Origin of the sequence: Pseudomonas sp. CHM02 (assembly GCF_000612585.1) — a bacterium.
GTDB lineage: Bacteria > Pseudomonadota > Gammaproteobacteria > Pseudomonadales > Pseudomonadaceae > Aquipseudomonas.
Window position 1 is genome coordinate 1 of record NZ_JFCA01000050.1, and the last position, 48,667, is coordinate 48,667.

At 61.1% G+C, this 48,667-nt stretch carries 39 protein-coding genes and 1 pseudogene; 19 read left to right on the forward strand and 21 right to left on the reverse strand.

Going from position 1 to position 48,667, the window contains the following annotated elements; genetic code table 11:
* Nucleotides 1–230: 230 nt before the first annotated feature.
* From pelG to BM70_RS0125065, 9 genes are all read right to left on the reverse strand, one after another.
* The gene (gene pelG / locus BM70_RS0125025; RefSeq protein WP_025858568.1) at nucleotides 231–1,601 is read right to left on the reverse strand and encodes an exopolysaccharide Pel transporter PelG; all 1,371 of its coding nucleotides are present in this window, start codon (nucleotides 1,599–1,601) and stop codon (nucleotides 231–233) included.
* Entirely contained in the window at nucleotides 1,602–3,116 is a 1,515-nt protein-coding gene (gene pelF, locus BM70_RS0125030) for a GT4 family glycosyltransferase PelF (protein ID WP_025858569.1), read from the reverse strand.
* Nucleotides 3,106–4,101: a HEAT repeat domain-containing protein gene (locus BM70_RS0125035; RefSeq protein ID WP_025858570.1), complete on the reverse strand. Its 996-nt coding sequence runs from the start codon at nucleotides 4,099–4,101 to the stop codon at nucleotides 3,106–3,108. Before BM70_RS0125035 ends, pelF begins: the two co-directional genes overlap by 11 nt.
* The gene (locus BM70_RS0125040) at nucleotides 4,079–5,446 is read right to left on the reverse strand and encodes a PelD GGDEF domain-containing protein (protein WP_025858571.1); all 1,368 of its coding nucleotides are present in this window, start codon (nucleotides 5,444–5,446) and stop codon (nucleotides 4,079–4,081) included. The genes BM70_RS0125035 and BM70_RS0125040 overlap by 23 nt, the downstream gene beginning before the upstream one ends.
* Nucleotides 5,447–5,451: 5 nt before the next feature.
* Nucleotides 5,452–5,970, reverse strand: coding sequence for a hypothetical protein (locus BM70_RS0125045; protein WP_025858572.1), 519 nt, complete (start codon nucleotides 5,968–5,970; stop codon nucleotides 5,452–5,454).
* Between the two features lie 26 nt (nucleotides 5,971–5,996).
* Entirely contained in the window at nucleotides 5,997–9,581 is a 3,585-nt protein-coding gene (locus BM70_RS0125050) for a tetratricopeptide repeat protein (protein ID WP_025858573.1), read from the reverse strand.
* Nucleotides 9,559–12,372: a bifunctional glycoside hydrolase 114/ polysaccharide deacetylase family protein gene (locus BM70_RS0125055; protein WP_025858574.1), complete on the reverse strand. Its 2,814-nt coding sequence runs from the start codon at nucleotides 12,370–12,372 to the stop codon at nucleotides 9,559–9,561. The genes BM70_RS0125050 and BM70_RS0125055 overlap by 23 nt, the downstream gene beginning before the upstream one ends.
* Before the next feature lie 62 nt (nucleotides 12,373–12,434).
* On the reverse strand, nucleotides 12,435–13,367 hold the full coding sequence (locus BM70_RS0125060) for an NAD-dependent epimerase/dehydratase family protein (RefSeq protein WP_025858575.1): 933 nt from the start codon (nucleotides 13,365–13,367) through the stop codon (nucleotides 12,435–12,437).
* Nucleotides 13,368–13,934: 567 nt separating this feature from the next.
* Entirely contained in the window at nucleotides 13,935–14,459 is a 525-nt protein-coding gene (locus tag BM70_RS0125065; protein ID WP_256220943.1) for a hypothetical protein, read from the reverse strand.
* A gap of 89 nt (nucleotides 14,460–14,548) precedes the next feature.
* Here BM70_RS0125065 and BM70_RS0125070 point away from each other — a divergent pair, with 89 nt between their 5' ends.
* The 4 genes from BM70_RS0125070 to BM70_RS0125085 all read left to right on the forward strand — a co-directional run bounded on the left by BM70_RS0125070 (nucleotide 14,549) and on the right by BM70_RS0125085 (nucleotide 19,465).
* Nucleotides 14,549–15,433: an AraC family transcriptional regulator gene (locus BM70_RS0125070; protein ID WP_025858577.1), complete on the forward strand. Its 885-nt coding sequence runs from the start codon at nucleotides 14,549–14,551 to the stop codon at nucleotides 15,431–15,433.
* Nucleotides 15,434–15,516: 83 nt separating this feature from the next.
* Entirely contained in the window at nucleotides 15,517–16,017 is a 501-nt protein-coding gene (locus BM70_RS0125075; RefSeq protein ID WP_025858578.1) for a sigma-70 family RNA polymerase sigma factor, read from the forward strand.
* Complete coding sequence (locus tag BM70_RS0125080) at nucleotides 16,017–16,964, forward strand: FecR domain-containing protein (RefSeq protein ID WP_043274366.1); 948 nt, start codon at nucleotides 16,017–16,019, stop codon at nucleotides 16,962–16,964. The genes BM70_RS0125075 and BM70_RS0125080 overlap by 1 nt, the downstream gene beginning before the upstream one ends.
* A gap of 101 nt (nucleotides 16,965–17,065) precedes the next feature.
* Nucleotides 17,066–19,465: a TonB-dependent siderophore receptor gene (locus BM70_RS0125085; protein WP_025858580.1), complete on the forward strand. Its 2,400-nt coding sequence runs from the start codon at nucleotides 17,066–17,068 to the stop codon at nucleotides 19,463–19,465.
* A 12-nt stretch (nucleotides 19,466–19,477) separates the two neighbouring features.
* Here the strand turns inward: BM70_RS0125085 and BM70_RS32670 are convergent.
* Both BM70_RS32670 and BM70_RS0125090 read right to left on the reverse strand, forming a co-directional pair.
* Nucleotides 19,478–19,615: pseudogene (locus BM70_RS32670) on the reverse strand (SDR family oxidoreductase); the annotation flags it as partial.
* Nucleotides 19,616–19,679: 64 nt separating this feature from the next.
* Nucleotides 19,680–20,981: an OprD family porin gene (locus BM70_RS0125090; RefSeq protein ID WP_025858581.1), complete on the reverse strand. Its 1,302-nt coding sequence runs from the start codon at nucleotides 20,979–20,981 to the stop codon at nucleotides 19,680–19,682.
* 411 nt (nucleotides 20,982–21,392) lie between these two features.
* Between BM70_RS0125090 and BM70_RS0125095 the strand changes: the two genes are divergently transcribed.
* Entirely contained in the window at nucleotides 21,393–23,459 is a 2,067-nt protein-coding gene (locus BM70_RS0125095; RefSeq protein ID WP_025858582.1) for a TonB-dependent siderophore receptor, read from the forward strand.
* 156 nt (nucleotides 23,460–23,615) lie between these two features.
* On the opposite strand, the gene BM70_RS0125100 is transcribed toward BM70_RS0125095, so the two are convergent.
* From BM70_RS0125100 to BM70_RS0125110, 3 genes are all read right to left on the reverse strand, one after another.
* Nucleotides 23,616–23,834, reverse strand: a complete 219-nt coding sequence (locus BM70_RS0125100; protein ID WP_025858583.1) for a hypothetical protein — start codon at nucleotides 23,832–23,834, stop codon at nucleotides 23,616–23,618.
* Nucleotides 23,835–24,068: 234 nt separating this feature from the next.
* Nucleotides 24,069–25,175 carry an agmatine deiminase gene (gene aguA / locus BM70_RS0125105; RefSeq protein WP_025858584.1) on the reverse strand — a complete coding sequence of 369 codons (1,107 nt, stop codon included), beginning with the start codon at nucleotides 25,173–25,175 and terminating at the stop codon, nucleotides 24,069–24,071.
* A gap of 121 nt (nucleotides 25,176–25,296) precedes the next feature.
* Nucleotides 25,297–28,206, reverse strand: coding sequence for an aminotransferase (locus BM70_RS0125110; RefSeq protein ID WP_025858585.1), 2,910 nt, complete (start codon nucleotides 28,204–28,206; stop codon nucleotides 25,297–25,299).
* Nucleotides 28,207–28,357: 151 nt separating this feature from the next.
* On the opposite strand from BM70_RS0125110, the gene rfbB reads away from it, so the two are divergent.
* Genes rfbB through BM70_RS0125145 form a run of 7 tightly spaced genes read left to right on the forward strand, consistent with a single transcriptional unit; the run spans nucleotide 28,358 to nucleotide 35,429 of the window.
* Nucleotides 28,358–29,440, forward strand: a complete 1,083-nt coding sequence (gene rfbB, locus BM70_RS0125115; RefSeq protein ID WP_025858586.1) for a dTDP-glucose 4,6-dehydratase — start codon at nucleotides 28,358–28,360, stop codon at nucleotides 29,438–29,440.
* On the forward strand, nucleotides 29,437–30,312 hold the full coding sequence (rfbA, locus tag BM70_RS0125120) for a glucose-1-phosphate thymidylyltransferase RfbA (protein ID WP_025858587.1): 876 nt from the start codon (nucleotides 29,437–29,439) through the stop codon (nucleotides 30,310–30,312). Before rfbB ends, rfbA begins: the two co-directional genes overlap by 4 nt.
* Nucleotides 30,309–30,854 carry a dTDP-4-dehydrorhamnose 3,5-epimerase gene (gene rfbC / locus BM70_RS0125125; protein WP_025858588.1) on the forward strand — a complete coding sequence of 182 codons (546 nt, stop codon included), beginning with the start codon at nucleotides 30,309–30,311 and terminating at the stop codon, nucleotides 30,852–30,854. The genes rfbA and rfbC overlap by 4 nt, the downstream gene beginning before the upstream one ends.
* Nucleotides 30,851–31,720, forward strand: a complete 870-nt coding sequence (gene rfbD / locus BM70_RS0125130; RefSeq protein WP_025858589.1) for a dTDP-4-dehydrorhamnose reductase — start codon at nucleotides 30,851–30,853, stop codon at nucleotides 31,718–31,720. The genes rfbC and rfbD overlap by 4 nt, the downstream gene beginning before the upstream one ends.
* 36 nt (nucleotides 31,721–31,756) lie before the next feature.
* The gene (locus BM70_RS0125135; protein ID WP_025858590.1) at nucleotides 31,757–33,565 is read left to right on the forward strand and encodes an ATP-binding protein; all 1,809 of its coding nucleotides are present in this window, start codon (nucleotides 31,757–31,759) and stop codon (nucleotides 33,563–33,565) included.
* On the forward strand, nucleotides 33,562–34,947 hold the full coding sequence (locus BM70_RS0125140; protein WP_025858591.1) for a sigma-54 dependent transcriptional regulator: 1,386 nt from the start codon (nucleotides 33,562–33,564) through the stop codon (nucleotides 34,945–34,947). Before BM70_RS0125135 ends, BM70_RS0125140 begins: the two co-directional genes overlap by 4 nt.
* A 26-nt stretch (nucleotides 34,948–34,973) precedes the next feature.
* Nucleotides 34,974–35,429 (forward strand): YiiD C-terminal domain-containing protein, encoded by a 456-nt coding sequence (locus BM70_RS0125145; protein WP_025858592.1) that lies wholly within the window; start codon nucleotides 34,974–34,976, stop codon nucleotides 35,427–35,429.
* A 124-nt stretch (nucleotides 35,430–35,553) separates the two neighbouring features.
* On the opposite strand, the gene cysQ is transcribed toward BM70_RS0125145, so the two are convergent.
* A complete protein-coding gene (gene cysQ, locus BM70_RS0125150; protein ID WP_025858593.1) occupies nucleotides 35,554–36,390 on the reverse strand; it encodes a 3'(2'),5'-bisphosphate nucleotidase CysQ in 837 nt (278 codons plus the stop codon).
* Nucleotides 36,387–36,953, reverse strand: a complete 567-nt coding sequence (nudE, locus tag BM70_RS0125155; RefSeq protein ID WP_025858594.1) for an ADP compounds hydrolase NudE — start codon at nucleotides 36,951–36,953, stop codon at nucleotides 36,387–36,389. The genes cysQ and nudE overlap by 4 nt, the downstream gene beginning before the upstream one ends.
* 87 nt (nucleotides 36,954–37,040) lie before the next feature.
* Here nudE and yrfG point away from each other — a divergent pair, with 87 nt between their 5' ends.
* Nucleotides 37,041–37,703 carry a GMP/IMP nucleotidase gene (gene yrfG / locus BM70_RS0125160; protein WP_025858595.1) on the forward strand — a complete coding sequence of 221 codons (663 nt, stop codon included), beginning with the start codon at nucleotides 37,041–37,043 and terminating at the stop codon, nucleotides 37,701–37,703.
* A 133-nt stretch (nucleotides 37,704–37,836) separates the two neighbouring features.
* Here the strand turns inward: yrfG and lysM are convergent, their stop codons facing one another.
* The gene (gene lysM / locus BM70_RS0125165; protein ID WP_025858596.1) at nucleotides 37,837–38,280 is read right to left on the reverse strand and encodes a peptidoglycan-binding protein LysM; all 444 of its coding nucleotides are present in this window, start codon (nucleotides 38,278–38,280) and stop codon (nucleotides 37,837–37,839) included.
* Between the two features lie 130 nt (nucleotides 38,281–38,410).
* Between lysM and BM70_RS0125170 the strand changes: the two genes are divergently transcribed.
* The 4 genes from BM70_RS0125170 (at nucleotide 38,411) to BM70_RS0125185 (ending at nucleotide 43,443) form a co-directional block, all read left to right on the forward strand.
* Nucleotides 38,411–39,298 (forward strand): LysR family transcriptional regulator, encoded by an 888-nt coding sequence (locus tag BM70_RS0125170; protein WP_025858597.1) that lies wholly within the window; start codon nucleotides 38,411–38,413, stop codon nucleotides 39,296–39,298.
* Between the two features lie 97 nt (nucleotides 39,299–39,395).
* Entirely contained in the window at nucleotides 39,396–40,235 is an 840-nt protein-coding gene (gene fdhD / locus BM70_RS0125175) for a formate dehydrogenase accessory sulfurtransferase FdhD (protein ID WP_025858598.1), read from the forward strand.
* Nucleotides 40,232–42,580: an FdhF/YdeP family oxidoreductase gene (locus BM70_RS0125180; protein ID WP_025858599.1), complete on the forward strand. Its 2,349-nt coding sequence runs from the start codon at nucleotides 40,232–40,234 to the stop codon at nucleotides 42,578–42,580. The genes fdhD and BM70_RS0125180 overlap by 4 nt, the downstream gene beginning before the upstream one ends.
* Before the next feature lie 383 nt (nucleotides 42,581–42,963).
* On the forward strand, nucleotides 42,964–43,443 hold the full coding sequence (locus BM70_RS0125185) for a glycine zipper domain-containing protein (RefSeq protein ID WP_025858600.1): 480 nt from the start codon (nucleotides 42,964–42,966) through the stop codon (nucleotides 43,441–43,443).
* Nucleotides 43,444–43,530: 87 nt separating this feature from the next.
* Here the strand turns inward: BM70_RS0125185 and BM70_RS0125190 are convergent, their stop codons facing one another.
* The 3 genes from BM70_RS0125190 to BM70_RS0125200 all read right to left on the reverse strand — a co-directional run bounded on the left by BM70_RS0125190 (nucleotide 43,531) and on the right by BM70_RS0125200 (nucleotide 47,336).
* On the reverse strand, nucleotides 43,531–43,962 hold the full coding sequence (locus BM70_RS0125190) for a thioesterase family protein (RefSeq protein ID WP_025858601.1): 432 nt from the start codon (nucleotides 43,960–43,962) through the stop codon (nucleotides 43,531–43,533).
* Between the two features lie 22 nt (nucleotides 43,963–43,984).
* Nucleotides 43,985–45,922 carry an ATP-dependent DNA helicase RecQ gene (locus tag BM70_RS0125195; protein WP_025858602.1) on the reverse strand — a complete coding sequence of 646 codons (1,938 nt, stop codon included), beginning with the start codon at nucleotides 45,920–45,922 and terminating at the stop codon, nucleotides 43,985–43,987.
* Between the two features lie 238 nt (nucleotides 45,923–46,160).
* A complete protein-coding gene (locus tag BM70_RS0125200; RefSeq protein WP_025858603.1) occupies nucleotides 46,161–47,336 on the reverse strand; it encodes a tetratricopeptide repeat protein in 1,176 nt (391 codons plus the stop codon).
* Nucleotides 47,337–47,511: 175 nt separating this feature from the next.
* Between BM70_RS0125200 and BM70_RS32675 the strand changes: the two genes are divergently transcribed.
* Nucleotides 47,512–47,682, forward strand: a complete 171-nt coding sequence (locus BM70_RS32675; protein ID WP_003236014.1) for a YhfG family protein — start codon at nucleotides 47,512–47,514, stop codon at nucleotides 47,680–47,682.
* Complete coding sequence (locus BM70_RS0125210) at nucleotides 47,682–48,281, forward strand: putative adenosine monophosphate-protein transferase Fic (protein WP_025858604.1); 600 nt, start codon at nucleotides 47,682–47,684, stop codon at nucleotides 48,279–48,281. The genes BM70_RS32675 and BM70_RS0125210 overlap by 1 nt, the downstream gene beginning before the upstream one ends.
* 52 nt (nucleotides 48,282–48,333) lie before the next feature.
* Here BM70_RS0125210 and BM70_RS33190 read toward each other — a convergent pair whose 3' ends face one another.
* On the reverse strand, nucleotides 48,334–48,504 hold the full coding sequence (locus BM70_RS33190) for a hypothetical protein (RefSeq protein ID WP_155952194.1): 171 nt from the start codon (nucleotides 48,502–48,504) through the stop codon (nucleotides 48,334–48,336).
* Nucleotides 48,505–48,667 lie beyond the last annotated feature (163 nt).

Sequence of the window (48,667 nt, forward strand, 5' to 3'; positions counted from 1 at the left end):
CATACCTTGCTGGAGATGAGCAAGGCGGTGATTGATGACGTGGTGAAGGTGTTGGAGTCACCCGGCAATAGCGCGCAGTAGACCTCACTGAAAAGGCCTGTCCTCGCCATAGTGCAGTTCAACTTGTGGCGAGGTTTGTTATCGCTCCCTATAAAGCCCCATCCGGCCCCCAACAAAAAAGGCACTTGCCGCGAACGCCAAGTGCCTTTTTCACCCCACCTGAAACCCAATCACCGCGCCAACATAAACGTCTCATACTCCAAATCTTCCAGCGCCGACGACAAGCGCGCCAGCCCCAGCAATACGCACACCAGCAACGACAGCGTAAACCCGTACCCAAAGAAGCTTGGCCCCAGGTGCATGCTGAGCAGTGTCAGGCCGGCGTTGAGTACGGCGAACAGCACGCACAGTTCCAGGACTACGCGGCGTTTGTCGAGGTAGAAGAACACGTTGAGCAGCGCCATGAACACGACCTGGATGCTGACGCCGATCAGGTCGATGTAGAACAGCGGCAGGTAGTAGCTGGAGATGCCGATCCACTCCAGCAGGCGCGGTGCAAAGAGGAACAGCAGCACCACTGTGAGGCCCTGGACTTTGCAGATTTCCAGCAGGCCTTGGCGAATGGACAGGGTCATTTCGGTTTTCAGCGAGCCGATGTGCTGCAAGGTTTCGCCGTCGCGGATGGCGCGGAACAAGCGGTCGTACCACTCGGCAAAATCGGTCTCGATGCGCACTAGGAATACGGCCATGCCAGGGATGATCGCCAGGTAGGCGATAAAGATGGGCATGTCGTACAGGATCGATGCTCGCAGCGGGCCGATCACGGCGTTGGAGGTGCCTGGGTTGAACCAGAACAGGATCTTGTCGACCCAGATGCCGAAGTTGTAGAAGAACCCGGTGACCAGCAGGCTGAGGAAGACGTTGCGACGATTGAGGAAGTCGAAGGCAATCATCTTCTCGGCGCGGTACTCGCGCAGGATGTCGTACAGGTACAGGAACAGCAGGCTGCCGTGTCCGATCAACAAGGCCAGCAACAGGCCGGGCATCTTCAGGAAGCTCAGCAGGTAGGCGCTCGCGACCATCAGCGAGTAGCCCACCACCATCACCAGCAGGATGCGGTTATATTTCTTCATCCCCGAGAGGAAGATGATCACCAGCCACAGGTTGCACAGCACCACGAAGTTCGAGAGTACCAGCACGCGGTAGATCAGCGGTTGGTCGAACAGCAGCGCCAGCACGATGACGCCCAGCACGCCCGCCCCCACAGTCACCATCAACAGGATGCCCAGCAGGTTGGGCAGAATCTGTTCGTAGTTGTGCTCGAACAACTGGTCGGACACAAAGCGGGTGAAGAACAGCTGCAGGCCGCCCGTCAGGATCAACGAGCTGGCCATCAGGTACGTCACCGTGACCAGGAATTGCCCCACCAGCGAGTTAGGCAGCAACAGGCCGAGGCTGATGATCCCCACCAGCATCACGCTGATGATCGACAGCACCCAGGGGCCGGAGCTGATCAACCCGGCGTACACATAGGCGTGCAGGGTGGCAGTGTATGAGTCGCGCGAGAGGATCTTGCGCAGTTCGAAGCCAATACCGGCCATTTAACTGTTCTCCATGGCTGCCTGGTACAGGTCGCGGTAGCGCTGCAGCATCAAGGCTTCGGTGTAGTAACGGTTGACCCGCAGCAAGCCGCTGGCTTGTGCGGCCTTCCAGCGCTCGGGGCTGCGCAGCAGCTCGAGGATGGCGGCGGAGGTGGCCTGTGGGTCGGCGATCGCCACCACCTTGCCAGCGTGGCCAAGGTCACGGTCTTCGGCGCTGCCGCCTTCGATCAATTCGCGGCACGAGCCGACGTCGCTGCTGATCACTGGCGTGCCGGCGGCCCAGGCTTCGAGGATCACCAAGGGTTGTGCCTCGCTGATCGACGTCAGCACCATCAGGCCAAGCTTGGGCAGAATGTCCTGGATGCGCTGGAAGCCGAGGAAGTGCACTTTGCCCTCAAGCCCCAGGCTCGCCATCAAGCTGCGGCACTCGCTGACGTATTCCGGGTCTTCCTCTTCCGGGCCGACAATCCAGCCTTCGGCGTTCGGCATGGCGCTGATCACGCCACGCATGGCACGCAGAAAGGTTTTCACGTCTTTGATCGGCACCACGCGCCCGATCAACCCCACCACGGGGGCAATGCCCGGCTCGCGGGTTTCCATGGCGCTGGCCCACTGCGACAGGTCGATGCCATTGGCGATCAGTTGCGTGCGACGCGGGTCGGCACCGTCCTTGATCTGGCGCTGACGGTTGCCGTCATACAAGGCAATGATGTTGTCAGCACTGTTGTAGGCCAACTGGCCGATCCGCTCGAAGTAGCGCACCCACAGGGTACGGATATAGCCCGAACCACCGTCGAGGCTGCGGTTGAGCGCCTGCCCGGAGCTTTCGGCGATCCACGTGGCCTGGGCCAGATCGATCTTGCGTTCCTTGGTGTAGATGCCGTGCTCACTCAACAGGTAAGTGCACTTCCAGCGGTGCTTGAGGATGCAGCCCAGCAGTCCGGCGTAACCGGTGGAAATCGAGTGCAGCACCCGCGCCGGCGGCATCTTGCGCGAGGCTTCAGCGAGCATCAGCAGCGGTGACTGCAACGAACGCAGGGTCCAGAAATAGTTGACGAACGACGGGTCGGCGCAATGCTGGCGATAACCTTCGCTGAGGGTCTCCCAGCTGGCGCGGCTGCGCAGTACGTCATCGAGGGTCATGTGCCCGTCGGCGATGCAACTGAGCAAGCGCTCGCCCAGCTCGCGTTCCGGCTGGTCCGGGTGGTGCAGAAAGCGGTACAGGTCGGCGAGTTGCTGCGGGTCGGCTTCGCGCGGTGTACCCCGGGTGTTGGTGGGGTGCGTCGCATCTTCGAGGAACACCTCTTCGATGTGCACCACGTTGGCCGGTATCTCATAGCGGCGCGAGGCGTAGGCCGAACGCTGGCCGCCAATGAACATCACCGAGAACGTCAGTTCCGGCAGGCCCAGGATCATCTGATGAATCCAGCTCGATACGCCGCCACGCACGTATGGCCAGGTCCCTTCCAGCAACAGGCAGATATCGGCAGTCGGTGGCGTTTGCTTATGATTCATTCCAGCTCCTCACCAGCTCAGCGAAAGGTGGCCGCTGGCGGGTTTCTTCGGGAAGGCTGGCGAGCAACCCGGGGATTTCATGATAGCGACCGGCCTCAAACGCCAGTTCAGCATGGAACGGCAGCAACTGAGCCGCGCCCAGGCCGTTCTTCTCGGCCTCATGCAACAGCGCTTCGGCGCGTTCGTTCTCGCCGCGCTCCAAGGCAATACGGCCGGCCAGCAGCAACAGTTCGCCACCCTCGCCCGCCGCCAGGCCCTGCTCGGCGTGCTCGCTGGCCTGGCTGAGTACGTGTTCGAGTACGCTGCCCTGGGCCAGGCCGAGGTAGGCCAGTTCCCAGTACCAGCGCGCCAACATGCCATGTACCGGCCCAGCGGTGCGCGGGCTGACGCCGGCCAACTGCTCAAGGGCCATCTGGATGTGCAGGTTGATGTCGCTTTCTTGCTTGTCGAGCATCGAATACGCCAGCAGGCGCACGTCATCGCTGGGGTCGCCCAAGGCTAACTTGAGGATGGGCACGGCGTCCTTGCCGGGCATGCGGCGGGTCGCCAGCAAGGCGGCGAGACGCTGGTCCGGGTCGGGCGCGTGGCGCAGTACATCTTGCAAACCGCCGTCCGCAAAAATCGGCGAACGCGTCTGGGCTTGCGCACGAAATGGCAAGCCCGGGATACCCACGGATTGCCAGGCCTGACGATCACGTTTGCGCGGCAGATAAAGCGCAGGAAAGATCGAGGCGACCACACCCAACGCGCCGATGACCGGCACGAAGAACGCCAGGCTGAAAATAAACAGCGGGCTCCAAGGCAGGGGGGCACGATAGCGCGCCGGCAGTAACAGCCATACGGCGCCGCACAGCATCAGGCAGGCAAGGGCATGGCTGAAGATGAACACCAGCAGTTGATGCAACACCGGCGCATCCAGCCACAAACTGCCCCAACTGCCCGCCTCTAACAACAAGGCCCCGCTAAACAGCCACTTGCTGATCATTCAGGCCACACTCGTTGTAGAGGAAGTTACGCAGCCCGTTGCGGTCACAGCCAGGCTCCAGGTTGAAAGGCATGACCCGCACACCCAAGCTGTCCAAGTCGGTATCGATACCAAAGTGCTCGTGCAACAGCATGCCAATCCGCGCCAGGTAGCCTTCGGTACCTTCCGGGCTTGTCAGCGGCAAGAGCACCAGCAGCAGACGATGTTCGCGGTTGTTGCGCACCGCCAGGTGCAGGTCCAGGCCACGTTGGCTGCGCTCCATCAGACGCGACAGTTCCTCGTTGGCACGCGTCATCTCGAACGCGAACAGACCGGCCGGCAAGGTGTGCTGCTCGGCATCCACCAGCGAACGCTTGAGCTGCAGGGTGAACTGCTGGGAATCGGCGTCGGGCAATTGCAGTACGTGCGGGTCACGGCGCAACAGGTCGGCGATGTGGCCAGCCAGCAGCGACAAGAGGCTCAGCGTACGATCCTGGAACGCGAAGAACGGCATCTGCCGAACCGCCAGGATCGCCAGCAACCGACCTTCGGCGTCGATCAACGGGATGCACGCCTGCAGCGATGAGAACTGCGCGGAGTTACCCGAGTCGATCAGTTCCTGACGCACGCTGACCAGTTCACCGCGCTCCAGGCACAGCTTGATCAAACCGTCGTCGGTGCCCAGGGGGCCCATCACGCCGATCATCGCCAGGGCCTGCGGCAATACGTTTTTCTCGGTGTCGTCGACGCGGTACAGCCCCGCCACGCGCAATGCACCGTACTGTCCCAGCATCGCCACAATCGGCTCTGCCAGTTCGCTCAATGCATCGCCTTCAACCGGCATGCCGCGCAGTTTCTCGCGCAGCCCCAGCAGCGAACTGCGCAGGCTCTGGTCACTGCCGGCCACGCGTTGCTCGAGCAGGTCGTGGGAAACCCGCAGGATCTGGTGGGCACGGGTAAATTCGTCGAGACGGTACTGACGGTATTCGTTGGCCATCTGCAGACGCTCCAGGCGGCGCACCCACAGATCGCGCACCTCACCCACCAGCATCCCGCAGACCAACACACCGACGATGAACGACGGCTCAAGCTGGGTATAACCTTCATGACCGCTGTAGCGCAGCGCAAACAGCGCCGCTACCAGCAGCCCGGCGCTGAACAGGCCGCGCACAAAACCGTAACGCACACCCAACAGCAGCGGCGCCAGAATCGGCCAGGGGAAACCACCGTGCATCTGCAACGGGTCTTCGGGAGTCAGCCAGAAGCCAAGGCCAATCGCCAAGCCCGTCACCAGCAGTGTTTCCAGCCAAGACACCGGCCCGCTGGCGCGAGGCGCCAGGCTGTAATCCATGTGTGGAGAATTCATTGCGTTCACTCGAACCGAAGGGCGCCAACAAGTTTGTCGATTACCGTCTGAGCATTGCCCGCCAGGCTTTCACGGGACCAGCCGGCGCGTGCGCCACTTTTGCTCCAGAGCACACGACCGCTGCTGGCTTCCAGAACGCGCAGGCTGATGCCGACCGCCGGCTCGCCGTCCAGGCCGTTCTTGTACTGCCACTCTTCCACGCTGCCGGCCACGACGTAATCGAGCTTTTGCTCACGCGCCCATTCCAGGGCACCGGTCAGGCGCTCGTTGTCATCCATCAGCGCCTGTTCGCCCTGGGTGCTGGTGGGGTAAACCCGCGGTTGCAGGCCGTGACTGCTGAGTACGCTGAGCAGGATCTGCTCGCTGCGCTCACCGGCCTGCGGGGTCTGGGAGTAGTTGATCATCGGCACGATGCCCCACTGCGCGTTGCGCGGCAGGTTCGGGCTGTTTTCACTGGTGAAGCTGGAGCAGCCGGCGACGAACAGTACTGTCAGGGCCAGGCTCAGGTTACGAATTGCTTGCATAGGTTTTTCTCCCGTAGATTCTGTAATCAGCGCCCGAAACGCACGCCGTAGCTCATGCCCAGTGTGCCGCCGGACTTGCCATCCCCGCCTTGTGGCGCAGATTGGTAGCCGAAGGTGAGGGCCAGTTCGTCGTCACCCAGGACTTCGAAGCCGACGCCGGTGTTGATGCCGTAATTGAAGGTTTGATCGGTCCACTGCCAACCCGCCGTCATGTCCACCAACCAGGTGTATTGCGGCTTGCTGCGCACCAGCGCGCCCGGTATGCCGCGGCGCCAGGAACTGCCGACGTAGAGTTGGCCGTAGCGGCTTTGCAGCAGGTCACTGGCAGGGACCGATTCCGGGTCATCCGGATCGCTGACCACACGAATTGGCCCTTTGGGGTCAATGGCATCCGACAGGTAATCCAGGTTGCGATCCTTCACGTTGTTCTTCTGGTAATCCACACCGCTGCGCACCGTCCAGTTAGGTCCGGCGAATTCCAGCGTGTGATTAAGCTCCAGCTTCACTGCATGGCCGGTGCCCAACGAGTCGCCAGCGCGGGTCGAGAACGACCGCTGCGCCACTTCCCAGCTCAACTGATCCCGTGCGGTCAGGCCGTGACGGCCGCCGACCCAGGCGCGGTCTTGTTGCCCGAAAGCGCGCATCAGGCCGCTGTCGTCGCTCTTGCGATGCCAGTCCAGGCCGGTCTCGAGTTGATGGCTGGAACCCAGCTGCCACATGCGCGACAGGCCCAGGCCGTTGCGATCGTCGTCCTGGCGCTGGCTGGTATCGGCGAACAGCTTCCAGCTGCCGTTTTCCACCGAACGGATCAGGGTCAGGGCCGCGTTGCTCTCTTCGCCGATTCGCGAGGAGATCACATCGTCGCCCTTGTATTTGCCATGTTCCATCTCGACGTCGGCGTACCATTTGTCACCCAGGTTATGGGCGATTTCCAGGCGTGGAGCGTCAAACGAAAGGCCACCGAAGTCCTGCTTCTGGTAGGACAGCAGGGCGCCTTGCGGGGTGGATTCGTGGATCTCTACCGCCTGGCGACGCAGTTGTTCATTCACCGAGTCTGGCTGGTCATCGCCCAATGCGGAGAGGCTGGTTTCCAGGGCTTCATTGTTACGGTTCAGACGACTGAGGGCCTGGGCACGCTGCGCCGGGTTCAGGTCGCTGCTGGCCAACAGGGTTTCGACCTGGGCTTTGTTGCGGCTGCGCAAGGCCTCCTGGATTTGCTCATAGCGGTCGACCTTGAGACCTTGGGTGCGCGCCCAGGCCAGCCAATCGTCTTTCTGCGCTTGCTGATTGGTCGCATCCAGACGGGCCAGCAGACGTTCGAACCACAGCTGCTTCATCGACGGCGAACCGTCCTTCCACTTCAGCAGTTCCTGCTGTGCCTTGCGTGGCGAGTAGCTGCTGGACATCAAGCGCAGCCAGATCGCGTAGCGCTGGGACGACGGTTGCAGGTTGTCGGCCTCGGGGCTGCGCAGTAGTTTCAAGCGCAGACGCTGGGCGGCATCCTGGTAGCCAGAAGTTTCAAGTGCGTCGGCATACGCCGCCTGCACCAGCCAGTCGTTCGGGGAAAGCTTGAGGTACAGGCGATACCAGGCCAACGCCTCGGCATCGCGACCCAGCAGTTGGCTGGCACTGGCGAACGGCAACCACAGCAGGCGGTCTTCGCGCGCATAGGCACGCCACTTGGTCAGCAGTGGCTTGAGTTTGGCCGTGTCCGCCTGGTCGACGTAGAGCCAGGTCAGGCGTTCGCGGAACAGGTTGTCATTGGGATAGCGCGACAGGCCCAGCAGGTACAAACGCTCGGCTTCGGCGCTATCACCCTGCTCGATCGCCAGCGCGCCACGCACCGCCAGAACCTGGGCTTGCTCGTAGGCATCCGGATACTTCTTGGCGTCTTCCAGCAACGCGACAACCTGGTCCCACTCCTCCAGCTCCTGAGCCAGTTGCAGCGCCTCGACCAGTCGCTGCGGGTCTTGGGCGCGATGCCAACTGGCAACCATCAACGCCAGGGCGCGCTGTGGGTCGCGGGTGCGGTACAACGTGATCAACTGGCTCTCGTCACCACTGACCAGCTTGCCATTGATCGACAGCAGTTTTTCCAGTGAGACGCGCAGGTCTTCGTCGCGCTCCAAGTCCCAGGCCAGGGCGGCACGGGTGCGCCAATACTCCGGGTCATCGATGGACGTGTCAGCGGACTTCACCACTTCCCATGCAGCTTGTTCATTGAACAGCTTCATTTCAGTGCTGGCCCAATCAACCAATTCGGCCGTGGTCAGCTTGTAGCGTTTTGCATAGCCCTTGTAGAGCGTGCCCTTGGCCGCGAACTGCCCGGTGTTTTCCAGGTTTTGCAGCAGGCGTGTCCAGGCCAGGCGATGCGACGGGTATTTGCGCAGGTAGGTGCGCAACCAGGCCTCGGCTTCGGCGGGTGTACCGCGAGACTCGTGACCATAGATCAGCGCGTCCAACTCGGTATCCGTCAGCGCACGTTGCTGCATGATCTCGGCGAGCAACGGGATAGAACGGTCAAAGTCGAACTGCTGGCTCGCGAGGCGCCAAGCGTGCTCGCGGACTTGCGCGTCTTCCTTGAGCTTGAGCACGCGGATCCAGTAACCCAGCGCCGCTTCATTGTCGCCGCGCCATTCACCGAGCTTGGCCATCTGTTCGAGCAACTCGATATCATCCGGATAGTCGACCGTCAGTTGCTGACCGGTGTCCCACGCGCCCGCCAGGTCGTTGATGGCCAAGCGAACATGGAACTGCTTCAACGGGATACTCGGGTTATCAGGCTCCAAGGTATGCCACTGCTCAAGCACACGTTGTGCGAGCTCGAACTGCTTGGTCGCCACCGCGACATCGACGCCCTGCTTCAGCCACGCCACATCGGTCTGCGGGTTCGTGAGCGTCGGCAACTGGTCGGCAAGCACCTGTGCGGCCTGCTCGTCACGACCGGCCGAGAGCAAACTGTTGAACGCCAGTTGCGCATACTCACGCTGCTCGCCAGGTTGCTGGGCGTCGCGCTTGAGTTGCAAATAGATCGCCGCCGCACGGGCCGGCTGTTCACCCGCCAGGTACCACTGCGCGGCCGATTTGAGGGCTTCGTTCTTTTGCGCCGGATCACGCCCGGCGATCTCTTCGAACACACTCGCGGCAAATGCCGGGGCCTGCAATGTCAACGCCAGCTTCGCCAGGTTCTGCAGCTGCGCCACCGGCAATTTACGGTGATCGAAACTTTCCAGGCGCTCGACCAACGCCTGCTGCGCGATCAGATCATTACCGCTGGCGGCGACCAGCGCATCCAGCTCCAGCCGGTAGTAGGCCTGGGTTTCCAGTTGCGGCTTGGGCCAGGCTTCAATGTGCTCGCGCGCCTTGGCGTAGTCACCGAGGCGAATCAGCAGGTCGACCAACTGCAAGCGCAGGCGGTCGTCGTCCGGGTGCGCGGTCAGCAACAGCTCGGCATAGTTGGCCGACACCGCATCGGGTTCACGCCCATCGGGCTGGAACACCGATTCACGCTGAAAAGTCGCCCACAGCAGACCGCCTACGGCAACCGCGACCACCGCCAGCGCCCAGGGATTGAGCAGACGGCTGTTCTTAGTTGCAGAGGAGCTGACCATTACTCACCTGCTTCATAGGTAATTGAAAAGTCCAAAGGCCAGCCGAAGCCTTGCCCGCGAATCGCTGCCCATCCACTTCCACGCGACAGGCCGTGGCCGAGCGTACGGAGAAGGACAGGTCAAACTGACCGGCGAAAGAAAAACTCACACGCCGATCATCCAGGTAGCGCCAATCCAGCAACGGCAGGTTGGCGTCCTCCAGGGCGGGCCTGGGGTCTCTGTCCGCGCGCAGAACAAGCAATGCCTTGTCGCTGCTCAGTGCCACGTAGCGCCCTTGCGGCAAGTCGCGCACGCCGGCAATGCCTTGTGATTGCAGCAAGTCCGGCCAGCCCATTTGCGCATCGAGCCGCACGGTACGCAGTGCATCCATGCCACGGATCTGCCAGGCGCCGTCGGCGGTACGCGCTAGGCTCGACTGGTACAGGCCGTGCAGACGGTCAACGTAGTCACTCATCCACAACGACATCGGCTGTTGCTCGCGCATGTAGCCGTAGATCTCGTGCATGGCCTTGATCGAGGCCTGCTTGGTGCTGGAGTAGAAGTGGTAGTAGAGGTGCAGGCCACGCAAACGGCGCGGGCTGTCGGTCAACTCAAAGGTCTCGACCAACTCGCGAAAGCCGTAATACGGGCCTTTCCACAGGTTGGTGTAGAGGTTTTCGTTGATGATGGGTGCGTAGTACTGCAACCCGCCCGGGGTCGGGCGCAGCAAAGGGTTCAAGCCCGTCAGCGACGGGTTGGCCTTGGTCATAATGGTTTCGGCGCCATTGACGTTCTTCAGGCCGGCGTCATAGGCCAACTTGATGGTGTCGGACGATGGCAGCGCGTCGCCTGGCCAGAACACCATCTTCACCGGCTTCTGCGGGGTGGTCAGGTTCTGGTTGATGTAGTCGCGCGAGCCAAAGATCTCGCGACGAAAATCGATTTTGTCGTAGCCGGCGATTTTCATGTTCAAGCCGTATTCCGGGTTGAAGTTCTCGCGCTTTTTGGCTTTGTCAGGCTGCATGAAAAAGGGGTGGCTGTAGGTGTGCGTGGCCACTTCGACTTTAGGGTTGGCGAAGATTTCTCGGGCAATCGGCTCAAGCTCACGCGCCAGGAACGGGAATGCACCACGCGGCGAGATCTCGCCTTCGATGATCGACACCGAGGTCAGGAACGGGTTGGGCTTGATGTAGTCGTCCAGGGTGTGGCGACCGGCGTACGGAGTACCGCGCACTTCGGCGCGGGAGGGGAAACCGTCACCGTCGATATGCACGGTCGCGATGCGCCGGCCGTTTTCGGTGGTGGTGTCTGGGCGCGGCTGTGCCGGCAGCCTCAGGCTGGCCTGTAGAAACGCGAAAGGATCGAGAATCCAGCGGCTGCGCTCGTTGTTGATTTCCAGCAGGTAAGGCGCCAGCGCAAGGCCGCCCCATTTGCCCACCACCACTGGGTTGAACACGGCGCCGCCGGCACCGCTCAACGACAATGCCGGTGTCGGGCCGTTGGGCAGGACCGACACCGAAGCCAGGTCACGGGAACGAGGCACCACTGGCGCTTCGAATGCCCCCAGCAAAGCCTTGTCCTGGTGAGTGATGGTCAACACTTGGGTCGCAGGCGGCACATCACGCTTGAGGCCCAGGCGCTTGAGCAGCAGTTTGTCTTCAACCGGCAGGCCGCTGAAAAACACCACCGGCACCTGTTCGTCCAGGCGTGCATTGAGAAAGCGATTGAACGCCGCTACGTCCTGGGGCGGGCCGCTGGTCATCCAGGTCACAACACCCGCGTACAAGCCACTGAAGCCGTAGAGCGGCAGGTCACTGTTGGCCGGCAGATAATCGACACGGTAGCCGAGGTATTCCAACAACCCGCCGAGGTTGCTATGGCCAGCGGAATCTTCCAGCGCGCCTTCGCGTGGGTCGAAGATCATCACGATGCGGCGCGGCTGGACTTCGATACTGCTGATGCCCAGGGTATTGAGGTCAGGCGTGCTGATGTACGGGATAAAACCTTCGTCGCGCAGACGCTTGGCGAGCGTGCGCGCTTCATCGCGACGCTCAGGTGGCAAGTAGTCAATCGCCACCAGCGGGACGCCCTTGGCACGCAGCGGTTGCAGATGCGTTTCAAGCCACTGGCGGTCGGACTCCGAGACCGGGCGATAACGCTTGGCAGAGGCATCCCAACCGGCATGGATCGATTCGACAGCCACTGCGGCGGCGACGCCATCCAGCTCCGGCAACACTTCGAAACCGCGGTTGAAAAACAGCTTCAGCGTGGGCTGACGCTTGTGCAACTCACGCAGCAGGCTGGCCAGGCCCACGCGCTGAGCTTCGCGCTGGTCTTGCGGCACCAGTTGGAAACTGTCGAGCGTGTCGAGAAACAGACCCGCATAGCCTTGCGCGGCCAAGGCCTTGGCGCGACCGAACAAATGCTCACGCCAGGCCGTCGAAGTGAGGTCCATGACCTGACTGTTCCAGGCGTCGTTACGCACAGGGGAGACCGCCTTGCTCAACCCCGCTTTCTCGACTTCGGCCTTGTTGCCATCGAACTCACCGATGGACAGGTACGCAAACGGCTGGCTGCCCAGCGCCCGCAAGGTTTTCACATCGCCCGGCGTCATGTGGCCCGGCTCGACCACGGCCCAGTCGAACTGCGCCAGTTCCGGCAGCGGTGGTTGCTCGGCGTACCAGAAGGCCACGCTGGCCGGCTGAGATACAGCAGCAGCGTGCACGGCCGGCCCACCGACGAACAAGGCAAGAGCAGCCAACAGCCGCTCAGCGATCGCGCGGACACGCGTCCTGCGGAAAACGATTTCCATAATTCACTCTAGAAGATGACTGAGCCAATACTGCGTTAACGCCGGGCGAATTGACCGGCGAACTACAAACTGCGCAAAAGCTGCGCCAGTCCCTGGCCGATCGAGGTCGGTTCCGGGAGTGCAAAGCGCTCCAGCAGACGGGTGTTATTGGCGCGCGAATGGCGGATGTCGCCTTGGCGTGGCGCCTGGTACGTCACCGCCAACGGAGCACCGGTGGCATTGCCCAGTTCAGCGATCAGGTCGTTGAGGCTGGTCGAACGGCCAAGCCCGACGTTGATTGCTTCAGGCGCCGGCTCGCGGGTCTCGACTGCCTGCACAAGGATGCTCACCAGGTCCTGCACATAGACGAAGTCGCGCGTTTGCTCGCCATCGCCAAATACGGTGATGGGCTTACGCGCCAGTGCGCGTTCGGTGAAGATGCTGATCACACCGGAGTACGGCGAAGAAGGGTCCTGGCGAGGGCCGAAGATATTGAAGAAGCGGAATATCACCGGTTCCAGGCCATGCTCGCGACGGTAGAAGTCCAGGTAGTACTCACTGGCCAATTTGTCGCTGGCATAAGGTGTCAGTGGAGACTTGGGCGTGTCTTCCACGATGGCAGTGCCTTCACCGTTGTTGCCATAAGTCGCCGCGCTGGACGCAAATACCACGCGCGTCACGCCGGCCTTCAGCATGCTTTGGCACACATTGAGTGTGCCGACGAAATTGGCCTGGTGCGTGGCGACAGGATCATCAACCGAAGCCTGCACCGAAGCCACCGCAGCCAGATGCACGACGGCGCTGCAATCAGCCATGGCCAGTTCCACGACGGCGCTGTCCGCGACATCTCCGACCAGTAGTTCCAGATCAGGATTCCCGACCGGCAGATTCGCTGTTTTGCCAGTCGACAAGTCATCCAGCACGCGAATCTTGTAGCCTTTACCCAGCAGAGCATCTACCAGATGCGACCCAATAAAACCTGCACCACCAGTAACCAGAATTCGCCCTACAGCCATGAAGTTCACTTCCTTAAGAATCGTGTGCAGGCACGCAAAAGCGAGCCTGCCAGTACGGTGACAGTATTTAAGGGCTACCCTGGCCAACGTCGCTTGGCCGTCCGAGTCGAAGCCGCCACATCCCTATGTGTTGAAGAACCACAGCGCGGGACGAATGTGCGTCGCCGATATCATTTTAATGGCTTAGAGCCATCAAAACGTCGCGAATAATGTTGGATCCCAAGTGAACTGTCAACGTATTGTCTTTTTTGCCGCCGGACGGCAATTTCGGCTTAAAAATGTCATTTAATTGACGACGATAATAGGACGGAAAAATGATTGATCGGCTCCAATGACGCGGGCTGGGCGGACGTCAGGGCAGGCGCTGCGCCGTGCGTGGGCGGCCCTGATGGTCATCATGGGATATGGCCGGCGCCGGGAAGTCGAGGGAAGACAGGGATGGGATAGCGCAGGCTGGCTGGGAGTGCTTGCCCGGTTTTCGGCAGTAGCCGGTTACCGGGCGAAGGGGGGTGAATTAGCCAGGGCGGCTTCGTTTACGAAAGCATCCAGAAAGTGCGTCCGCCTGGATCAGTGGGCAGTGCTGAGACGCGCTTTTCTGCGCAGGTGGACCATTTGCGCGGTCAGGCCAATGACGAGTGCCAAAGCAATGCTCGCCTGCGCACCGATCAGCACCGGTGACTGCAGGTCAGTGACGAAGGGGTGGCCATCCGGCACGCGTCGCAACGTCTCGGAAACCGTCGGCACCATCAGAAAGAAAGCGGTCAGGCTCAGGAACACCGTTTCCAGGTACACCCGCGCCCTTCCCAGCCAGACCACGTGCCCTACGCCATAACCGGCCGCGAGCAATGCAATCGTGATGACACCAATGATGTTGCTGACGGGTTGCTTTGCGACCAGGAACACGGTGAGGCCACCGATCAACATCGACACGAGATAGAACAACCCCGGCACCGAGCGGGGAACGATGCGTCCATGACGAATGAACATGTAGGCGGCCAGTGGAATGGCCGGCAGGCTGCCGAGGGTGTGTATCCAGCCTAGGGCGGAGATTCCGAACATTTCAGTGTTCCCATGTAGTTGGATGATGTGCATAGGCGGTCACCGCTGGAAAGGCGCTTCCCGATGGCGGCGGTACGCTATGATTTCGAGGGTCAGCTTAGTGAAGACGTGGTCGAACCGACATGATGAATCCCCTGGAAAACTTGATCATTCATCCGGAAATGCAGCTTGAAGGGTTTGCCAGGGGCGATCTGCTGTCCCAGGTCCTGGCGCAGATCCGTCTGACAGGAGATCGCGTGTATGCCTGTGCGCTGGCGGATGCGCAGTGCCTCGTGCTGGATGAAAAAAGCGCGCACATTTGCGTGCTTCAGCAAGGCCGGCTGCATCTGGAAATGGCCGATCAACCGCCGCTGACACTCGACCAGGGCGATGTAATCCTGCTGCCCCACGACCCCACCGGCATTACGATGACGGCGGTCAATGGGCCCGCCAGCGTGGTCATCTGCCGGTTCTGGTTCGATGCGAGCAGCTTCCAGGCGATGTTGTTTGCGCTGCCGCGGCTGATCCATATTCAGCACGCCGAGGCTGCTGCCTGGGCGGAGGGCATCCTGCATTTCATGTTGCTCGAAGCCCATGACACGCAGCCGGGCGGGGCGCTGATGATTTCGCGCCTGATCGATCTTGTGGTGATTCGTGTCCTGCGCACCTGGGTGCATCAGGGCGTCGCTTCCGGGTGGCTGGGTGGGTTGTCGGACGCGCGTATCGCCCGTGCACTGAAAGCCATTCACGAAACGCCTGGCAAGCAGTGGCGCATTGATGCGCTGGCAGAGATTGCGGGCATGTCGCGGTCGAATTTCTGCGAACGCTTCACCTCCCTGATAGGACGCTCACCGTTACGCTATCAGAACGAGTGGCGGCTGACCCTGGCGAAAACCATGCTGTCCAAACAGGACGGTCGCATCGGCGAGATCGGCTTCGCGATTGGCTACGAGTCCGAAGCGGCTTTCAGCCGGGCTTACAAAGCCTTTTTCGGTCGGTCGCCACGGGAGGACAACACCCGCCCCTGAGAACCGCCCAAAAGCCACTTGCCTAAAAAACGTGCCATCACAATAATGAGAGCAATTACCATTTACGACTCGGTGGCACGCTCATGTCGACCCTCGATCCTTCAACCCTTCATCAGCTGTACAGCGATCACAACAGTTGGCTGAAGGGTTGGCTGCGCGTGCGCTTGGGCAATGCGGCGGATGCGTCCGACTTGGCGCAGGACACGTTCCTGCGGGTGATGACGGCCCGGCAAAGCGCCCCCATTCGCGAGCCGCGCGGTTATCTGAGTGCGATTGCGCGTTCGTTGTTGATTGATAAATCCCGCCGCCGAACGATTGAGCAGGCCTATCTGCAGGCGCTGGCGTTGCGACCGGAACCGGTGGAAGTTTCGCCGGAAGTGCGCCTGTCGATCATCGAGATGCTGGTCGCGGTGGATACCCTGCTGGATGAGCTGGGCACGCGGACGCGGGAGATTTTCCTGGCGGTGCAGCTGGAAGGCCTGAGTTATGTCGCGGCGGGCGAGCGCTTTGGCGTGTCGGTGACCACGGTTAAGAACCATCTGATTCGCGCCATGACCCAATGCCTGTTACTGGTCGAGCCCTGATGGCCACGCCTCTGGACCTCAAGACACTCGAGGCCGCCGCGACCTGGTACGTGCAACTCAATGACGGCATGCCCGACGAGGCGCGCACCCAGGCCTGGCAAATCTGGTTGCAGGCCAGCCCGCAGCATGGGGCGGCATGGGCGCGGGTTGAAGCGTTGCAACAACAGTGGGCTAAGGTGCCTCAACAGGCCGCACTCTCAGGTTTGAGCGCGGCGCAGAAACAACGTCGCGAAGTGCTGAAAATCCTCGGCATGCTGGTGGCGGTGGGTGGTTGTTCGTGGCTGGCAGTGGAGCAGGTGCCCTATCGTTCCATGTTGGCTCAACAACGCACGAGCATTCGCGAACGGCGCTCGCTGCGCCTGGACGATGGCACCCAGTTGGAGATGAATGCCGACACGGCGCTGGATATTCACTTCGACGCCAACCAGCGGCTGATCCGACTGTACAAGGGCGAAATCCTGGTGCAGACCGCCAAGGATCCGGCCTTGCGGCCCTTCAGTGTCAACACCGGCGACGGCAGCGTAAAAGCGCTGGGCACGCAGTTCAGCGTGCGCCAGATGGACGACCGTACCCAGGTCGGCGTGCTGGAGGCTGCCGTTGAAATCCGCCCGCGCCAGCAACCGGAGCAGGTACTGCGCTTGGACGCTGGCCACCAGGTCACGTTCGACAGCCATGCCATCCAGCGCCCCCACGCGCTGCCTTCGGGTTCCATCGCCTGGGTGCGCGGCATGTTGAGCGTGGACGACTGGCGCCTGGGCGATTTCATCGCGGCGTTGAGCCGCTATCGCCCTGGGGTTCTGCGCTGTGCCACGGCAGTGCAAGACTTGAGCATTTCAGGCGCCTTCCGTATCGACGACACGGACACGGTGCTGGAAAACCTGAGCAAATCCCTGCCGGTGAAGGTGCGCTACCTGACCCGTTACTGGGTCAGCATCGAGCCTGTCTGAAAATTGTTTGGGGGCTGCCTTGCTGATTTTGATTCTCATCCGTCAATGACACAAACCGCTATTGCAGCGACTTTCTGCCAGACCAACGGAAGGATCACCGAATGTCCCCGCTTCCCCGCTTTGCCAAGACGCGCGCCGTGCGCCTGGCCATCTTTGGTTTGACCCTCACCGGTTTGCCCGGTTTAGCGCTGCTGCCTGCAACCGCCCAGGCACAGAGCCAGGCCGCGTACGAGATCGCACCCGGCCCGCTGGGCAATGCGCTGACCCAGTTTGGCGTGCAGGCGGGGGTGACGATTTCATTCGACACCGAGCAAGCACGACACCTCAGCAGCGCGGGGCTCAAAGGTTCGTACACCGTGGAGGACGGCCTGGCGCGCTTGCTGGCCAACAGTGGTTTGAGGGCTGAGCGCCAAGGCAATGGGGGGTACGTGCTGGTCCCCGTATCACGAGGAACAGCGGTCGTATTGGGTGCTACCAACATTTCGGGGCAAATCCTGGGCGAAACCACCGAGGGGACGGGTTCTTACACAACCGGGTCCATGAGCACAGGCACAAAGCTGCCCACCTCGATGCGCGAAACGCCGCAGTCAGTCACCGTGGTTACCCGTCAACGCATGGATGACCAGAACATGCAGTCCCTGGAGGACATTTCCACCTACACCCCGGGCCTGAGCCTACGTAAAACCGGCGGCGAACGCCCACAGTTCTACTCCCGCGGGACTGCCATCAACAATATCTTGATCGATGGCCTGCCCATTGCCTATGACACCGATACGCTCGGCACCTCGACCCTGGCCATGTTTGATCGGGTTGAGGTCGTGCGGGGTGCGTCGGGCTTGATGGTCGGTGCCGGCAACCCCTCCGGTACGCTCAACCTGATCCGTAAGCGCCCGACAGTGGAGCCACAAGTGTCAGTCACGGTGGGTGCCGGCTCGTGGAACAACTACCGCACTGAAATCGATGCCAGCAGTGCGCTCAACGCCAGCGGTTCCATTCGCGGCAGAGCGGTTGCTTCATTCACTGATAAAGATAGCTTCACCGACAGCTACAGCAGCAAACGCCAACTGCTCTATGGCATCAGCGAGTTTGACTTGAGTGAAGCGACTACATTGACCCTCGGTGCCTACTACAACCGGGAAGACAACCCCGGCGCCGACTGGTCTGGCATACCGACCCGCGCCGATGGCAGTTTCCTGCCCATTTCCCGCTCAACCCGCATGAGCCCGAAATGGACCTACTGGAACAAGAAAAACCAGAGCGTATTCGCCGAGATCGAGCATCGCTTCGACAATGACTGGAAGCTGCGCCTCAACACCACTTGGCTCAGGGGCGACATGGATATGCTCGGCACCAGTTTCTATCGACTCGACGCTAACGCCGATCAGTTGAACCTGAACGTCGGCCGCTACACCTATGAACATACGCAAAAAAGCGTGGACGGGTATGTGTCCGGGCCCTTCACGCTATTCGGCGCCACCCATGAACTGGTGTTGGGTGCCAGTTATCGCACTGACAAAACCGACGACGGCCCCGGCGGTGGTTTCCTCAACGATCCGTTGATCGTGCTTGACCCGGCCAACTTCAACTACCACGGCATCGGCAAACCGGCCATCGATTACAACTGGTCGCGTACGGGCAAGGTCGATCAAACGAGCACCTATGCCACTGTGCGTTTCAACCTGCGTGACGACCTGAAGTTGATCCTGGGCTCGCGACTGGACTGGTATGAATATGAACAAAGCACCGTATCGGGCCCGTATCAGTTCGGCGCCGAATACAAGGCCACACGTGAATACACGCCCTACGCCGGTCTGATTTACGACCTCAACGACACCTACTCGGTCTACGCCAGTTGGACACGGATCTTCCAACCCCAGGAAAACCGCAACTTCTCCGGCAGCCTGTTGGCACCGGTGACGGGTACCAACTATGAAGCCGGGGTCAAGGCCGAATACTTCGGCGGCGCGTTGAATGCCAGCCTGGCCTACTTCCAGCTGAATCAGGAAAACCTCGCCTCGCCATTGGCTGCCTGCGCGCCAGGCGTGAATTCCTGCTACGAGGCTTCGGGTGAAGTGCAAACCAAGGGCGTCGACCTGGAGCTGCAAGGCATGCTTGCCCAGGGTTGGCAGGCGTCGGTCGGTTATACCTATGCGGGTGCCAAGAACGTCAAGGAGGGCAGCGGCCGCTTCGACAGTGATACGCCCTATAACCTGTTCAAGGCGTCCACCACCTATCGCCTGCGAGGCGACCTGGAAAAGTGGACGGTCGGGGGATCGTTCCGAACCCAAGGATCGGCCTATACCTCCTTTGGAGTTGCGCAGGGCGGCTACAGTATTTTCGACTTGATGACGGGCTATGACGTCAGCAAAAACCTGAAGGTGCAGGGCAACCTCAATAACGTATTCGACAAGCTTTACTACCAGAGCATCAGCAACCCTGCCGGTGCCAACATCTTTGGTGATCCACGTAATGTTGCGGTGACCCTGCGGTGGAGCCTGTAGACCGGCACGCTCGACACGCCCGCCGGGGTGAAATTGCCCCCGCGCCCCATGGGTTTCCTCGCCATGCATCGGGGTCTTGATGATCCCGGGGCTCACCGCATTCACCCGAAGCCCGCGCTTGGCGTATTCAATCGCCAACGACCTGCGGGCATAAAAAAACCCCGAACCAGTCGGGGTTTTTATCACCTGAAAATCAGGTGCGACGCCGGATCAATTAGAAAACGTTGATCGGGTAGTCGGCGAACAGACGGATTTCGTTACCGCCTACGTTGTACTGGTCAGCGTTGTTGGAAACGCGCAGCCACGAGGCACGGGCACGCAGGGCCAGGTCTTTGGCCGGGCCGCTCTGGACCACGTACTTGAACTGGTTCCAGATTTCACGCTCGGTGCCATCGCCGCGGTTGGTACCGTCGTCGATGTTGGTGCCGCGCACATAGGCAACGTTGTAGGTCAGGCCCGGTACGCCGAAGGTGGCGAAATCGATGCCGTAGCCCACTTGCCACGAACGCTCGTCCTTACCGTTGAAGTCAGACCAGTAGGAGTTGGCCAGCAGGATGGTGTTACCGCCGTCGCCGATGCCGCCAGCGTTGCGGTAGCCGCCATACAGGTAGCCGGTGTCACCGGTGCTGCGCTGGTGAGCGACGGTGAAGCTGTGCGGGCCAACGGCCCACGTGGCGCCCAGGCTCCAGATCTTGTTGTCGCGAGCGTCTTCGTTGCCTTGGTTTTCCAGGGCGAAGCTCTTGTCCAGCTTGGTTTTGTAGCCGTTGAAGTCAAAAGTCAGCGACTGCTTCTCTGGCAGGGCCAGCACGTAGTTGACGTTGACGTATTGCTTCTTCAGCACGTCCTGCATATCGGAGGCGTACAAGGCAGCCGACAGGCTTTCGGTGAATTTGTAGCTACCACCGATGTAGTCGATGCTTTTCAGGCGACCGCTGTCGGTGCCTTCCATGCTCTTGCGCGCTTCTTTGGTGAAGTGACCCGCATCCAGTTGCAGACCGGCGATCTCTTTGGAAACGATCGACGTACCGGTGTAGGTTTCCGACAACAGACGGGAGTTGTCGTACTGCAGCACAGGCACGGCCGGGAACTGATCACCGTACTTGAGCACGGTGTTGGAAACGCGGAACTTCACGGCAGCGCCGCCCTTGGCCAGGTCGTGTGGTGCCGAGCCAGGGTTGTTGGCAGTGCCATTACCCGGTTTGAAGAAGTCGATACCGCCCGCGCCAGCGCGACCTTTACCACCGTCCAGACGGATAGCGTATTGGCCGATCACGTCCACACCCACACCGACGGTGCCTTGGGTGAAGCCGGACTCGAGCTTGCCGATGAAGCCTTGGCCCCATTCGGCTTTGTCTTGCTTGCCGTTTTTGTAGTCACGGCTGATGTACGCGTTACGTGCGGCGATGTTCAGGTGGCTGTCTTCGATAAAACCCTTGGACTGGTCCTGGTCGTTTGCCATTGCTGTCGATGCGCTCAAAATCCCCAGAGCGATCAGACTCATCCGTTGCTTCAACATTTTCTTGTATTCCTTATATCTGGTTGAGTACGCGCTGTGACACCAGGCTCCGTGTCGCTTTTCTGGTGTCGACTGATTCCGGAAAAAAGAAGGCCCGCGGACGACTTAACAGGCCGCGGGCCTTTTTTATTGGATGAGTCATGGCGGTTAGCCACAGGCGTTGGGCGCAATCCTAGTCGCGCCCGGAACTATGTGTCAATTTCGCGAATCGTCTGTATTTAGGCGAAATAATTCTAAGCAGCGGCCTACAGCCGTTCTGAAAGCGACAAAAAACCGCCTCTGGAACGCAAGAAAACACATCTAGTAACACATTTCAAAGCCGATACGTTTGGGAACCTATAACGCGCGCAAATGCAAAGCATTACCATTAACGCGCAGTTTTCCTCCCTAACAATTCGGATACATTCCTCCATGCCTGCCCCTCGCCTTACGCCCATCACCCTTGGGCTTTCCGTTCTGCTGTCTGCCGGTTTTGCCTGTGCGGCCACGACCTTGCCAGAAACCTCGATCAGCGCCGAAGCTGACGAGGACGATCCTCGCGTCAAGGAAACCAGCACCGCTACCCGCACCGCCACACCCGTGCGTTATGTGCCCCAGGCCATCGACTCAGTGAAGACTGAAAGCCTGCGCGCCTACGGCACCAATGACCTGGGCCAGGCGTTGAGCGGCATTCCCAACGTGAGCAGCGGTGCCGATACGCGCTTCGACAGCTTGCGCATCCGTGGCTTCGACGCGAGCAACGACTTCTATCTCGATGGCATCCGCGACGACAGCCAATACGTTCGCGACCTGCACAACATCGAGCGCATCGAAGTGCTCAAGGGACCGGCAGCAGTACTCTACGGGCGAGGCGGTCAGGGAGGGATCGTCAACCGCGTGAGCAAACTGCCTACAGCCGGTCACAAGTCGAGTATCGAGGCCCAGGGCGGCAGCAACGACCTGCGCAGTCTGTATGCCGACCTCAGCACCGACCCCACCGATAACATCAGCCTGCGCTTGAACATGGGCAACCAGGACAACAACAGCTTCCGCGATGGCGTCAGTGGCAATCGCCAACTGTTCGCACCGTCCGTGAGCTGGCAACTCACGCCGGACCTGAATTGGCTGGTGCAATACGAGTACAGCCGCTACAACCGCACGCCGGACCGTGGCATCCCCGGCGTCAACGGCCGGCCTGCTGATGTGAGCCGCAGCACCACCTACGGCGACAGCCGCGATTACATCGACGACAAAACCCAGTCGCTGCGCTCCAAGCTGGCCTATGAACTCAACGATAACTGGCAACTGCGCCAGACCCTCGGTGTGTTCAAGCTCGACAGCGATTTCGACAACACCTACCTCACCGGCTACACCCCGGCGACCAATAGCGTCACGCGCCAGCGCTGGCAGCAGGACCTGACCACCCTCAACATCTTCAATAACGTCGAGCTCGAAGGTGGCTTCAGCACCTTCGGCCTGGAACACCGCCTGCTCACCGGCGTGGAGCTGGGAAGCCAGCGTCGCGATCCGAAGCTGTATACCGCCACTGGCGTCCCGCCCCTGGACCTCAACCGACCCAATCGCAACCTCAGCCACACCGGGCGGATGAATGTGTCGAGCAACAACCACACCGAAGTCGACAGCCGCGCCGTTTATGTGCAGGACCAACTGCGCCTGAATGACCAGTGGCAAGTGCTCGCCGGCCTGCGTTACGACCGCTTCGAAGTCGACACCAAGAACAAGCTGCTCAACACCCGGCAGGACGTCAAAAGCCACAGCACCAGCCCACGCTTTGGCCTGGTCTGGACGCCGCTGGAGCATCACTCGTTCTATGCCTCGTGGAGCAAGACGTTCTCCCCGGCAGGCGGTGGCCTGATCGGCATCACGCCAAACGCCGCCGGTGGCGTCAACGACCTGAGCCCCGAGCTGACCAAGCAGAAGGAAATCGGGGTCAAGAGCGACTGGCTCGACGACCGTCTGAGCACCACCTTGGCGGTATACGAACTGGAACTCTACAACCGCCGCACCAGCGACCCGCTGGATCGCACGATCACGCTGCTCAGCGGCCTGCAACGTTCGCGCGGCGTGGAGCTGACCGCCACCGGCAAGATCGTCGGCAACTGGTACGTGCGGGGTGGGGTCGGCCTGCAGGATGCCACGGTCGAGAAGGACAACAACGGCTTTGAAGGCAAGCGTGTCAGCGATGTGGCCAAGCGCAATGCCAGCCTGTTCATTACCTGGAAACCGGAGATGGGCTGGTACGCGGAAACCGGGCTGACGCTGGTCGGCGACCGTTATGCCGACAGCCTCAACACCGTTGTGCTGCCGGGTTATGGCCGTTGGGATGCGTTGGCCGGGTTCCGCCAGAAGGAATGGGATGTCAGGGCGGCGTTGAACAACATCGCTGACAAAAACTACTACGCGTCGGCGACCAGCGTGGCGCAGATTCAGCCAGGGGAACCGCGCAGCGTGATAGTGACAGGAACCTACAGCTTTTAAAGCCCAACACTATCTGAACAGGGACGATGGCTGTTGTGGTGAGGGGGCTTGTCCCCCGCCGGTCTCACCGCCGATCCACATGGGGCTGCTCCGCAGCCCAGCGCGGGTGCAAGCCCGCTCACCACAACGGCCAGCATCCGCATTTGACGGGAGGGCTCACTGGCTTTTCAGCAGGTCGCATAGCGCGTGCACTTCATCCTCGCTGAACAAGCCCGCCGGGTAGCGTTCACTCATCACGCTGCGCAAGTCGGGCTGTCGCCTGATCCTTCGCGAGCCGTTTTCCTTCAACCAGAGCGCCAGTGCAGGGATCGCGTCGCCGCTGACCCGCAAGGGGTGGGTCGCACGCGTGTACATCAGGTTGATATTGGCATTCATTTCAGCGCTCTCTCCTACTGCATGAGCGGCTAACTTACTCAAGGTTTATGACAGAACTGCGCAGTCTTCACCCTGAACCACTGTGACCACACCGATACAAGAGCTATGCCAATGTCTCGTGTTTATAGGTATTCGGACACAAAAAAGCCCGCGACCTTGCTAGGACGCGGGCTTGCTATGGGCGCTGAAACTGGGTAGCTACCGGCTATCGCCAGGACGCTGTTACAACCGCACTCAATTTTTGTGCGGGGCAGGCTGCTGTTGGGTCAGGCAATGAATATTGCCACCGCCCAGTAACAGTTCGCGGCCCGGCACCATCACCACTTCGTGCTGCGGGAACAGGTCCTGCAGGATCGCCTTGGCCTGGCTGTCCAGCGGGTCATCGAAGCTCGGCGCGATGATGCCGCCGTTGACGATCAGGAAGTTGACGTAGGAACCCGCCAACCGCACGGTCGGATTGCGTTCCTGGGTGCCGTCAACCGGATCCACACCGGCACACTCTTCCTCAGTGGCATACAGCGGGCCGGGGATCGGCATTTTATGCACTGTGAACGAGCGACCCTGGGCGTCGGTGCTGCTTTGCAGTACGTCCATGGCGGCGTGGCAGCGCGCATAGTTCGGGTCTTGCGGGTCATCGGTCCAGGCCAGCAACACTTCGCCAGGGCGCACGTAGCAGCAGAAGTTATCCACATGGCCGTCGGTTTCATCATTGAACAGGCCGTCCGGCAACCAGATGATCGTGTCCACCGCCAGGTTGGCGCTCAGCACCGCTTCAATTTCGGCACGGCCCAGGTGCGGGTTGCGATTGCGGTTGAGCAGGCATTCTTCGGTAGTGATCAGGGTGCCTTCGCCGTCGACGTGGATCGATCCGCCTTCCAGCACAAAGCCTTCGGTGCGATAGCGCGGGGCACGTTCGATTTCAAGGATCTTGCCGCCCACCTGCGAATCGCGGTTCCACGGCGAATACAGGCCGCCATCAAAACCACCCCAGGCGTTGAAGTCCCAGTTCACGCCACGCACTTCGCCGCTGTTGTTGATCACGAAGGTAGGACCGGTGTCACGCACCCAGGCGTCATCACTGGACATCTCGACCAGCCGGATATTCGGCACATCCAGGCGCGCGCGGGCGTTTTCGTACTGGCCGGCGGAAACCGCAACGGTGACCGGCTCAAAACGCGCAATGGCCTTGGCCACCGCTACGTGAGCAGCCTGCGCCGGCTTGCCGCCCAGGCGCCAGTTGTCCGGACGCTCAGGCCAGATCATCCAGGTCTGGGTCTGTGGTGCCCATTCGGCGGGCATGTGGAAACCATCGGCGCGAGGGGTGCTGTGCAGGGTGGTCATGGCGATCAGGACTCCGAATGGGGTAAAGGCCGACTTTATAACGGATAAAAATCGGCTTTAAAAGCGACACAAGATCATAGTCGATAAATATGACAGTATTTGACCGATAACAATCGACTAATTACAACTGCTCATCCAGCACCTTCGACAGCATGTCGACGAAGAAATCCACACTGCGTCGGGACGTGACCATCGGCGGCTTGATCTTGAGGATGTTCAAGTAATCACCGGTGGGCTGCATGAAAATCCCCAATTCACGCAGCCGATCACACAGCAAGGTGGTTTCTTCAGTGGCGGGCTCGAGGGTTTGCCGGTCGCGCACCAACTCCAGGCCAAGGTAAAAACCGGAACCGTGAACAGCGCCCACCAGCGGATGACGATCGATCAGTTCTTCCAGGCGCGCCTTGAAATGCCCGCCGACCACTTGGGCGTTTTCCCACAGTTTTTCTTCTTCCATCACATCCAGCACGGCCATGCCGATGCGGCAACTCACCGGGCTGCCTCCCGACGACGAGAAGAAATACCCTTCGGCTTCCAGTGCTTCAGCGATTTCACGCCGGGTGATCACCGCGCCGAGGGGCTGGCCGTTGCCCATGCCCTTGGCCATGGTGATGATATCCGGCACCACGCCCTGCTCCTCGAAGCCCCAGAAGAAATGCCCCATGCGGCCATACCCCACCTGCACCTCATCGGCGATGCACACGCCACCCTGGGCGCGGACAAGCGCATACACCTGCTGCAAATAGCCCGGAGGCAACGAAATACCGCCGGCATTGCCGTATACCGGCTCGCAGATGAAACCCGCCAGCTGGCGTTTGCTCGCGGCAATTTTCGCCAGGTTATGTTCCACGCTTCGTACGTAATCGGGCGCACTGTCTTGCCCGCGGAACTCGCCGCGATAGGTATTGGGCGCGGTCACCGGATGCACCCAATCCGGTCGGCTGCTCAAGGCCTGGGGGTTGTCGGCAATCGACGTGGACACCGCATCCGCCGCCACCGACCAGCCGTGGTACGCCTCCAGCACGCTGAGCATGTCGCGCCCGCCGCTGTAGGCCCAGGCCAGGCGGATCGCCAGGTCATTGGCCTCGGTGCCGCTGTTGACCAAAAACACCCGGTCCATGCCTTCCGGCGCCAGCGCCAGCAAGCGTTCGGAAAACTCGGCAATCGCCGCGTAGTGGAACCGCGAGTTGGTATTGAGCAGTGACCATTGCCGCGCCGCCACCGCCGCCATGCGCGGGTGACCGTGGCCCAGCACGGCCACGTTGTTGAGCATGTCCAGGTAGGAACGGCCCTGCATATCGATCAGGTGATTGCGCCAGCCGCGCTCGATACGCGGCGGGTCGACGTAATAGTGCTTTTGCGAGCGGGCGAAACTGGCGTCGCGGCGAGCCAGCAGGGCCTGAGGGTCCAGCTCGGGTTCGGCATCACAGGCCAGCCCCAGCAGCGCCGCCGGTGATGGGCACAGCACCTGCCATGCCTGCGCCCGGGACGGTGTGCAGAATAGCGGCGCCAGCAGATCAGTGCGGCAGAGCTGCACCGTCAGCGGGCTTTGGACCTCCCCGATCACCTGCCCCTTGAGCACTGCGGCGCCCGGTTGCAACAGTGCCCTTACGCCCCATAGGCGAAGGGTTGCCTCGCTACTGTGCACCTGAAGTTCGGCGTTGGCGCCCAAGCGGACGATGCCCGCGAACGGTGCTTCAACGGAGGTGCCCAGCGGCACATGCAGCTCGACGTGCAGCGCGAAGGTTTCTGGCTCGGTGACGCTGTCAGGCCGGGTATGCGACAGATGGTATTGCCCATAGCGGCTCGCCGCCAGGCCATGCACGGCGGCCGCATCCTGCAGCAAACGCTGGTCGATGCCGGGTTGTTCCCAGTTACCGGCCTCGAAATGCGGGCTGAGTACACCCAGGTCGATCAGCGCGAACTCGCGCCCGACCAGCCCCGGCAACAACGGCGCAAAGCCTTGCCCGGCGATCGCTGCCGGTGCCTGCCCTACGCTGCTGAGAATCGCCGCCTCCATCAGCTCGAACGGCACTGAGGTCGCCACATGGAATATTTCCCACTCATGCTCGGCGTTTTTCAACAGGTAGCTGTTATCCGGGTCCAGGCGCTGCTGCTGCTCGCTGCTCAACACCAGCACCGCCGCACGGGCGACGATCAGCGGCCACAGCGCCCGCAATTCTTCGTGCTGCAACGGTGTCACCGCGTGACAGGCCTGGATCGCGGGCAAGATGGCAAAAGGGTCGCCTTCGGCATGATGCAGGAGCGCGGCGCAGGTGACCGACAGGTCGGCAATGCGCCAGGTGTGCACCAGGTCGCCGAAGTCGATCACCCCTTGGACCTGCCAATGCCGCTGCGCATCGCGCTGCCAGACTACGTTGTCGTCAGTGATGTCCATGTGCACCGCTTGCCACGGCAGGCGATCGGCCAGTGTGCGAAGGCGCGTAGATACCTGCTCGGCGACTTGTTCCAGTGCATCGCGGTGAGGCAGGTTGTCCAGCGTTGCCAACAGATGGCTGATCAATGCCTGGGCATGGCGCGGGTCCCACTGCAAGGTACGGTCCAGGCCCGGGTGCTGGAAATCGGCCAGCGCCAGGTTCATTCGTCCGCACAGTTCACCAAAGCCTGCAATCACGTCACGGCCCAGATGGGGCAGATGGGTCAGCGGCTGCCCTTCGATGTAACTCAGCAGGCGCAGGTGCAAGGCCTGGCCATCCACGGCAACGGTGAGCAATTCTTCACCGGTGAGCGCCTGGATGACGTTGGGCACCTGCACCTGCGCATCGGCCTTCAGGCGGTTGAGCGCCGCGTGCTGTGCCTGCAGCTCAGCCGCAGCGTAGTCTCCCCGGCAGATCTTCAGAACAAAGCGGCCACGGTCGCTGTCGATCCTGTAGTTGAGGTCTTGCTGGCTGCCCAGCGACTGCAAGGTGCCGCTGAGGCCGTAATGCTGCTCGAGCAATTGTGCAGCCTGATCGGGGCCCACTTGCGGGCAAGGCAGGCTGGCGCGATGGATCAACGTGGCAAGCAACATTGTGACGACCTCTGTTTTTTCAGGCGTCTATATCGCCACCGTTGAGGGGCGTAAGGCAACCCCCAATGCACACCGAGCTTGCGCAGCCCTGCGTCACAACTCAAGCTATGCTTCATTCGCTTAATGTCCGTCTAAGGAAAAGGCCCCCGACATGCGCATTCTCATCACCGGCGGCGCTGGTTTTATCGGCTCTGCCCTGATCCGCCACTTGATTGAAAACACCGAGCACGAAGTGCTCAACCTGGACAAACTCACTTACGCCGGCAACCTGGAATCGCTGACCAGCATCGCGTCCAACAGCCGCTATGAGTTCGTCCAGGCCGATATCGTCGACCAGGCCACCGTCAGCGCCGTGCTGGCGCGCTTCGAGCCCCAGGCGATCATGCACCTGGCAGCCGAGTCCCATGTCGACCGTTCCATCGACGGCCCGTCGGACTTTATCCAGACCAACATCGTCGGCACCTACAGCCTGCTGGAAGCCGCCCGCGCCTATTGGCAAAATCTCGATGAACCGGCCAAGCGTGCGTTCCGCTTCCATCACATCTCCACTGACGAGGTGTACGGCGACCTGCACGGTGTGGACGACCTGTTTACCGAAACCACCCCCTACGCGCCCAGTTCACCGTATTCGGCCAGCAAGGCGGCCTCCGACCACCTGGTCCGCGCCTGGCAGCGCACCTACGGCTTGCCGGTGCTGCTGACCAACTGCTCGAACAACTACGGGCCGTTCCACTTCCCCGAGAAGCTGATCCCGCTGGTGATCCTCAACGCCCTCGCGGGCAAGCCGCTGCCGGTCTACGGTGATGGTCTGCAGGTGCGCGACTGGCTGTTCGTCGAAGATCACGCCCGGGCATTGCTCAAAGTGGTCACCGAAGGCGTGGTCGGCGAGACCTACAACATCGGCGGGCACAACGAGCAGAAGAATATCGACGTGGTGCGTGGCATCTGCGCCCTGCTCGAAGAACTGGCGCCACAGCGCCCGGCCGGAGTCGAGCAGTTCACCGACCTGATCACCTTCGTCAAGGATCGCCCGGGCCACGACCAGCGCTATGCGATCGATGCCAGCAAGATCGAACGCAAACTGGGCTGGACGCCGGAAGAAACCTTTGAAACCGGGCTGCGCAAGACCGTGCAGTGGTACCTGGATAACCTCGAGTGGTGCCGCAGGGTCCAGGACGGCAGTTATCAGGGTGAACGTTTGGGCAACACCGACTTTAAGGATCTGATTGCATGATGAAGGGAATCGTATTGGCCGGCGGCTCCGGCACGCGTTTGCACCCCATTACCCTGGGCGTGTCCAAGCAACTGCTGCCGGTGTATGACAAGCCGATGATCTACTACCCGATCTCGGTGCTGATGCTGGCGGGAATCAAGGACATCCTGGTGATTTCCACCCCCGTGGACTTGCCGCAGTATCGCAACCTGCTGGGCGATGGCAGCCAGTTTGGCGTGCGTTTCAGCTATGCCGAACAGCCGTCGCCCGATGGTCTGGCCCAGGCGTTCCTGATTGGTGAGGAATTTATCGGCGAAGACCCGGTGTGCCTGATCCTGGGCGACAACATCTTCCACGGCCAGCACTTCGGCGATCAATTGCGCACCGCAGCCGAGCGCGCGTCCGGGGCCACGGTATTTGGCTACTGGGTTAAAGACCCGGAGCGTTTCGGCGTGATCGACTTCGACAAAGAGGGCCGTGCCCTGTCCATCGAAGAAAAACCGTCCAAGCCCAAGTCGCCCTACGCGGTCACCGGCCTGTACTTCTACGACAACGACGTGATCAAGATCGCCAAGGCGGTCAAGCCTTCGCCTCGCGGCGAACTGGAGATCACCGACGTCAACAATGCCTACCTCAAGCGTGGCGACCTGCATGTTGAACGCTTCGGCCGCGGCTTTGCCTGGCTCGACACGGGTACTCACGACAGCTTGCTCGAGGCATCGACCTATGTGCAGACCATCGAACACCGCCAGGGCCTGAAAGTGGCGTGCCTGGAAGAAATTGCCTATGAAAATGGCTGGATTGACCGCGACTACCTGCTCGAGCGTGCCAAATACTTTGGCAAGACCGGTTATGGCCAATATCTGTTCACTCTCGCAGGGGAAACTCCATGAATGTGACCGCCACTGAGCTGCCCGGTGTATTGATCATCGAGCCGAAGGTTTTTGGCGATGAACGCGGTTTTTTTTACGAGAGCTACAACGCTCGGGATTTTGCGCAAGCCACCGGGCTGCAAGAGCATTTTGTTCAAGACAACCACTCGCGTTCGCAAAAGGGCGTGTTACGCGGTTTGCACTACCAGATCGAACACGCCCAGGGAAAACTGGTGCGGGTGACGGCGGGTGAAGTGTTGGACGTAGCGGTGGACATTCGTCGTAGCTCACCTCATTTTGGCAAATGGGCCAGCGTGCGGTTGTCTGCTGAAAATAGCCGGCAGCTGTGGATTCCGCCGGGGTTTGCCCATGGCTTTGTGGTGCTCAGTGACTATGCTGAGTTCCTGTACAAGACCACCGATTACTACACGCCCTCTGCTGAGCGCTGCATTCGCTGGAACGATGCTGAACTCAATATCGATTGGCAGTTTTCCGGTACTCCGACTCTGTCCACCAAGGATCAGAACGGCAAAAGCCTGAAAGACGCAGACCTTTTCCCATGAAGGTCTTGATCACCGGCCAACACGGCCAAGTCTCCCGCGAGCTGCACCTTCAGCTCCAAGGCCTGGGCGAGCTCATCGTCCTGGGTCGCGACCAACTCGACCTGGCCAACGCTGACCAGATCCGCCAGCAAATCCGGGCCCAGCGTCCCGACTTGATCATCAACGCCGCAGCCCATACTGCTGTCGATCAAGCCGAGAGCGAGCCGGACGTGGCGTTTGCGATCAATGCCATTGCTCCCGGCGTTCTCGCCGAGGAAGCCAAGGCCCTGAGCATCCCGCTGATCCACTACTCAACCGACTACGTGTTCGACGGCAGCAAACCGGCGCCCTATACCGAAGCCGACACACCGAACCCGCTGGGTGTCTACGGCCAGAGCAAGCTGGCAGGCGAGCAGGCGATTGCGGCCGTGGGCGGCGAATACCTGATCCTGCGTACCAGTTGGGTCTACTCCAGCCACGGCAAGAACTTCCTGCTGACCATGCAACGCCTGCTGCAGGAAAAGCCGCAGATGCGCATCGTCGCTGACCAGATCGGCGCGCCGACCTGGGCTGGCAGCATCGCCCGCAGCACACGCGCGTTGATTGAACGCTGGCAAGCGGGCGAACCGGGGGAATGGGGTGTCTATCACCTGACTGCCCGAGGCGAAACCTCCTGGTTCGGTTTTGCCGAGGCCATCGGCGAACATCTGCGCAAGCAGGGCAAAGCCTGCGCGGAACTGGAGCCGATCCCTTCCAGCGCCTATCCGACGCCCGCCAAGCGCCCCTTGAACTCGCGCCTCGATTGCACTCGCCTGCAGCAGCAATGGCACGTCAGCCAGCCACAATGGCGAGACGCATTGCGCGAGTGTCTTGCACAGCTGCACTAGGCATAATGCGCCTGTACCCACAGGCGCACGACTCCCATGACTCCACCTCTCCCGCGAAGACCCCGCTGGCGCAGCCTCGCCTTGTTGGCGTTGTGCCTGGCACCGCTGCTGTGGCCGCTGGAGCACTTGGCCGAGCGCTATTACCGCAGTGAGCTGGCCGGCCAGAACCGCCAGACCCTCGACCTGTACGTGGCCAACCTGCTGGGCACCCTGCACCGCTACGAAGTGCTGCCACAGATCCTTGGCGACCTGCCAGCCCTGCGCACCGCGCTGGACGCGCCTCACGTCAGCACCAACCTGGTCAACGCCAACCTGCTGCTCAAGGACGTCGCCGCCCAGGCCGGGGTGGAAGTGATGTACCTGATGGACACCACCGGCAAGACCCTCGCCGCGTCAAACTGGGATAAACAAGACAGCTTTGTCGGGCGCAATTTCTCGTTTCGGCCTTATTTCAGCGAAGCCATGGCCGGGCGCCTGGGGCGGTTTTTCGGCCTGGGCACCACTTCGGCCAAGCGCGGTTACTTCTTTGCCGCCGCCGTGCGCGATGGCGATACGATCATCGGCGTGCTGGTGGTCAAGGTTGACCTGGACCACACCGAAAGCTTGTGGGGCAACACGCCGGAACAACTGCTGGTGACCGACCACAACGGCGTGGTGATCCTCACATCGCGCCCGCAATGGCGATTCCGTGCGACCCGGCCGCTGACCGCCGAAGAACGCCAGGCCATCATCGCCATCCAGCCCTACCCGACCCGTGACCCGCAGCCGCTGAGCCTGAGCAGCACCGCCTGGCTGCGCCAATCCACGGCCATCGCCGAGACCGGCTGGAACGTGGAAATCCTTGCGCCGCGCTCGCTGATCAACCGTCCGGTGCGCACGGTGGTTGCCGTGGGCGGCGCGACGCTGCTGGTGTTGATGCTGCTGCTGGGCCTGATGATGCAACGTCGCCGCCATTACCTGGAGCGCATTGCCTTTGAAGCCAAGGCACGTCGCGAACTGGAAGCCCGCGTGGTCGAGCGGACCAGTGACCTTGAAGGCCTCAACCGTCGCCTGAAACAGGAAGTGCTGGAGCGCGAACACGCCCAGCAGGAGTTGGTGCGGGCCCAGGATGATCTGGTGCAAGCAGGCAAACTGTCGGCGCTGGGCACCATGTCGGCGAGTATCAGCCATGAACTCAACCAGCCCCTGGCGGCCATTCGCAGTTACGCGGAAAACGCCGAGATCCTGCTCGACCATGAGCGCACCACTGACGCACGGGGCAATCTCAAGCTGATCAGCGAACTGACCGGACGCATGGCCTCGATCATTGCTCACCTGCGCGCCTTTGCCCGCCGCGACCGCCACGCGCCCGAAAGCGTGGCCCTGCAGCCGGCGCTCGACGATGCGCTGGCGTTGCTGGCCAAGCGCAGGCGGTCGATGGAAGTAGAGCTGATCCGCGATTTGCCCGAGGCCACCTTGTGGGTACAGGCCGGCGAGACCCGCCTGCGCCAGGTACTGGGCAACCTGCTGGCCAACGCCCTCGACGCCCTCACCGAAAAAGGCCCACCGCGCAAACTGTGGCTGAGTGCCGAAACCACCGAGCAGGGCGTCAACCTGTACATTCGCGACAACGGTCCGGGCTTTTGCATGGAAGCCCTGGGCCGCGCCAGCGAGCCGTTCTACACCACCAAAACCCGCACCCAGGGCCTGGGCTTGGGCCTGGCGATCTGTGACACCCTGATGCGTGCCTTTGGCGGCGAACTGCTGTTTGCCAACCACAAGGAAGGCGGCGCGCTGTTAACCTTGAAATTGCGTGCCGGCTTGCCGGGCGTCAGTCTGCAACCGTCCGAGGACCGCAGTGTATGAGTATCGATAACCCGATTCAGGTGGTGTTGATCGACGACGATCCACATCTGCGTCAGGCCCTGTGCCAGACCCTGGACCTGGCCGGGCTGAAAGTCCTGACCCTGGGCGAAGCCACCGGCCTTACCGCGCGCCTGTCGCGGGATTGGCCAGGGGTGGTGGTCAGCGATATCCGCATGCCTGGCATGGACGGCCTGGAGCTGCTGGCCGAACTGCACGGCCAGGACCCGGAGCTGCCGGTGCTGCTGATCACCGGCCACGGCGACGTGCCGCTGGCGGTGCAGGCCATGCGCGCCGGCGCCTATGACTTCCTGGAAAAACCATTCGCCAGCGACGCCCTGCTCGACAGCGTGCGCCGCGCCTTGGCCCTGCGCCGCCTGGTGCTGGACAACCGCAGCCTGCGCCTGGCCCTCAGCGACCGCCAGCAATTGAGCACACGCCTGGTGGGGCATTCTCCGCAAATGCTGCGCCTGCGCGAACAGATCGGCGCCCTGGCCGCGACCAAGGCCGATGTGCTGATCCTCGGCGAAACCGGCGCCGGCAAGGAAGTGGTCGCCCGTGCACTGCATGATCTGTCCAGCCGTCGTAGCGGGCCGTTTGTGGCAATCAACGCCGGGGCGCTGGCCGAGTCCGTGGTCGAAAGCGAGCTGTTCGGCCATGAGCCGGGCGCCTTCACCGGTGCGCAGAAACGCCGTATCGGCAAGTTCGAATTCGCCAACGGCGGCACTTTGTTTCTCGATGAAATCGAAAGCATGAGCCTGGATGTGCAGGTCAAACTCTTGCGCCTGTTGCAGGAGCGTGTGGTGGAACGCCTGGGCGGCAATCAGCTGATCCCGCTGGACATCCGCATCATCGCCGCCACCAAGGAAGACCTGCGCCAGTCCGCCGACCAGGGCCGCTTCCGTGCCGACCTGTATTACCGCCTCAACGTCGCGCCGCTGCGCATTCCACCACTGCGCGAGCGCGGCGAAGACGCGTTGATGCTGTTCCAGCACTTCGCCGACGAAGCCAGCAGCCGCCATGGCCTCCCGCTGCACGAGCTGCAACCGGGCCAGCGCGCACTGCTGTTGCGCCACAGTTGGCCGGGCAATGTGCGTGAGTTGCAGAACGCCGCAGAACGCTTCGCCCTGGGCCTGGAACTGGCGCTGGACAGTTCGCCGGACAACCCGTCGGCCGGCGTCCTGACCTCCACAACCGGCGGCCTGAGCGAGCAAGTCGAGCAGTTCGAAAAAAGCCTGATCGCTGCTGAACTGACCCGCCCCCACAGCTCCATGCGCAGCCTCGCCGAAGCCTTGGGCGTACCGCGCAAGACGTTGCACGACAAACTGCGCAAGCACGGCCTGAATTTCGCCGACAGCGCCAGCCACAGCACTGACGACGAATGACCCTCACCACTCGCCAAGAGGCCCCCATGAGCCGCGACAGCCGTTACCTGGAATCCATCCTTCACCACGACATCCCCCTCACTCGGGAGATGGGCCTCAAGGTGCTCGACTGGCAACACGGCCAATTGCAGTTGCACCTGCCCTTGCAAGCCAACATCAACCACAAGAGCACCATGTTCGGCGGCAGCCTGTATTGCGGCGCAGTACTGGCGGGTTGGGGCTGGTTGCACTTGCAGTTGCGCGAAGAAGGCATCGAAGACGGGCATATCGTGATTCAGGAAGGGCAAATCAGTTATCCGCTGCCGGTCAAGCGCGATGCAACGGTGGTGTGCCAGTCGCCGGAGGAAAAGGTGTGGAAGCGGTTTGTGGCGACCTACAAGCGCTATGGCCGCGCGCGATTGACGCTGGAGACGTGGGTTGTGAATGAGGGCAGCGAGGAGCATGCGGTCAACTTCACCGGCCAATACGTCCTGCACCGTTAGAAGCCACAACACAAAACCACTGTGGGAGCGGGCTTGCTCGCGAATGCGCAGGGTCAGTCGATACTTTCATCAGCTGACAGACTGCATTCGCGAGCAAGCCCCACACATTTGATCTGGTGTGACCTTAAGATCTCGCCAGGTTTAGCAGGCGCTCACGCCAAACCGCCTTGGCTGGCAACGCCAGGAAGAACGGGTTCAACAACGATGCCCGCGCCGGATAGCTGAACGGCGCGCCACTCAGCTCCAGCACTTCGCCGCCCGCGCCCTCGAGCACACCTTGGGCGGCCGCAGTGTCCCACTGTGAAGTCGGCGCCAGGCGCGGGTAGCAATCCGCACTGCCCTCGGCCAACAGGCAGAACTTCAATGAGCTGCCGATATTCGCCAGCTTCAACGCGCCCAGGCCTTCGCTCAGTCCGTCCAGAAGACGTTCCTGCTCCGGGCTGGTATGCCGACGACTGGCCACCACGGTAAACGACTCGCCCGCGGCGGGCGCCTCGCGTACTTGAATCTGCTTGGGTGCTTCATTCACATCCGAGCGCCAGGCGCCCAGGCCCGCGCCGCCAAAGTAGCAACGGCCACTGGTGGGCATCGACACCACGCCGAACACCACGCGCCCCTGTTCGATCAACGCGATGTTCACGGTGAATTCTTCGCTGCCGGAGATAAATTCCTTGGTGCCGTCCAGCGGGTCCACCAACCACCAGCGCTGCCAGCCGGCGCGCACGCTCTGGTCGATGTCGGCGTCCTCCTCGGACAACACCGGAATGCTCGGGTCCAGCGCGGTCAGGCCCGCCAGGATCAGGTGGTGAGCAGCCAGGTCCGCTGCCGTCACGGGCGAATCGTCGGCCTTGGAAGTCACAGCCACGTCAGCGCGCCAGTACGGCAATATCACTTCACCGGCCTGGCGTGCCAGCTCGATCACAGGGGCAATAAACGGGTGGCCTAAAAACAGTTCGCTCATGCGATAAACGCTCCACGCTGGGTCAACAGGTCTCGTACCAGGTACAGCGCGGCCAGGGCGCGGCCTTCGCTGAATTGCTCGTTTTGCGCGAGCAACGACAGCTCACGCAGGTTTACCCGGTCCACACGCATCGGCTCAGGTTCGTCGCCTTCCAGGCGCTCTTCATAAAGATCGGTGGCCAGTACCACCTGGATTTTCTGGCTCATGTAGCCAGGCGACAGCGACAGTTCGGTGAGGTGTTCCAACTGACGAGCGCCATAGCCGGCCTCTTCCTTGAGTTCGCGGTTTGCCGCCGCCAGCACGTCTTCGCCGGGTTCGATCAACCCCTTGGGCAACGACAACTCATATTCATCGGTACCACCGCAGTACTCTTCCACCAGCAACGCATGGTCCGCATCGATCATTGCCACGATCATCACCGCGCCATAGCCGGCACCGCGGCCCACCAGGCGCTCGTAGGTCCGTTCAACGCCATTGGAAAAGCGCAATTGCACTTCCTCCACGCGGAACAAACGGCTACTGGCGACTATTTCGCGGGCGAGGACGGTGGGTTTCTGGCGCATAAGCGGCTCCTTGGCGTGATCGGGTTACTATACCGTGGCTTTTCCGATTGTCTGTGTCGGATATCTTTACTTACATGAGAACGCCCCATGCCCTCTCTGCCCTGGCACGCCATCGACACTGTCCTGCTGGACATGGACGGCACCCTGCTCGACCTGCATTTCGACAACCACTTCTGGATGGAGCACCTGCCCCAGCGTTACGCCGAACTGCACGGGGTGAGCCGCGCCATGGCCGAGATGGAACTGCAGCCGCTGTTCGAGCGTAACGCCGGACAGTTGCAATGGTATTGCCTGGACTTCTGGAGCACGGAGCTGAAAATCCCGGTGCGCGAACTCAAGCAGGAAACCGCCCACCTGATCGCGCTGCGCCCGGACGCGGACACCTTCCTGGCGGCGATCAAACAGGCCGGCAAGCGCGTGATCCTGATCACCAACGCTCATCGTGACTCGCTCTCGTTGAAGCTGGAACGCATTGAACTGGCGCCGTATTTCGAACGATTGATCAGTTCCCACGATTACGGCTTCGCCAAGGAAAACCCACAGTTCTGGGACGCCCTGCAAGCCGACATTCAATTCGATCCCGTCCGCAGTCTGTTTATCGACGACACATTGCCGATCCTGCGCAGTGCACGGGATTTTGGCGTGGGGCATCTGCTGGCGGTGAAGGAGCCCGACAGCAAGAAGGGGCCAAAGGACACGGCAGAGTTTGCAGCGGTGGATGATTATCGCGACATCATTGCCGGGCTCTGAAGCCTATAGAAGAGCCTGGCTTATGCAGGACCCGGCTTGCCGGCGATAGCATCACCTCGGCTTAACCAACGAACCGGGGCGCCTGCATCGCTGGCAAGCCAGCTCCCACACAAGCCCGCTCTACAGAAGATGCTTACTTGGCTGGAATACGCAGAGTCTGCCCAGGGTAAATTTTGTCCGGATGCGACAACAGCGGTTTGTTGGCTTCAAAGATCTTGTTGTACAGATTCGCATCACCGTAAACGGTCTTGGAGATCGCGCTCAGGGTGTCGCCCTTTCTCACAACGACGAAGGTGGCTGCAGCGACGACAGGCCCAGAAACGGTGATCTGGTCATCGACACTGGCCACGCCGGCAATATTGCCTGCCGCGAGAAGGACTTTTTCTTTCTCTTCCTGGCTGGCAACGGTCCCCGTAAGCGTGACCTTGTCACCCTCGACAGTGGCGTGAACGTCCGGGTTGCCGAGGCCGACTTTCTCGATATGTTTTTTCAGATCCTCACTCGCATTGGCATTACCCGGCGTCAACAGGTCAATCAACTTCTCGCCCGCTTCCTTAACAAAGCTAAAAATACTCATGGTGCGCTCTCCTTGGGATTTGAGTTCCAGATGCCCAAGACTAGACCAGTCCCAAAGACTTGGGTTCCGGCCCGACCAAAGACCCAAACGCGCTAGAATCCACCGCCATTGGAATAAGCCTGGAGCGAAGATGGACATCAAACAGCTGAAATTCCTCATCGCCCTCGACGAGACCCGTCACTTCGGCCAGGCGGCGGCGCGTTGCCATATCACCCAACCGACCCTGTCGATGCGCTTGCGCAGCCTTGAAGAAGAGCTGGACCTGCCTCTGGTGAACCGTGGCCAGCGCTTCGAGGGTTTTACCGCACCCGGGGAACGGGTGCTGGCCTGGGCACGCACGGTGCTGGCGGCCTATGACGGGTTGCAGGCTGAAGCGGCAGCCTGTCGCGGCAACCTCGTGGGCACGTTGCGCCTGGGCGTGGTGCCACTGTCGAGCTTCGACCCCTTGGCGTTGATGCAGCAGCTGCATAAAGAGCACCCGAGCCTGCGCTTTGAGCTGTCGGCACTCAGCTCCGAGCAGATCCTGGAGCAGTTGGCGAGCAATCGCCTGGACTTGGGCGTGTCCTACCTGGAGCGTTTGGACAATGAACGCTTCGACTCCCTGGCCTTGGGCGAGACCCGCATGGGCCTGCTCTACGACCAACGCTTCTTCAGTTTCGGTGAGACGCCGTTGAGCTGGGAAGCGTTGATCGAACTGCCGTTGGGCATGCTCACCAGCGGCATGCACTTTCGCCAGTCCATCGACCACAACTTCCACAGCCGTGGGCTCAACCCGCAACCGCTGCTGCAGACCGATGCCGTCCATCAGTTGCTGCAAGCCGTGCACGGCGGCCTGTGCTGCGCCGTCATGCCACTGGACGGTGGCCTGGATGCACTCACCGAGCACCTGCGCCTGCAGCCGATAGAAGACGCCCACACCCTCGCGCGCCTGGGGTTGATCATGCGTCGCAGCGCACCGCGCTCAGCGTTGGCGGAGGCGTGTTTTGCGCTGTATCAGAAATCGCAAAACGAACCTTGATCGACGTCATCTATCGGTAGATCAGTACTGGCAATTAGACGCGACGCTTTGTCGCGCCTAGTCTAAACACTGATCAATCCGTCGGTGGTACTGCCCCATGAACGCCAAGCGCCCAGTCTGCGCGGCGCCTGCTCTTGAAACGCCAGCGCCCGCCGCCAGCCAGAGCTACCAGTATTGCAATCTTGAACACACAGAATCTGCCAGCACTGCGTTGGCGGAAGAAGTGGCGTTGGCGATTGCCTACAACGACATCAGCCAGGCAGTGATGCTGGTAACACCGACGGACCTGGAAGACTTTATTGTCGGTTTCAGCATCGGTAGCGGTATTATCGCCGACGTTGGCGACATTTATGACCTTAAGCTCAGCGGCTCAGGCTCCGCTCAGTATGCTCAGGTACAGATCTCCAGCCGCGCTTTCTGGAACCTCAAGCAGCAGCGCCGCCAACTGGCCGGCACCAGCGGTTGCGGCCTGTGCGGCGTAGAAGCGGTCGAGCAGGCCCTGCCGGACCTTCAAGTGTTGCCCGGCGCGCCGTTACCGCCCGCCGAATGGCTCGATGGCCTGCGCCAACGCATCAGCGCCTTTCAGCCTCTTGGCCAATACAGCGGCGCCGTGCACGCGGCGGTGTTCATGAACGGCCAGGGCGAATTGCTGATGGGCCGCGAAGACATCGGCCGACATAACGCCCTGGATAAGTTGATCGGCGCGTTGATCCGCCAAAAGATTCCGACCGAAGGCGGCCTGGCGATTGTGACAAGTCGTTGCAGCCTGGAACTGATCCAGAAAGTCCTGCGCGCGGGCATCCAGACCCTGGTCAGCCTGTCGTCGCCCACCGGCCTGGCCCTGCAGTGGGCCCGCCGGCATAACCTCAATCTCATCCACCTGCCGCAGAAAAGTGCGCCGCGGGTCTACAGCCCTGCGATGGAGAACCAGCCATGAGCCAGCATCACCAAGCCGACCAAACCCCAACCCCGCGCTACAAGCCCTACAAGGGCCCGGCCGGCGGCTGGGGCGCACTGATCAGCGTGGCGCAAGCCTGGCTGACCAGCGACAATGCGCTGAAAAACCTGCGCATGATGCTCAAGACCAACCAGAACGGCGGCTTCGACTGCCCGGGTTGCGCGTGGGGCGACTCGCCGGAAAGCGGCATGGTCAAATTCTGCGAAAACGGCGCCAAGGCGGTGAACTGGGAAGCCACCAAGCGCCGTGTGGATGGTGCATTCTTCGCCAAGCACAGCGTCACCGCCTTGCTGGAGCAAAGCGACTATTGGCTGGAATACCAGGGCCGCCTGACCGAGCCGATGCGCTATGACGCCGAAACCGACCGCTACAAACCCATCAGTTGGGAAGCGGCCTTCGATCTGGTCGGCAAGCACCTCAATGCCCTGCCAAGCCCGGACATGGCCGAGTTCTACACCTCGGGCCGCGCCAGCAACGAAGCGGCGTACCTCTATCAGCTATTCGTGCGCGCCTACGGCACCAACAACTTCCCGGACTGCTCGAACATGTGCCACGAAGCCAGCGGCGTCGCCCTGGCGCAAAGCGTGGGCGTCGGCAAAGGCACCGTGACCTTTGATGACTTCGAACACGCCGATGCAATTTTCGTGTGGGGCCAGAACCCCGGCACCAACCACCCGCGTATGCTCGAACCACTGCGCGAAGCGGTTAAGCGCGGCGCCCAGGTGGTGTGTATCAACCCGCTGAAAGAGCGCGGCCTGGAACGCTTCCAGCACCCGCAACACCCGCTGGAAATGCTCACCAACGGCGATAAGCCGACCAATACCGCCTACTTCCGTCCGGCGCTGGGCGGCGACATGGCGATCCTGCGCGGCATGGCCAAGTTCCTGCTGCTGTGGGAACGCCAGGCCCAGGCCGAAGGTAAGGAGGCCGTGTTCGACCACGACTTCCTCAACGAACACACCGCCAACGTGCTGGATTACCTGGGCAAGATCGACGACACCTCCTGGGATGAAATCGTCGAACAGTCCGGCCTGACCCTGGTCGAGATCGAGCAAGCGGCGCGCATGTACGCCAAAGGCAAGAACGTGATCATGTGCTGGGCGATGGGTATCACCCAGCATCGCCATTCGGTGCCGACCATCCAGGAAATCGCCAACCTGATGCTGCTGCGCGGCAACATCGGCCGCCCTGGCGCCGGCCTGTGCCCGGTGCGTGGCCACAGTAACGTGCAGGGCGACCGCACCATGGGCATCAACGAACGCCCACCGGTGGCGTTCCTCGATTCCCTGGAGCGTCGTTTCCAATTCCAGGTGCCGCGTGAAAACGGCCACAACGTGGTCGAAGCGATTCACGCCATGCTCGAAGGCCGCTCCAAGGTGTTTATCGGCCTGGGCGGCAACTTCGCCCAAGCCACGCCGGACAGCCCGCGCACCTTCGAAGCGCTGCGCAGTTGCGACCTGACCGTGCAGATCAGCACCAAGCTCAACCGCAGCCATCTGATGCACGGCAAAGACGCGCTGATCCTGCCGTGCCTGGGCCGTACCGATATCGATATCCAGGCCGAAGGGCCGCAAGCGGTGACGGTGGAAGACTCGTTCAGCATGGTCCACGGCTCCAACGGCCAGCTGCAGCCGCTGTCGAAATTGATGAAATCGGAGCCGGCGATCCTGGCCGGCATCGCGGCCGCAACCCTGGGCAGCACGCCGGTGGATTGGAACTGGTTGGTGGCCGACTATGGCCGCATCCGCGACCTGATCGCCGACACCATCCCGGGCTTCAAGGACTTCAACGAGAAGATCAAAAACCCGGGCGGTTTCTACCTGGGCAACTCCGCGGGCGCGCGCCGCTGGAACACCCCGTCGGGCCGCGCCAACTTCCGCCCGAACATCCTGCCCAAGGACCTGATCCACGAACGCACCCACGCCACTGGCCGCGTGCCGGACCTGATCATGCAGTCGATGCGCTCCCACGATCAGTACAACACCACGATCTATGGCCTGGACGACCGCTATCGTGGGGTCAAGGGCCAGCGCGATGTGCTGTTCGTCAACGAAGCCGACATCATCCGCCTGGGCTTCAAGCCAGGGCAGAAGGCCGACATCGTGTCGCTGTGGGAAGACGGCCGCGAGCGTCGTGTGAAGGGCTTCACCCTGTTGGCGTTCGATATTCCGGCGGGGCAGGCAGCGGCCTACTACCCGGAAGTCAACCCGCTGGTACCGCTGGAAAGCACCGGGGATGGCAGCCATACGCCGACGTCGAAATTCGTGGCGATCCGCCTGGAAGCGGCGAGTGACAACGGCTTGATCATGGCGCGCTCGGCCTGATCAGGACTGTTGCGGTGGGCAAGCTTATTGTGGTGAGCGGGCTTGCCCCCGCGCTGGGCCGCGAAGCGGCCCCATTAAAACCACTTGGGCGTGTCAGACAAACCGCTGTGGCAGGTTTTAGGGCGGCTTCGCAGCCCAACGCGGGGCAAGCCCGCTCGCCACAGTAAAGCAGAGCGCCGTACAAACTTCGGGCATAAAAAAGGCCGCTTTTGCATAAAAGCGGCCGTTCCGAAGTAGCTAAAGACTCGCAAAAAATATTTAAGTTCCCCAGTTAAAACAGTAACTTAGAGAATTGTGTACAACTCGTGTTACTGGTCGGATTTCTATTGTCACAATCTCGACACAGCCTCAGGATCGCGCCGTCATCCTCTTGAGGTCTCTCTATGAAGTTCTCCTCGATTCTCTTGTTGTCCCTTGGCCTGGTCAGTGGCGCAGCCATGGCCGGTGGCACCACCGAAGCCGGTGTGGGCGGCGCATTGGGCGGGGTACTCGGTTCGGTTGTCGGCCAGCAGATCGGCGGCAATACCGGTTCGGCCATCGGTGCAGCCCTGGGCGGCGCGGGCGGCAGTGCGGTCGGCGCAGACAAGCGCAGCCGTGGCGAAGCAGCCATTGGCGGTGCCCTGGGCGCAGCCGGCGGTAACGTGGTCGGCCGCAGCATGGGCGGCAACACTGGCAGCCTGATCGGCGCAGCAGCCGGCGGTGGCGCTGGTGGTGCACTGGGTAACTACATGGGCAACAAGAGCGATGACGAGGACCGTCGTTATCGCGGGCGTGATAACCGGCGTTATGACCGCGATGATCACCGTGGCCGCGGTCATGCCTATGGGCATCGCAAGAACAAGCATCACTACCGTCACCGGTAAGTCAGTCTTTTAAACATCGCCACATCCCAATGTGGGAGCCGCGCTTGCCCGGCTCCCACATTGGTGTTCACCGCATGCCAAAATGCGTCAGGCCACCAACCGCTGCAACGCCTCGCGTAACCCGGCCGGAATCTTCACCGGCTGGTTCGACCCCCGATCCACAAACACATGCACAAAACGCCCCGCCGCACACGCCTCCTCTTCGCCGGCCTTGAACACCGCCAACTCATATTGCACTGAACTGTTGCCCAACTTGCCCACCCGCAGGCCGACATCGATGCGCTCGGGAAAGGCGATCGACGCGAAATAATCACACGCCGAACTCACCACAAACCCCACCACGTCACCGTCATGAATATCCAACCCGCCCTCTTCGATCAGGTAGGTGTTCACCGCCGTGTCGAAAAAGCTGTAGTAGGTCACGTTGTTCACATGGCCATACACATCATTGTCGTGCCAGCGCGTGATGATCGGCTGGAAGTGTAGGTAGTCGGCACGTTGTGGCACTGAATCAGGCATCGGGTCATCTCGTGAAAGTGAGTTACAGATCAGCCAAATGGGTCTGGGCCCATTCGCGTACCTCGGCGTACGGATAATCTTCCAGCACCGCAAAACCCGGAATGCCCCGCGCCTTCAACTTGGTAAACAGCGGCATACTGATGCCCCCAAGAAAACGCGTCAGGCGTTCCGCGCCAGGCAGTTGCCCGGTGTGTTCATGATGCCTGTGGATAAAATCACCGCACAGCCCCATGAAGTTCTTATCCACAAGCGGCGGTAAGCCGGGCGGTGGAGGAAGGTGCGCAACGTGGCCGTGACACACTGAGCAATGCCCGCAACGCTGCGGTGCATTTTCATCGCCAAAGTACTGCGCCAGGCGCTGCCCCAGGCAGTGTTCGGTGGAAAACAGATCGAGCATGGCGTGAATCCGTGCGACTTCCCCCACCTCGTGCTGCTTGAAGCCTATGTACAACGCTTCGCTGAGCACCTGTGGGTCAAAGTCGGTATCCAGCAGGCTGTAGACCTCTGTCATCTGCTTGCTTTCCAGCTCGATCAGGCCCTGCTCCTGGAAGTAATCCAGCGCCTTCACCACCCGACTGCGCTCGGCATTGTGCTGTTGATAAAGCGCGTCGAAATCCACCGTTGCCCAGGTCTTCGCCCGCTTGCACACCTGGACAATCGCCGCGACAAACTGCTGTCGCTCGCCGGAAAAACGCGCCAGCAACGCCTCGGGCTCGATCAGGTATTTGAAACGGTACTCGGCGTAGAACGCGTAGCGCGGCGCGATCACGCCCTTGAGCTCCAACTGCACCAGCAGCGTCTTCAAGGGCAGCTCGCGGATGTTGCTGTGGTCCGACAGCGACCTCAGCAGGAACTCCCACTGCCCCTCACTGCGCGCCGCCTGCAACTCCTCCAGCACGCGGAGGATACCCGCCTGCTCGGGCGTGTCGCCGTACACAAAGTTTTCCAACACATTGAGGCTGTCGCGATTGGCCAATACCAGGCAGTCGGACGGCTGCCCGTCCCGTCCCGCGCGGCCGATTTCCTGGCTGTAGTTCTCGATGGACTTGGGCAGGTCGAAGTGCACGACGTTGCGGATGTCACTCTTGTCGATCCCCATGCCAAACGCGATAGTCGCGACAATGCAATTGGAGCGCCCGCCCATGAAGCGCTGCTGGATGCCCTCGCGTTTATCGTGGGGCAAGCCGGCGTGGTAAGCCTCGGCCTGGATGCCGTTGCGGTTCAGGTGCTCGGCAATCTGCTCGGCGGTTTTCTGCAGGGTGACGTAGACGATGCTCGGCTGATTGGCGCGCTCGCTCATCCATTGGACCAGGCGCCGACGTTTATCCGTACCGCTCACCGGCTCGACCAACAGGTTGAGGTTGGGCCGGTAGAAGCCCGTGGTGACCACATCGTCCGGCGCAATGGCGAACTTGGCCTGCATGTCGGCAATCACCTTGGGCGTCGCTGTAGCCGTCAGCAACAGCGCTTGTGGGATGTTGAACTGACGTTGGTAGTCCGGCAGCTTCAAATAGTCCGGACGGAAGTTGTGCCCCCACTCGGAGATGCAGTGCGCCTCGTCCACCACCAGCAACGAAATGCGCACGCTTTGCAGGAAATTGCGGAAGCGCTCGTTCTTCAGGCGCTCCACCGAAATCATCAGGATCTTCAACTCGCCCGAACGCGCACGGGCCATCACCTGATTGGCCTCATCGCGCCCCTGGGCCGAATCGATACTGCCCGCCGATATGCCGTGGCGCTGCAAGAAGCCGAGCTGGTCCTGCATCAACGCCAGCAGCGGCGACACCACCAGCGTCAGGTGCGGCAGCAACACCGCTGACAGCTGGTAACACAGGGACTTGCCCGACCCGGTGGGGAAAATGGCCGCGGCCGAACGACCGGCCAGCACGGCGCTGACCGTTTCTTCCTGGCCCAAACGAAACTGTGGGTAACCAAAGACCTGCTGGAGGGTATCGTGCATAAGCTGTCACTCCATTGACCGCTGAATTGGCTCGAAAACATAGCCCGGGAATCTCAGCGAATCGAGAAAGGTCGCAAGGAAAAAAGAGACAGGATGATACACAGGGCGGGGGGGTGGCCTAGGGCCGAAGTGGGAGCATTCCGAGGTAGTTGCGGGAAACACGCAAACCCAAATGTGGGAGCAAGCCTGCTCCCACATGCCTAGAGCGGTACTGCTTTAGCGCCGCACGGCGGATAAATCAGCGATTCTGCACGCGCTCGATCGCCGTGTCGTAGACCGGGTTGGCCTTCTGCTCCTTCGCCAACTGGTAGTGACGCAACGCATCGGCAAACTGCCCGGCCGCTTCGTAGATCCGCGCAATGTTGTAGTAGGCACCCGCACGTACCGTCGCAGCGTTCGCACCGGTCGCCAGGGCGATGGCCTTGCGGTTGGCCCAGATGGATTCGGCGGTATTGCCGGCCTTCTGATAAGCCAGGCCCAGGTTGCCGTAGGCCTTGCCGAAGCCATTGTCCAGCTCGATAGCCTGGCGGAACAGGTCAATGGCCTGGTCCAGCTTGCCAGCCTGGTAGGCCGCTTCGCCTTGCAGGTTCAGACGCTTCGCATCGGCCTGTACGGAAGAGCTGACCGCCACGGCCGAGATCGCAACGCTGTCATCCAGCAACGGCTTGACTTCGTTGAGCACATTCGCGGCATTCACGGTCACACCACTGAAGGTGTTGATGTCTTGGAAATCGCCGCTGCCAGTCATGCGGAACACGGTCCACAGGTTGCCGCTGCGGTTTTTCGGCACGTAGTAAGTGCGTACCAGCGATTGGCCCATATACACGAATACCTTGGCTTCGCTGTCGGACAGCTGGCGTGAGGTTGGATTGCCGCCATTGCTGTAGTCATGCACGGCGTAGACGTAGCTTTCGCCGTAGTGTTTTTTCTGCAGGGTGATGGTTTCCGGGCCGTAGCTGTCGGTGTCATCCACATCCAGCTCGGCGTCGGTACCGCGCTTGTTCTCGAAGTAAATGTTATTGCCAGGGAAAATCATGTGGGAATCGAGGTCACGCGGCGTCTTGCCCCAAGTCAGCACCACACGCAGGCCGTCGAGGTTTTCCATCACCGGGCTGATGGCATACGTCATGCCCGCGCACGGACACTTCACCACCAGGTTGGAATAGCCCGGCTTCTTGATGATCAGCAGATTGCTGGCATCATCTGCCGCTTCGCTGGTGAGGGTTACCTGGCCCTGGGCGTTGGTGCGACCCACTACGTTCTGCGCACCATTGCGCTGCAGCAACACTTCAGCGTCAGCAATCTTCTGGTCCTTGACCACCGCACTGAGCACTTCAATCGGCAATTGCGCGGCCTGGACTGAAAACGCTACCGCACACAATGACATCGCCGAGGCGACACGAAGCAAACCCATGCTTAACTCCCTTTAAGTGATGGGCGGAATCGCCCTACAAGATTTTGCGGTGAAACATACGCTGAATTCAGGTCGTCGGCTGATTTTTTGTACAAAATGTGACGTGGTTTTTATCCAGCCTGCCCGCTGAAGCATTGCGCTACAATCAAGTCTTGCCACCCAGGAGTACGCTGCGATGAGCGAACTGACGTTTGAGCAAAAACAGGATCACTACCACAAGATCCGCCGCTCCAATTACCTGGCCAGCCTGCGCCTGGAAGGGTTCGACACCCAACCGGCCGACGTCGACAAACCCTTGCCGACCCGCGAAGCTGTCCTTGCCAAATACCGCAACACCCCACGCTGATGCTCGATAAATACGGGGTGGGCCAGGATCCGTACTGCTATCCCGGTAGCAGTGTCCTGCGCAACCGCCTCGATTTGCTCGATGAAACACGCCTGCACCAGGCCGAGCGGGAATTATCCGAAATTGCCGTAGGCAACCTCCCGCTCTTCCCGCCGCCCTACGACCTTGCCCGCCTGCAACATATCCACCACACCCTGTTCAGCGATGTCTACGAGTGGGCCGGTGAGTTGCGCAGCGTCAACATCCAGAAAGGCGACACCCTGTTCTGCACCCCGGAACGCATCCCGCCGGAAGCGGCGAAAATCATCCGGCACATGGAAGAAGCGAACTGGTATGTCGGCGCGAGCCAGGCCGCGCTCGTCACACAGATTGCCGAAGCCTATGGCGACCTCAACGTCATCCACCCCTTCCGCGAAGGCAATGGCCGGGCCCAGCGGATTTTATTCGAACAGATCATCGTGAATGCAGGGTTCTCGGTGAACTGGTGGCTGGTGAAACACGCGGCATGGATACCCGCGAATATCGATGCGGTGGCGTGTGATTATCGGGGGTTGGAGGCGATTTTTGAGCGGTGCGTCAGTAGGCCTGTCGGTGCCTGATCGGACCCTGCACAGTTGAACCGTCTGTTTATTGCCCGAGAACTAAATCACTTCAAAGGTTCGCTCCGTCGCTGCCACGGACTTGCTGGAAACCTTCTCCTGCCTGACCTTCGAACACGCCGACCTCAAAGACATCTCCCCCATCACCAACGCCCTGTACCTGCTCGTCCAGGACGGCTGTAATTTGCCGGAAGCCGCGCAGCACGTTCAGATGCAACCTCAACAGCCGTACAACCTTTTGTAGGAGCGGGCTTGAACTGCGAAGATCGTCAACGATGACGCGGTAAATCTGGAAAACTGCGGCGTCCTTGAGTTCTTCGCGAGCAAGCTCGCTCCTACACCTGAACGCTTTAACAACCGAAAATCACTGCCAAGCCAAAAACCCC

Bases quoted from the DNA above. Each gene is read 5' to 3' on its own strand.
- pelG (WP_025858568.1), bottom strand. From the start codon at position 1,601: ATGGCCGGTATTGGCTTCGAACTGCGCAAGATCCTCTCGCGCGACTCA.
- pelF (WP_025858569.1), bottom strand. From the start codon at position 3,116: ATGAATCATAAGCAAACGCCACCGACTGCCGATATCTGCCTGTTGCTG.
- BM70_RS0125035 (WP_025858570.1), bottom strand. From the start codon at position 4,101: ATGATCAGCAAGTGGCTGTTTAGCGGGGCCTTGTTGTTAGAGGCGGGC.
- BM70_RS0125040 (WP_025858571.1), bottom strand. From the start codon at position 5,446: ATGAATTCTCCACACATGGATTACAGCCTGGCGCCTCGCGCCAGCGGG.
- BM70_RS0125045 (WP_025858572.1), bottom strand. From the start codon at position 5,970: ATGCAAGCAATTCGTAACCTGAGCCTGGCCCTGACAGTACTGTTCGTC.
- BM70_RS0125050 (WP_025858573.1), bottom strand. From the start codon at position 9,581: ATGGTCAGCTCCTCTGCAACTAAGAACAGCCGTCTGCTCAATCCCTGG.
- BM70_RS0125055 (WP_025858574.1), bottom strand. From the start codon at position 12,372: ATGGAAATCGTTTTCCGCAGGACGCGTGTCCGCGCGATCGCTGAGCGG.
- BM70_RS0125060 (WP_025858575.1), bottom strand. From the start codon at position 13,367: ATGGCTGTAGGGCGAATTCTGGTTACTGGTGGTGCAGGTTTTATTGGG.
- BM70_RS0125065 (WP_256220943.1), bottom strand. From the start codon at position 14,459: ATGCACATCATCCAACTACATGGGAACACTGAAATGTTCGGAATCTCC.
- BM70_RS0125070 (WP_025858577.1), top strand. From the start codon at position 14,549: ATGATGAATCCCCTGGAAAACTTGATCATTCATCCGGAAATGCAGCTT.
- BM70_RS0125075 (WP_025858578.1), top strand. From the start codon at position 15,517: ATGTCGACCCTCGATCCTTCAACCCTTCATCAGCTGTACAGCGATCAC.
- BM70_RS0125080 (WP_043274366.1), top strand. From the start codon at position 16,017: ATGGCCACGCCTCTGGACCTCAAGACACTCGAGGCCGCCGCGACCTGG.
- BM70_RS0125085 (WP_025858580.1), top strand. From the start codon at position 17,066: ATGTCCCCGCTTCCCCGCTTTGCCAAGACGCGCGCCGTGCGCCTGGCC.
- BM70_RS0125090 (WP_025858581.1), bottom strand. From the start codon at position 20,981: ATGTTGAAGCAACGGATGAGTCTGATCGCTCTGGGGATTTTGAGCGCA.
- BM70_RS0125095 (WP_025858582.1), top strand. From the start codon at position 21,393: ATGCCTGCCCCTCGCCTTACGCCCATCACCCTTGGGCTTTCCGTTCTG.
- BM70_RS0125100 (WP_025858583.1), bottom strand. From the start codon at position 23,834: ATGAATGCCAATATCAACCTGATGTACACGCGTGCGACCCACCCCTTG.
- aguA (WP_025858584.1), bottom strand. From the start codon at position 25,175: ATGACCACCCTGCACAGCACCCCTCGCGCCGATGGTTTCCACATGCCC.
- BM70_RS0125110 (WP_025858585.1), bottom strand. From the start codon at position 28,206: ATGTTGCTTGCCACGTTGATCCATCGCGCCAGCCTGCCTTGCCCGCAA.
- rfbB (WP_025858586.1), top strand. From the start codon at position 28,358: ATGCGCATTCTCATCACCGGCGGCGCTGGTTTTATCGGCTCTGCCCTG.
- rfbA (WP_025858587.1), top strand. From the start codon at position 29,437: ATGATGAAGGGAATCGTATTGGCCGGCGGCTCCGGCACGCGTTTGCAC.
- rfbC (WP_025858588.1), top strand. From the start codon at position 30,309: ATGAATGTGACCGCCACTGAGCTGCCCGGTGTATTGATCATCGAGCCG.
- rfbD (WP_025858589.1), top strand. From the start codon at position 30,851: ATGAAGGTCTTGATCACCGGCCAACACGGCCAAGTCTCCCGCGAGCTG.
- BM70_RS0125135 (WP_025858590.1), top strand. From the start codon at position 31,757: ATGACTCCACCTCTCCCGCGAAGACCCCGCTGGCGCAGCCTCGCCTTG.
- BM70_RS0125140 (WP_025858591.1), top strand. From the start codon at position 33,562: ATGAGTATCGATAACCCGATTCAGGTGGTGTTGATCGACGACGATCCA.
- BM70_RS0125145 (WP_025858592.1), top strand. From the start codon at position 34,974: ATGAGCCGCGACAGCCGTTACCTGGAATCCATCCTTCACCACGACATC.
- cysQ (WP_025858593.1), bottom strand. From the start codon at position 36,390: ATGAGCGAACTGTTTTTAGGCCACCCGTTTATTGCCCCTGTGATCGAG.
- nudE (WP_025858594.1), bottom strand. From the start codon at position 36,953: ATGCGCCAGAAACCCACCGTCCTCGCCCGCGAAATAGTCGCCAGTAGC.
- yrfG (WP_025858595.1), top strand. From the start codon at position 37,041: ATGCCCTCTCTGCCCTGGCACGCCATCGACACTGTCCTGCTGGACATG.
- lysM (WP_025858596.1), bottom strand. From the start codon at position 38,280: ATGAGTATTTTTAGCTTTGTTAAGGAAGCGGGCGAGAAGTTGATTGAC.
- BM70_RS0125170 (WP_025858597.1), top strand. From the start codon at position 38,411: ATGGACATCAAACAGCTGAAATTCCTCATCGCCCTCGACGAGACCCGT.
- fdhD (WP_025858598.1), top strand. From the start codon at position 39,396: ATGAACGCCAAGCGCCCAGTCTGCGCGGCGCCTGCTCTTGAAACGCCA.
- BM70_RS0125180 (WP_025858599.1), top strand. From the start codon at position 40,232: ATGAGCCAGCATCACCAAGCCGACCAAACCCCAACCCCGCGCTACAAG.
- BM70_RS0125185 (WP_025858600.1), top strand. From the start codon at position 42,964: ATGAAGTTCTCCTCGATTCTCTTGTTGTCCCTTGGCCTGGTCAGTGGC.
- BM70_RS0125190 (WP_025858601.1), bottom strand. From the start codon at position 43,962: ATGCCTGATTCAGTGCCACAACGTGCCGACTACCTACACTTCCAGCCG.
- BM70_RS0125195 (WP_025858602.1), bottom strand. From the start codon at position 45,922: ATGCACGATACCCTCCAGCAGGTCTTTGGTTACCCACAGTTTCGTTTG.
- BM70_RS0125200 (WP_025858603.1), bottom strand. From the start codon at position 47,336: ATGGGTTTGCTTCGTGTCGCCTCGGCGATGTCATTGTGTGCGGTAGCG.
- BM70_RS32675 (WP_003236014.1), top strand. From the start codon at position 47,512: ATGAGCGAACTGACGTTTGAGCAAAAACAGGATCACTACCACAAGATC.
- BM70_RS0125210 (WP_025858604.1), top strand. From the start codon at position 47,682: ATGCTCGATAAATACGGGGTGGGCCAGGATCCGTACTGCTATCCCGGT.